The 57,671-nt window shown below is 57.3% G+C and carries 51 protein-coding genes, 5 tRNA genes and 1 pseudogene (2 of these 57 running past the window's edge); 38 read left to right on the plus strand and 19 right to left on the minus strand.

The annotated features are described in order from the left end of the window. Positions 1-323, plus strand: a pseudogene (locus IEU99_RS09420) (type ISP restriction/modification enzyme); its annotated part reaches 790 nt to the left of the window's first position; the annotation flags it as partial. Between the two features lie 612 nt (positions 324-935). Here the strand turns inward: IEU99_RS09420 and IEU99_RS09425 are convergent. The 4 genes from IEU99_RS09425 to IEU99_RS11090 all read right to left on the minus strand — a co-directional run bounded on the left by IEU99_RS09425 (position 936) and on the right by IEU99_RS11090 (position 5,932). After that, a complete protein-coding gene (locus tag IEU99_RS09425) occupies positions 936-2,726 on the minus strand; it encodes an AAA family ATPase (protein WP_128889248.1) in 1,791 nt (596 codons plus the stop codon). Then, the gene (locus tag IEU99_RS09430; RefSeq protein ID WP_128889249.1) at positions 2,723-4,807 is read right to left on the minus strand and encodes an ATP-dependent nuclease; all 2,085 of its coding nucleotides are present in this window, start codon (positions 4,805-4,807) and stop codon (positions 2,723-2,725) included. Before IEU99_RS09430 ends, IEU99_RS09425 begins: the two co-directional genes overlap by 4 nt. A 497-nt stretch (positions 4,808-5,304) precedes the next feature. After that, on the minus strand, positions 5,305-5,502 hold the full coding sequence (locus tag IEU99_RS11085; protein WP_206731210.1) for a BRCT domain-containing protein: 198 nt from the start codon (positions 5,500-5,502) through the stop codon (positions 5,305-5,307). 124 nt (positions 5,503-5,626) lie between these two features. Beyond that, the gene (locus IEU99_RS11090; protein WP_206731220.1) at positions 5,627-5,932 is read right to left on the minus strand and encodes a 3'-5' exonuclease; all 306 of its coding nucleotides are present in this window, start codon (positions 5,930-5,932) and stop codon (positions 5,627-5,629) included. Positions 5,933-6,231: 299 nt separating this feature from the next. Here IEU99_RS11090 and purB point away from each other — a divergent pair, with 299 nt between their 5' ends. The 16 genes from purB to IEU99_RS09515 all read left to right on the plus strand — a co-directional run bounded on the left by purB (position 6,232) and on the right by IEU99_RS09515 (position 23,311). Then, positions 6,232-7,659 carry an adenylosuccinate lyase gene (purB, locus tag IEU99_RS09440; RefSeq protein ID WP_371869484.1) on the plus strand — a complete coding sequence of 476 codons (1,428 nt, stop codon included), beginning with the start codon at positions 6,232-6,234 and terminating at the stop codon, positions 7,657-7,659. A gap of 60 nt (positions 7,660-7,719) precedes the next feature. Next, positions 7,720-8,613 carry a phosphoribosylaminoimidazolesuccinocarboxamide synthase gene (locus IEU99_RS09445; RefSeq protein WP_128889250.1) on the plus strand — a complete coding sequence of 298 codons (894 nt, stop codon included), beginning with the start codon at positions 7,720-7,722 and terminating at the stop codon, positions 8,611-8,613. 146 nt (positions 8,614-8,759) lie between these two features. Then, the gene (locus IEU99_RS09450) at positions 8,760-9,680 is read left to right on the plus strand and encodes a CPBP family intramembrane glutamic endopeptidase (RefSeq protein WP_128889251.1); all 921 of its coding nucleotides are present in this window, start codon (positions 8,760-8,762) and stop codon (positions 9,678-9,680) included. A 12-nt stretch (positions 9,681-9,692) separates the two neighbouring features. Further along, on the plus strand, positions 9,693-10,301 hold the full coding sequence (locus IEU99_RS09455) for a hypothetical protein (protein ID WP_128889252.1): 609 nt from the start codon (positions 9,693-9,695) through the stop codon (positions 10,299-10,301). After that, positions 10,294-11,163 carry a PrsW family intramembrane metalloprotease gene (locus IEU99_RS09460; RefSeq protein WP_128889253.1) on the plus strand — a complete coding sequence of 290 codons (870 nt, stop codon included), beginning with the start codon at positions 10,294-10,296 and terminating at the stop codon, positions 11,161-11,163. Before IEU99_RS09455 ends, IEU99_RS09460 begins: the two co-directional genes overlap by 8 nt. A 162-nt stretch (positions 11,164-11,325) precedes the next feature. Beyond that, positions 11,326-13,425 carry a S9 family peptidase gene (locus IEU99_RS09465; RefSeq protein WP_128890770.1) on the plus strand — a complete coding sequence of 700 codons (2,100 nt, stop codon included), beginning with the start codon at positions 11,326-11,328 and terminating at the stop codon, positions 13,423-13,425. A gap of 16 nt (positions 13,426-13,441) precedes the next feature. Further along, a complete protein-coding gene (locus tag IEU99_RS09470; RefSeq protein ID WP_128889254.1) occupies positions 13,442-13,894 on the plus strand; it encodes a glutathione peroxidase in 453 nt (150 codons plus the stop codon). Positions 13,895-14,612: 718 nt separating this feature from the next. Beyond that, a complete protein-coding gene (gene purS, locus IEU99_RS09475) occupies positions 14,613-14,855 on the plus strand; it encodes a phosphoribosylformylglycinamidine synthase subunit PurS (RefSeq protein WP_123959564.1) in 243 nt (80 codons plus the stop codon). Continuing rightward, positions 14,852-15,523 carry a phosphoribosylformylglycinamidine synthase subunit PurQ gene (purQ, locus tag IEU99_RS09480; protein WP_128889255.1) on the plus strand — a complete coding sequence of 224 codons (672 nt, stop codon included), beginning with the start codon at positions 14,852-14,854 and terminating at the stop codon, positions 15,521-15,523. Before purS ends, purQ begins: the two co-directional genes overlap by 4 nt. Positions 15,524-15,535: 12 nt before the next feature. After that, positions 15,536-17,833 (plus strand): phosphoribosylformylglycinamidine synthase subunit PurL, encoded by a 2,298-nt coding sequence (gene purL, locus IEU99_RS09485; protein WP_128889256.1) that lies wholly within the window; start codon positions 15,536-15,538, stop codon positions 17,831-17,833. Positions 17,834-17,963: 130 nt separating this feature from the next. Further along, positions 17,964-18,689, plus strand: a complete 726-nt coding sequence (trhA, locus tag IEU99_RS09490) for a PAQR family membrane homeostasis protein TrhA (protein ID WP_128889257.1) — start codon at positions 17,964-17,966, stop codon at positions 18,687-18,689. Positions 18,690-18,894: 205 nt separating this feature from the next. Beyond that, the gene (locus tag IEU99_RS09495; RefSeq protein ID WP_128889258.1) at positions 18,895-19,686 is read left to right on the plus strand and encodes a class I SAM-dependent methyltransferase; all 792 of its coding nucleotides are present in this window, start codon (positions 18,895-18,897) and stop codon (positions 19,684-19,686) included. Next, entirely contained in the window at positions 19,683-20,489 is an 807-nt protein-coding gene (locus IEU99_RS09500) for an MTB12 C-terminal domain-containing protein (protein WP_128889259.1), read from the plus strand. The genes IEU99_RS09495 and IEU99_RS09500 overlap by 4 nt, the downstream gene beginning before the upstream one ends. Then, positions 20,486-21,202, plus strand: coding sequence for an ABC transporter ATP-binding protein (locus IEU99_RS09505; RefSeq protein ID WP_164931130.1), 717 nt, complete (start codon positions 20,486-20,488; stop codon positions 21,200-21,202). Before IEU99_RS09500 ends, IEU99_RS09505 begins: the two co-directional genes overlap by 4 nt. Positions 21,203-21,205: 3 nt before the next feature. Next, positions 21,206-21,979 carry a hypothetical protein gene (locus IEU99_RS09510; protein WP_128889261.1) on the plus strand — a complete coding sequence of 258 codons (774 nt, stop codon included), beginning with the start codon at positions 21,206-21,208 and terminating at the stop codon, positions 21,977-21,979. A 30-nt stretch (positions 21,980-22,009) separates the two neighbouring features. Next, on the plus strand, positions 22,010-23,311 hold the full coding sequence (locus IEU99_RS09515) for a DUF2254 domain-containing protein (RefSeq protein ID WP_164931131.1): 1,302 nt from the start codon (positions 22,010-22,012) through the stop codon (positions 23,309-23,311). Here IEU99_RS09515 and IEU99_RS09520 read toward each other — a convergent pair. Beyond that, positions 23,308-24,288 carry an acyl-CoA thioesterase gene (locus IEU99_RS09520; protein WP_128889263.1) on the minus strand — a complete coding sequence of 327 codons (981 nt, stop codon included), beginning with the start codon at positions 24,286-24,288 and terminating at the stop codon, positions 23,308-23,310. The genes IEU99_RS09515 and IEU99_RS09520 overlap by 4 nt on opposite strands. Before the next feature lie 43 nt (positions 24,289-24,331). Between IEU99_RS09520 and IEU99_RS09525 the strand changes: the two genes are divergently transcribed. The 3 genes from IEU99_RS09525 to purM all read left to right on the plus strand — a co-directional run bounded on the left by IEU99_RS09525 (position 24,332) and on the right by purM (position 27,411). Beyond that, positions 24,332-24,712 (plus strand): sterol carrier family protein, encoded by a 381-nt coding sequence (locus IEU99_RS09525; RefSeq protein ID WP_128889264.1) that lies wholly within the window; start codon positions 24,332-24,334, stop codon positions 24,710-24,712. A 77-nt stretch (positions 24,713-24,789) separates the two neighbouring features. Next, positions 24,790-26,304 carry an amidophosphoribosyltransferase gene (gene purF / locus IEU99_RS09530; protein ID WP_128889265.1) on the plus strand — a complete coding sequence of 505 codons (1,515 nt, stop codon included), beginning with the start codon at positions 24,790-24,792 and terminating at the stop codon, positions 26,302-26,304. Between the two features lie 51 nt (positions 26,305-26,355). Further along, positions 26,356-27,411, plus strand: a complete 1,056-nt coding sequence (purM, locus tag IEU99_RS09535) for a phosphoribosylformylglycinamidine cyclo-ligase (RefSeq protein ID WP_128889266.1) — start codon at positions 26,356-26,358, stop codon at positions 27,409-27,411. A gap of 83 nt (positions 27,412-27,494) precedes the next feature. Here the strand turns inward: purM and IEU99_RS09540 are convergent, their stop codons facing one another. Together IEU99_RS09540 and ygfZ are read right to left on the minus strand one after the other, a co-directional pair. Next, the gene (locus IEU99_RS09540; RefSeq protein WP_128889267.1) at positions 27,495-27,656 is read right to left on the minus strand and encodes a DUF3073 domain-containing protein; all 162 of its coding nucleotides are present in this window, start codon (positions 27,654-27,656) and stop codon (positions 27,495-27,497) included. A gap of 163 nt (positions 27,657-27,819) precedes the next feature. Beyond that, positions 27,820-28,878 (minus strand): CAF17-like 4Fe-4S cluster assembly/insertion protein YgfZ, encoded by a 1,059-nt coding sequence (ygfZ, locus tag IEU99_RS09545; RefSeq protein ID WP_229718463.1) that lies wholly within the window; start codon positions 28,876-28,878, stop codon positions 27,820-27,822. Positions 28,879-28,930: 52 nt separating this feature from the next. Here ygfZ and IEU99_RS09550 point away from each other — a divergent pair, with 52 nt between their 5' ends. Beyond that, positions 28,931-29,851 (plus strand): aminodeoxychorismate lyase, encoded by a 921-nt coding sequence (locus IEU99_RS09550; RefSeq protein WP_128889269.1) that lies wholly within the window; start codon positions 28,931-28,933, stop codon positions 29,849-29,851. Between the two features lie 108 nt (positions 29,852-29,959). Here the strand turns inward: IEU99_RS09550 and IEU99_RS09555 are convergent, their stop codons facing one another. Next, the gene (locus tag IEU99_RS09555; RefSeq protein ID WP_128889270.1) at positions 29,960-30,607 is read right to left on the minus strand and encodes a heme-binding beta-barrel domain-containing protein; all 648 of its coding nucleotides are present in this window, start codon (positions 30,605-30,607) and stop codon (positions 29,960-29,962) included. A gap of 158 nt (positions 30,608-30,765) precedes the next feature. Here IEU99_RS09555 and IEU99_RS09560 point away from each other — a divergent pair, with 158 nt between their 5' ends. Next, positions 30,766-31,803, plus strand: coding sequence for a diacylglycerol/lipid kinase family protein (locus IEU99_RS09560; protein ID WP_128889271.1), 1,038 nt, complete (start codon positions 30,766-30,768; stop codon positions 31,801-31,803). A 63-nt stretch (positions 31,804-31,866) separates the two neighbouring features. Here IEU99_RS09560 and IEU99_RS09565 read toward each other — a convergent pair whose 3' ends face one another. Continuing rightward, the gene (locus IEU99_RS09565; protein ID WP_164931132.1) at positions 31,867-32,619 is read right to left on the minus strand and encodes an LmeA family phospholipid-binding protein; all 753 of its coding nucleotides are present in this window, start codon (positions 32,617-32,619) and stop codon (positions 31,867-31,869) included. A gap of 60 nt (positions 32,620-32,679) precedes the next feature. Between IEU99_RS09565 and mshD the strand changes: the two genes are divergently transcribed. From mshD to pstB, 6 genes are all read left to right on the plus strand, one after another. After that, positions 32,680-33,579 (plus strand): mycothiol synthase, encoded by a 900-nt coding sequence (gene mshD / locus IEU99_RS09570; protein ID WP_128889272.1) that lies wholly within the window; start codon positions 32,680-32,682, stop codon positions 33,577-33,579. A gap of 324 nt (positions 33,580-33,903) precedes the next feature. Further along, positions 33,904-35,007, plus strand: coding sequence for a phosphate ABC transporter substrate-binding protein PstS (gene pstS / locus IEU99_RS09575; protein ID WP_128889273.1), 1,104 nt, complete (start codon positions 33,904-33,906; stop codon positions 35,005-35,007). Positions 35,008-35,081: 74 nt separating this feature from the next. Beyond that, positions 35,082-35,288: a hypothetical protein gene (locus tag IEU99_RS09580; protein ID WP_128889274.1), complete on the plus strand. Its 207-nt coding sequence runs from the start codon at positions 35,082-35,084 to the stop codon at positions 35,286-35,288. 119 nt (positions 35,289-35,407) lie between these two features. Continuing rightward, on the plus strand, positions 35,408-36,448 hold the full coding sequence (gene pstC / locus IEU99_RS09585; protein ID WP_128889275.1) for a phosphate ABC transporter permease subunit PstC: 1,041 nt from the start codon (positions 35,408-35,410) through the stop codon (positions 36,446-36,448). Positions 36,449-36,460: 12 nt separating this feature from the next. Then, a complete protein-coding gene (gene pstA / locus IEU99_RS09590) occupies positions 36,461-37,372 on the plus strand; it encodes a phosphate ABC transporter permease PstA (protein ID WP_128889276.1) in 912 nt (303 codons plus the stop codon). Between the two features lie 21 nt (positions 37,373-37,393). Beyond that, positions 37,394-38,167: a phosphate ABC transporter ATP-binding protein PstB gene (pstB, locus tag IEU99_RS09595; protein WP_128889277.1), complete on the plus strand. Its 774-nt coding sequence runs from the start codon at positions 37,394-37,396 to the stop codon at positions 38,165-38,167. Positions 38,168-38,242: 75 nt separating this feature from the next. Here pstB and phoU read toward each other — a convergent pair whose 3' ends face one another. Next, a complete protein-coding gene (gene phoU, locus IEU99_RS09600) occupies positions 38,243-38,995 on the minus strand; it encodes a phosphate signaling complex protein PhoU (protein ID WP_128889278.1) in 753 nt (250 codons plus the stop codon). Positions 38,996-39,108: 113 nt separating this feature from the next. On the opposite strand from phoU, the gene IEU99_RS09605 reads away from it, so the two are divergent. Then, on the plus strand, positions 39,109-41,493 hold the full coding sequence (locus tag IEU99_RS09605; protein WP_128889279.1) for an alpha/beta fold hydrolase: 2,385 nt from the start codon (positions 39,109-39,111) through the stop codon (positions 41,491-41,493). Between the two features lie 87 nt (positions 41,494-41,580). Here IEU99_RS09605 and dusB read toward each other — a convergent pair whose 3' ends face one another. Then, positions 41,581-42,735 carry a tRNA dihydrouridine synthase DusB gene (dusB, locus tag IEU99_RS09610; RefSeq protein ID WP_128890772.1) on the minus strand — a complete coding sequence of 385 codons (1,155 nt, stop codon included), beginning with the start codon at positions 42,733-42,735 and terminating at the stop codon, positions 41,581-41,583. 221 nt (positions 42,736-42,956) lie between these two features. Here dusB and scpC point away from each other — a divergent pair, with 221 nt between their 5' ends. Both scpC and IEU99_RS09620 read left to right on the plus strand, forming a co-directional pair. Continuing rightward, the gene (scpC, locus tag IEU99_RS09615) at positions 42,957-44,471 is read left to right on the plus strand and encodes a succinyl-CoA:acetate CoA-transferase ScpC (protein WP_123959593.1); all 1,515 of its coding nucleotides are present in this window, start codon (positions 42,957-42,959) and stop codon (positions 44,469-44,471) included. Between the two features lie 134 nt (positions 44,472-44,605). After that, positions 44,606-44,678: transfer RNA gene (locus IEU99_RS09620), tRNA-Lys, on the plus strand. A gap of 491 nt (positions 44,679-45,169) precedes the next feature. Here IEU99_RS09620 and IEU99_RS09625 read toward each other — a convergent pair. Further along, complete coding sequence (locus IEU99_RS09625; protein ID WP_128889280.1) at positions 45,170-45,565, minus strand: hypothetical protein; 396 nt, start codon at positions 45,563-45,565, stop codon at positions 45,170-45,172. Positions 45,566-46,400: 835 nt separating this feature from the next. Between IEU99_RS09625 and IEU99_RS09630 the strand changes: the two genes are divergently transcribed. The 3 genes from IEU99_RS09630 to IEU99_RS09640 all read left to right on the plus strand — a co-directional run bounded on the left by IEU99_RS09630 (position 46,401) and on the right by IEU99_RS09640 (position 47,530). Beyond that, entirely contained in the window at positions 46,401-47,246 is an 846-nt protein-coding gene (locus IEU99_RS09630) for a hypothetical protein (RefSeq protein ID WP_206731211.1), read from the plus strand. 86 nt (positions 47,247-47,332) lie between these two features. Then, positions 47,333-47,405, plus strand: a tRNA-Glu gene (locus IEU99_RS09635). A gap of 48 nt (positions 47,406-47,453) precedes the next feature. After that, a tRNA-Asp gene (locus IEU99_RS09640) sits at positions 47,454-47,530 on the plus strand. A gap of 64 nt (positions 47,531-47,594) precedes the next feature. Here IEU99_RS09640 and fabG read toward each other — a convergent pair. From fabG to IEU99_RS09660, 4 genes are all read right to left on the minus strand, one after another. Continuing rightward, complete coding sequence (gene fabG, locus IEU99_RS09645) at positions 47,595-48,356, minus strand: 3-oxoacyl-ACP reductase FabG (protein ID WP_128889281.1); 762 nt, start codon at positions 48,354-48,356, stop codon at positions 47,595-47,597. Between the two features lie 222 nt (positions 48,357-48,578). Then, positions 48,579-50,030: a 6-phospho-beta-glucosidase gene (locus tag IEU99_RS09650; protein ID WP_128889282.1), complete on the minus strand. Its 1,452-nt coding sequence runs from the start codon at positions 50,028-50,030 to the stop codon at positions 48,579-48,581. Next, entirely contained in the window at positions 50,020-51,975 is a 1,956-nt protein-coding gene (locus IEU99_RS09655; protein ID WP_128889283.1) for a beta-glucoside-specific PTS transporter subunit IIABC, read from the minus strand. The genes IEU99_RS09650 and IEU99_RS09655 overlap by 11 nt, the downstream gene beginning before the upstream one ends. Positions 51,976-52,141: 166 nt before the next feature. After that, a complete protein-coding gene (locus IEU99_RS09660) occupies positions 52,142-53,017 on the minus strand; it encodes a PRD domain-containing protein (RefSeq protein WP_128889284.1) in 876 nt (291 codons plus the stop codon). Positions 53,018-53,444: 427 nt separating this feature from the next. Between IEU99_RS09660 and IEU99_RS09665 the strand changes: the two genes are divergently transcribed. From IEU99_RS09665 to IEU99_RS09675, 3 genes are all read left to right on the plus strand, one after another. After that, a tRNA-Asp gene (locus IEU99_RS09665) sits at positions 53,445-53,518 on the plus strand. A gap of 22 nt (positions 53,519-53,540) precedes the next feature. After that, positions 53,541-53,613 (plus strand) — tRNA-Phe (locus IEU99_RS09670). 132 nt (positions 53,614-53,745) lie between these two features. Then, positions 53,746-54,033, plus strand: a complete 288-nt coding sequence (locus IEU99_RS09675; RefSeq protein WP_128889285.1) for a GNAT family N-acetyltransferase — start codon at positions 53,746-53,748, stop codon at positions 54,031-54,033. 87 nt (positions 54,034-54,120) lie between these two features. On the opposite strand, the gene epsC is transcribed toward IEU99_RS09675, so the two are convergent. Next, a complete protein-coding gene (gene epsC, locus IEU99_RS09680; protein WP_128889286.1) occupies positions 54,121-54,687 on the minus strand; it encodes a serine O-acetyltransferase EpsC in 567 nt (188 codons plus the stop codon). A gap of 104 nt (positions 54,688-54,791) precedes the next feature. Further along, positions 54,792-55,727, minus strand: a complete 936-nt coding sequence (gene cysK / locus IEU99_RS09685) for a cysteine synthase A (protein WP_128889287.1) — start codon at positions 55,725-55,727, stop codon at positions 54,792-54,794. Positions 55,728-56,354: 627 nt separating this feature from the next. On the opposite strand from cysK, the gene ramA reads away from it, so the two are divergent. Next, positions 56,355-57,197 carry an acetate metabolism transcriptional regulator RamA gene (gene ramA, locus IEU99_RS09690; RefSeq protein WP_128889288.1) on the plus strand — a complete coding sequence of 281 codons (843 nt, stop codon included), beginning with the start codon at positions 56,355-56,357 and terminating at the stop codon, positions 57,195-57,197. Between the two features lie 183 nt (positions 57,198-57,380). Here the strand turns inward: ramA and IEU99_RS09695 are convergent, their stop codons facing one another. Then, positions 57,381-57,671, minus strand: partial view of a cob(I)yrinic acid a,c-diamide adenosyltransferase gene (locus IEU99_RS09695; RefSeq protein ID WP_128889289.1) — the 3' portion only. It continues 282 nt past the right edge of the window; only the last 291 of its 573 coding nucleotides appear in the window; its start codon lies beyond the right edge, outside the window; it ends in the stop codon at positions 57,381-57,383.

Here is a 57,671-nt window from a genome sequence, read left to right on the forward strand (position 1 = left end):
ACCCGCTGGACGTGCAGATCAAGCAGGGCTGCTCTGAAGATGATCGCGAGATGTGGCATTTGACGAAGGTGAAGTGGGCTAAGTGCAAAGGTCCCGAGACCGGCAAGAGTGTTAATGATGTGACGAAGACTTTCTACAACACGAAGTTGACGATCACTGGGTTCCCGGAGGATTCGGAAGACTACCTGTTGGGTTCAGGTTCAGTACCGGCTTGGATTATCGACCTCTATCAAGTGAAGAAGGACAAGGCATCGGGTATCGTTAGGGACCCTAATGATTGGGGGCAGACGAGGTGTATAATCCCCGTTACATTGTGGATGTGATTGGGAAGGTCACCCGTGTTGCTGTGGAGACTGTGCGGATCGTACAGATGCTGCAAATGCATGCCGTTGGTGGAATGATTGCGCTTCGACTGCGTAAAATTTGCAGCCTCTCGCCAACACGAGTTGCGATTTTGAGCAGGATTTGTCTCGTCCGGGATCCTTGCTTAGTTGCTAAACTCTTGTAGATTACTGCAGGTGAGGGTCCGTTTTTAGGTCAACTCGAAACTAGAGTGTCCGAGGGTTCGGATGATTGCAGTCTAGCGGCAAATTCCGCCGGGGTGAGATACCCCAGGGGAGAATGACTGTGAAAGCTGTTGTGTGGCGGCGGGTGGCACGTCACTTGGAAAGAATCCTCGATGGTGCTGATAGCAAGGTGGGAGCTAGATCGTGGCATCTTTCCTGTGGGGCAAACATAATCTCGAAGGATTGTGTCAACAAGGATCAATTTTCACTAGCGGCATGGTGATGACCGTCTGCAGTATATGCTCGAAACCGCAATCGTGGGAATATGGCACCCGTAACCTAAACCGGCTGTTCAGTTTCTAACGAAAAGTGGCAGTAGAGCCTCCCGGCGATCCGTGAATCAGAAGAAAGCAGAACCTCATTGATCACTCATCGTTGTTCAAACTCCATGAGGGTATGCCGAAGACCTGGTTCATCGAAAGATATCGAAATTACGTTTTCTTGTCCAGCCCAATCGTTGAGATTTCTAATGGCATCATCGCTGAGCTCTTGCACAAACAGAAATGCAAGGTTGTGCTTGGCACGTGACGCGGCGACATAGAACAGGTTTCTTGAGTGTTGAAACGTACTGTTTTGGAGCTGTTCCGAGTTGTGGTCGGCAATCATTTTTGCGAAGTTATACTTTGACCAGCCACGGCCGACAACAACAATTACATCGTCAAATTCTGCACCCTTGACAGCGTGTTGGGTTGAAAATAGGGATCCGTCCTCGAAATATTGGCGGAGTGCGCGTATTTCGGCATATGGTACGGCTAAGAGTTTCTCATACTCGTCGAGACTTCTCGGCTTCTCAAATGTTTCGTCGGGTGTCAGCACCTGAAGTGACTCTGTCAGCTGGCGATGTCGATCGGCGACTTTTGTGGGAATCGCGAAAAAACTTTGTTGGCGTGAGAGCTCGAGTACATCTCCAACTGTTCCTGTAATGCTTTTGGAATTGAGCGATTCGAAGAATTTAACCCAAAGTTGTTTGTCTTTTGGTGCTCTCAGGGTTGGCCCCTTGCTTCCGAGGATTCGGAACAGCTCTCCGAATTTGCGTTCGACAAAAGCTTGAATTGCAGGCTCTAGGGTGTCGACAAGGAATTCAATAACGGGATCTTCTTTGTGTGTGAAAGCGTCGTTGTAGTGAAAAATCTCTGGAAGGGAGGGGTACCCTAACTCGTTTGCGATCGCGCGGTGTGTGAGCATGAGCACTTTTAGATTCTTTGAGTCCTTTGCCCATACGCTAATTCGAGAGTCTTCCTGAACCCATCTAAGGCATGATTGGGTAGCTTCATGGGAGATTTGCCCCTTCCAAGACCTCGTTAGACGTTTGCCCGGCCATTCGTTCGTGTGAAAAATGGTTACAGTGCCACTTTCGGCGTTCGCTTTTGGAGCCTGCGGTAGCTCGGGTCGTAAATGGTTAAGGAAATCCACTACTGATTTGTCTGACCGGAAGTTAGCGTTCTTAGGGATGTATTCGAGCGAGGAATGCTTAATTGCGCCACAAGTCTTGTCGTAGATCTGTTGCCAGTGGTCGCCAAAGAACCCAACTATAGGTGTTATACGGTCACTGTCCCAGCCAGACAAAATCGCATCTGCAAGTCCAAGCGGAGTGTCTTGATATTCGTCAATAAAGATGACGGGGAACCTATCTGCAATTAGTGACCGAAACTTCTCATTACCGAAAAGCTGAATCGCAAGTTCGGGAATGTCGTCATGATGAAGTGTGATTCGATCTTGGTGTATTCCACGGATACCTAAGTCGTAGACTACCGGAAGTTCTTTGAAATCGGGCCGCTGCTCGTGAACCAGCTGCCAATTTTTCAATGATGGAAGTGCCGATGCTAGAGCCTTTTGGTAAGGGCTGATCATCTCCCAAAGGAACCCATGCAGAGTGTCGGCGAAGATGGTTGGATCTTCGTCAGTTCTTGCCTTGATTTCGTCTCGAGCCACTCTTGTATATGTCAGACAAGCCACTTTTTGGTCAGTGCGAGGTAGATAGTCGGCCTTGTTTTCCAAAATGTGCCGCAGTGCTTGGATCAGCGAGTATGTCTTGCCTGCTCCGGCTCCGGCTTCAAGTATAAAGTTTTTCCTATTCTTGAGAGCCGTGAAGAGGGCGTCAATTGTCTCCTCACTCATCAGTTCAGCGTTGTTTGCCAGGGATTTTTCTTTGTGCTTCATAGAACCACGCCTGTAGCTGCTTGTTCTGGCTCGGTCAGTGTAGGGTAGCTAACTAGCCAATCGAGACCTTGTTGGATATACCGAGGGATTTTCCAGTTACTCTGGTCCACGGCGAATCGCAATGCAAAATCGCTTTTCTTTAGGCGTCCAGCAGCTTCCCGTACGAGCTGCTCGTCGCCGATTTCCTTCGTAAGAGTTAGCCCCTCCACCTCAGGGTTTGCAAGCAGGAAAGCATCCTCGAACGTACGTCCACAAGCTTCGGTATCTGCTTCGGGGACTTGGAACGCAAGGTAGCGGTTCTTCGAGATAATTTCGTCCGACTTTGCAGCCTCTAAAAGGTCAGTCGGAGTTTGCACTGCTGTTTTTTCTGGGTTTTCGAACCATTTCTTAATCGTCTCGTTGCTGGTGGCTGTGCCCGAGTGCACAGTTGTTGCAACTAGACGGGATGTCGATTCAGATTGTTCGACAGCATCGATGTCCGTGATGACTAGCGTTGGAATGTGCAAGAAATCAAGGAGCGGGAAAAATAAATGTGCGTAAGCCCCTCCCACTTCCATGATGGTGACATACTGGTTCCCGAGTTCATGCTTAGAATTCCTGATGCCCGCGGGAACAATAAGGCGTTCGCTGGTTCCTTCTACAAGTATCGCTTTGTCCGCGAAAAAGAGGTCTGAGCGAACCAAAGTCAGGTACTTGTGAAGGAACTCCTCATCGATATCCTCTGCGTCCGTGAGATTTAGAACAACTGTGTGGCAGCCTATGTTGGCTTCAGGGGCGTTTTCAACTCTGAAGTACCGGATAGCCGAAAATTTGGCACGGTTGGCAACGTGAGACGAATGGGTTGACACTGTGAACTGAGGCCACCAGTTTTGTTCCACTTCGTGCAGAGCAGGGAAGAGCATCGAGACCGAAGCGAGTTGTTCGATAAATACCTCTTGCATCTGTGGGTGAAGATGCGCCTCAGGCTCTTCGATGAATATCAAATGCAATCCAGGTAAGTTGCCTCTGCTGGCAAACTCGCGGTAGTAGCTAAGCAGAGTGAAGAGCATTAAGATGAGGTTTCGAGATCCGAGTCCGCTGTAGGATTCGGGGAGGGTCACCCCTGCTGCACCATCGTAGCGGATGCTGGTGTGTTTTCCTAAGACTCGTGCGATGTCTAAGGTGGTTTCGGCTCTGATGCCTGGATCCACAAGGCCGGGGTAACCAAAGCTTTGGAGTGCAGGAATGAGCCCCTCCACCATTTCACTGACTTTTGCACCCAGCTGGCGCTCAATATCAGCGACTGCTTCTTTGAGTGCTTCCACGGTATTTTTCTGACTGTTTCCATCTTCTTCTCGCGCGGCGGCATCAAAAAGTGTCTGGAAAATGTCTCCGATTAGGTCCTTTGGTCGTTCTTTTTCATCATCAAGACCTCGTTGAGCTTTCAAGAAGTGAACGGTAAGAATGCGCTGCATTGCCTCAATGGTGATTTCTCGCCTGTTTGTGACATCGCCAGGATCAATTGCCGTGATTGATCGCCCATACATCGCTGGAACTCGATCATTAATGATCGTGAGAACACTTTCTAGGTCCGCTTTTCCGGAGTCCGACCTGTCCGCAATCCCTTCAAAGAAGTGCGCGAGCTTTCCTCCCCCAAGTGAGTATTCGAGACGAATCTTTGCTTTTGTGCAGTTCGGATCGAGATCGACGATAGCTGCTGAAAGTGGACCGTATGCGTGCAAATCTTTTGAATACGAAATCTCTACAGTGAGCGAGATTGCGGGGAGGGTGTCTCTTGCGGATTTTTCGTCTCCAGAATTGTAAAATTCCCATGCTTCAAGAAACTCGGGATAACATTCAGACGAAAAATCAGCCAAAGTAAGTTTTAACGGGGGCGTTTGCAGAAAGCGTGCACATGCCTCGGCAAACGTAGTTTTTCCACTGTTATTACGGCCCACTAAGACGGTGGTCTCGGAGTCCAGATCAATTTCTGTGCTTCGCAATAGCCGGAAATTCTGGATCTGAATTTTGGAAATCCTCATTGGGGCGGGCGACCGACGTTGGTCGACGCTGGGGCTTGGGGTCGCGGATTGCTGAGCCATTTGTGATCCTATTTGCAAAACTGAAAGACGCTAGAAGATATCGATTATTAGCCATCGGTTGATTGAACGCTCCTCCTTCAGGTGCTCTGACCAGATAAAAATTGTTCCGGTAAGACTTAGAGAAGAGCTCAAAGCGAAGATCAAAGTGCCGTTACGGTGGGGGAATCTATCGCTGCACATAAGTGTAGACCACCCCAGCTTCGATCAGTGGGATTGTGGAGTTACCGTGGAAGCTAGTTTCTGGAAGTAACCAAAATCTTTCCTATTTATCTGCAAAATTGACTCGGACTTGGTTTCCTGGCTTGACCACAGGTCATCTTCTTTGGAGCATTTTGCAGCTGGATGGCATTACTTCAGTTGTTTATCCCAGCCTATGCACCCTACTCATCGGCAAGGCGCTGAAAGAATTCTTCCTCCGTGAGTACCTCGATAGGCGAGCCTGCATTTCGAAGCTTTGTTGCTTTTGTGAGTTTGTTGGAGGCGGACGATCCCTCCGATCAAAATTTCGGATTCGGAATGCCAACTACCAAGATCTTCGTCTTTTTCGTGAGATTCTTTTCCGAGCTTCCTCCGATCGATTCGACGAGTTTTTGGATGTCAGCGCGTTGACCGCGCTGCAGCGTGCCTGTGAAAGTGACTCTTTCTCCCTCAAGTGCACGTGAGCTTCCGCATTCCTCGAGGAGGCCTTTGACCACCGATTGGTCTACGGTTGGTTGTGTTCGTTGGCGTGAGCGCGACGTTCCACCGGGCGGGCATAGCTCAACAATCCTTTCGAAACCGAATTCTTCCTACATTCGGACAAAAAATCAGCCACACGCCTCAGCATCCGCACTCGCCTCGTGGGGGGGGTGAGGGCTCGCCGGGAAAATAGTGATCCAAGACTTTGTCGAGACTCTTGCGATCAATCTCATCTGCTAGGGCAAGTCGAGCCATTCGGAGGGTGCAAAGTCGTGCGTTGCTAAAGGGTGGCATGCCGCATGTCTCGTCAAGATCCTTAAGGAAGTAGCCGTCAAAAGCAATGTTGTGGGCGACGAGCGGTCGTTCTTCGATGAATTCTGCAACAGCTGGGCGAACCTCTGGCCACTTTGGAGTCTCCTCGACGTCTTTTGAAGTGATGCCGTGAATTCAAACGTTGACCGGGTTGAAGTAATTCACTCCGGAATGCGGACGAAGCAGCGTGTAGGTGCGATCTAAAACATTTCCTTGACTGTCAAAAGCAGCCAGATCCAATGCGTAAGCGGAGCGCCGTTGCTCATTAGCTGTTTCAAAGTCAATTGCAACGAATTCTTGCGTTGGGCGTTTTCTCCAATTCCTGGATCGTGCGCTCCTAACACCTCCACCCAAACCTCTACCTCAACCCCGCCACGCCCCAAGCGGGTGCAACCATCAAACCCCATCGCCACTATCGTGCGATACTAAATGGCGTGGCTAAAAAGAAAATCGCGAACGTCCTATCCAACCGTTATGCATCGGAGGCTCTAGCAAGCCTGTGGAGCCCCGAATCCAAGGTGGTGCTGGAACGCCAACTCTGGATCGCTGTGATGAAGGCTCAGCGCGAGCTCGGCGTGGACGTGCCCGCCGAGGCCATCCGTGCCTATGAAGATGTGGTGGATCAGGTGGATCTGGCCAGCATCGCTGAGCGCGAGAAGGTCACCCGCCATGATGTGAAGGCTCGCATCGAGGAGTTCAACGCCCTGGCCGGCTATGAGCACGTGCACAAGGGCATGACCTCGCGCGATCTCACCGAGAACGTCGAGCAGCTCCAGGTATTCCGCTCACTTGAACTCATTCACGGCAAGGCCGTGGCTGTGGTGTCTCGCCTGGCTGAGCACGCCGCAAATTACAAAACCCTGGTCATGGCTGGGCGTTCCCACAATGTGGCAGCCCAGGCCACCACTTTGGGCAAGCGCTTTGCTTCTGCTGCAGAAGAGATGCTGGTGGCCATTGAGCGGGTAGAAAACCTGCTCAGCCGCTACCCACTGCGCGGCATTAAAGGCCCGATGGGTACTGCTCAAGACATGCTGGATCTGCTCGGCGGCGACGAGGCCAAGCTCGCCTCGCTTGAGACGCAGATCGCTGATTATCTGGGCTTTGCCAATGTGTTCGATTCCGTTGGCCAGGTCTATCCGCGTTCCTTGGACTTCGATGCCGTCTCCTCCCTGGTGCAGTTGGGTGCAGGGCCGTCGAGCCTTGCCACCACCATTCGCCTGATGGCCGGCAACGAGACTGTGACGGAGGGCTTCAAGGAAGGCCAGGTGGGTTCCTCGGCCATGCCGCACAAGATGAATGCCCGCTCCTGCGAGCGCGTGGGCGGCATGCAGGTGATTCTGCGCGGTTACCTCACCATGTTGGCTGACCTTTCTGGCCAGCAGTGGAATGAGGGCGATGTGTTCTGCTCCGTGGTGCGCCGCGTGGCTTTGCCCGATGCCTTCTTCACCATCGACGGCATGTTTGAAACCTTCCTCACCGTCTTGGATGAGTTCGGTGCCTTCCCGGCCATGATCGACCGCGAGCTTGAGCGCTACCTGCCCTTCCTCGCCACCACCCGCATCCTCATGGCCGCGGTGCGCGCCGGGGTTGGACGTGAGACTGCTCACGAAGTGATCAAGGAAAATGCCGTGGCAGTGGCGCTGAACATGCGCGAAAACGGTGGGGAACAGGAGCTCGTCGAAAAGCTAGCAGCAGATGAGCGTCTACCTATGAATAAGGAAGAAATTGAGGCTGCGCTGGCAGATCGCCACGCCTTTATTGGTTCCGCCGAGTCCCAGGTGGATCGCGTCTTGGCGCGGGTGCGTGACCTGGTCAATCGTTACCCAGAGGCAGCTCAGTACACCCCCGGTGAGATCCTCTAGCCCCTGGGGCGGGGTGAAGTAAGTTTCGTGCTGAGGGCGGGAGGTCTACACTTGGCCTTCATGCGCCCTCAGCTTTCTACTTACGCACATCTTTCCGCGGGCAAGGTTCGCGAAATGTACGAGATCGATGAGGACCGCCTGCTCATGGTGGTCTCCGATCGCATCTCCGCCTACGACCACATCCTGGATCCCGAGATCCCCGATAAGGGTCGCGTGCTCACCGCCATGAGCATGTACTTTTTCCACCACCTCGATTTCCCCAACCACCTCGCAGGGCCTATCGACGACCCCGCCATCCCCGAATCTGTGTTGGGGCGCGCCATGGTGTGCAAGAAGTTGAAGATGATCCCCTTCGAGTGCGTCGCCCGAGGCTACCTCACCGGCTCTGGCCTCAAGGAATATGAAGCCACCGGCTCGGTGTGCGGAGTCAAGCTGCCCGAGGGCCTGGAAGAGGCAAGCAAGCTGCCCGAGCCCATCTTCACCCCAGCCACCAAGGCTGAGCTGGGCGATCATGATGAAAACGTCACCTTCGAATATGTCGCAGAAAAGCTGGGAGAAGCCCGCGCCAATGAGCTGCGCGAGGCCACCTTGGCCATCTACTCCAAGGCCGCAAAGCTCGCTGAGGAGCGTGGCATTATCTTGGCGGATACCAAGCTGGAATTCGGCATCGACGAAGACGGCACCCTCGTGCTTGCCGACGAAGTCCTCACCCCCGACAGCTCCCGCTACTGGCCTGCCGATGGCTACGAGCCCGGCCAGGTCCAACCCAGCTTTGATAAGCAGTACGTGCGCAACTGGCTCACCAGCTCCAAGTCCGGGTGGGATATGAAGTCCACCGCCACCCCGCCGCACCTGCCAGGTTCGGTAGTGGAGGCCACCCGCGAGCGCTACGTGGAAGCCTTTGAGCGCATCACCGGCAAGAAATTCAATGAATGGATCGGTTGCTGCGTCTAAAAAACACACAGCTTAGCTCGTCCCGCCTTGATCAACGAGGCGGGACGTTAGTGTTTTCCCACCCAGGCCTTGCGTTATTTTCACGGGAAAATGCAGATAAGCGAATCTGCTACCCTTGAACGAGGTTCATTTAGGTTTATGTCTAAGTGAGTCTGGATCTTTACCACTCCCGAAGAATGGAAAGTGCGGTGTTTGGCCAAAGGGTCTTAGCAGTTCGAGCACAAGGCACGTGGCGGCAGGTAGGCCTGCCCGTCATCATCGCCTTGGTGGTACTCGCCGTGCTCCCAGCAGGTTTTAGCGCCGCAAGTGCACTGATCCTGGGCGATGGATTCGGCGAACTTTTTGGTCCCTCAAGCGCGATCGGCATGATCCTCGCGGTGGTTGTTGGCGGGCTGCTGATGATCAAAGCCTCCAACCTCTCCTGGGAAGCACTGGGTTTTAGCCGTACCGGCTGGCTCAAACACTGCCTTCTTGGCATCCTCTGTGGCTTGGTGTTGCTCAGTATCGCAGCACTGCTGATTGCGATGAGCGGCGCGGTAGCAATCTCCTGGAATTTCGAAAGCGGAATGCTCGGCCCCATCGCCATAGCATTCGTATTTTTCCTCGCCCAGGGAACCTGGGAAGAGCTGGTCTACCGCGGATACCTCATGCCGCATTTCACCCGGCGCTGGGGTGTGGTGCCTTCCATCATCATCACCTCGTTGGCGTTCGCGGCATTCCACGCCTTGAACCCCGGGCTGACGCTGCTGCCGATTGCGAACCTGATCATTTTCGGCTTCGTCTTCGCGCTCTTTTATTTCCGCACCGGCAACATGTGGCTTGTGGGTTTCGCCCACGGTGCCTGGAATTTCAGCCAGGGTTTCTTCTTCGGATCAGAGGTGTCTGGAAACCAAGTACACGCCTCCGTACTCAAGACGGTGCCCGAGCCGGGCCACGACCTGCTCTCCGGTGGCGCCTTTGGCTTTGAGGGATCAGTGGTGACCTCACTTCTTGGTTGCGCACTGATCATCTTCCTCACCATTGGCTGGCCGAAACTTCAACCGAACGCTCAAAAAAGGATTACCTAAAAGGAACACTCAATGAAGCAAACTCCCCACTATTCCCGGCCCCAGGTTGGCTGGGCGGGCGTGATCGTCGCCGTCGTTGCAAGCTTCTTAGCCGTGCTCATCCCCGTGAGCGTGAGCAAGATGCTTCCTCCGGTGGCAGAAAGCAACCCATCCAGCGATGTGGTGCTAGGCAACGAAGATGCCTGGCAAGTCAAGATGACCCAGGCAGATGGCGAGCCATTGCGCTGCCACAAAACTTCCAAGGGACTGCTGCAAGGTTGGGACTGCGATGGCACCCTAGTGCTCAAACACACCATTGCAGAGTACGAGGATCCAGCGCTGGCTATCCGCAGAATTATACGGGGCGCCACCTACTCCGAGTTGCCTGAAGGCAAGGTGGAAAATCGCAACGTACAAACAGTCGTACGCCTTGATCGTGAAGAAGCCCACGCTATTGATCCTGAACTCGCAGACGATGCTCAAATCACTGGCCTGCTCGTACCTCGCCCGGACGGCCTTGAAGGGTATAGCCCGGTGGTTTTGGTGATCGGTGATCAAGACATCGCCGACGCCGTGGTGGATTCAGTGCAAGCTCAAACCGATCCGGCCCAACTCGAGCACGGGGAGAACAACAATGACTAACGCTCGCTTTGAAAATAAACCCGCACTCGTGGTGCTGATCCTCGGGTTAATCATCGGCATTCCGATTGGATTGAAATCCAGCCTTTCCATTGCGACGCATTCACCAGAAGGCCTGATCAAGGGCATTCCGATCGCGCTCGCCTACATCGCCGTGGTGTACCTCATCGTGAGAATTTCACCCGCCTGGCCAGGTCGCCCCTTGTGGTGGGTGTTCGCTGCATTCCTTTGGGGAGCAGGTTCTGCCTCAATTTTTGTCACCTTAGCTGGTAAGTACCTGATGCAGCTCATGCGCCAACTACAACTTCCAGAATTCGGCGCATCTTTGGCAGGCGCTTTACCAGAAGAGGTTGGTAAAGCCCTTGGCGTGTTCTTGATTCTGCTGGTTGCAAAGCAGATGAACCGCCCCTGGCATGGGCTGATCGTAGGTGTGATGGTTGGCCTCGGCTTCGCAGCCCTAGAAAACCTCGGCTACGGCATCGCCGGCGGTTTGATCCACCCAGTCTCGGATATGGATGGCGCTTTGGAAACATGGATTCAGCGCACCAAATTCGGCCCTGCGCTGCACTGCGTGTACACCGGCATCGCGGGATGGGGTATTGCCAAAGCAATGTTTACATCCGGTTGGTCGCGAGGAAAACGCATCGGTGTTGCACTCGCCTGGCTCTTGTTAAGCTTCCTGCTCCACTTCGCGTGGAACTCCGCCCCCGAGAACATCTACATCAACCTGCTCAAGATGGTCGTGACTGCCATTATCAGCTACGGCTTGTTCATCGTTCTCTACGTTCGTGGCTGGAAGCAGGCCAAGCGCCAACGCAGCGCATCACAGCCAGCAACCCCAACAGAACCCAGCACCCAAGCCTAAGTTTCCACTGCGCCGCTCCGGGGCATTGCACGACTGCCTGCAATTGCCCCGGGGCGGCTTTATTGTTGCTTGCTCAGAGGCAAGCCTGAATGCTGCTCATTGCCTGAGGAACCTTCGCGCCTCAAGCCCGGCACCCCCAGCAATCGGACCCCACTGGCTACGATGGTGCGCATGCTCAATCCACCCATTGCCCCCATCCATCCCAAGACCCGCACCCACCACGGCTTTGAGTTCGTGGATAACTACGAGTGGCTGCGTGACAAGGAATCGGATGAGACCATCCAGTACCTGGAGGCGGAAAACGCCTACACCGAGCAGGAAACCGAGCACCTGGCCACGCTTCGCAAGAACATCTTTGAAGAGATCAAGAAGCACACCAAGGAAACGGACATGTCCGTGCCGCAGCGCAAGGGCGCATATTGGTATTACAGCCGCTCCGTGGAGGGCAAGAGCTATGGGCTTTCTTGCCGTGTTCCCGCTGAGCTGGGCACCTGGGTGCCGCCGGTGATCGACGAGTCCACCCCGCCTGCCGATGAGCAGGTGCTGCTCGATTTGAACGAGCTCGCCGAAGGCCACGAGTTCTTCTCCCTCGGCGCGGCGTCGATAAGCGATTCCGGCAGCCTGCTGGCTTATTCCACCGACACCTCCGGCGATGAGCGCTTCACCATCCGGATCAAAAACCTTGATAGCGGCGAGTTGCTTGTCGACGAAATCCCCGACGCCTTCTACGGCGCGACGTGGGCGGGGGAGGACTACCTGTTTTATCAACGCGTGGACGAGGCCTGGCGCCCTGATTCGGTGTGGCGCCATAAGCTCGGCACCCCTGTTGAGCAGGACGTATGTGTGTTCCGTGAAGAAGACGGGCGCTTCAACGTCGGCATTGGTGCCACACGCAGCGATCGCTATCTCATGATCGAGGTGGCCTCCAAGATCACCTCCGAGGTGTGGGTGCTGGAACAAACCAACCCCGAAGGCGAATTCGAGTGCGTGATTCCGCGTGAAAAGGGCAAGGAATACGACCTTGACCACGCCATCGTAGAAGGCGAGGACTTGTGGATTATTACCCACAACTTCTCCGGCCCGAACTTTGAGGTGGCCTGGGCGCCGCTGGATCGCCCCACCGAGATGACCACCCTGATCCCGCACCGCGATGACGTGCGCATCGAAGGCGTGGATACCTACCTCGGCCAAATCGTGGTGGGCTACCGCGCAGGCGCCATCGGGCGCGTTGCGGTGATGAAGCTCGATCCTGGCTTTAGCACCTTCGAGGAGCTCGAATTTGAAGAGGAGCTCTACTCCGTGGGCTCTTCCGGCAATCCCGAGTGGGACGCACCGGTGCTGCGCATGAGCTATGGCTCTTTCACCGTGCCCGGTGAAGTCTTTGACTATGAGGTAGCCACCGGCAAACGCACCGTGCTCAAAGAGCGCGAGGTGTACCACTACAACGCCGATGATTATGTAGCCACCCGCCTGTGGGCGCAGGCCGAAGACGGCATCCGCATCCCGATCTCCCTGGTGCACCGCAAGGACCTGGATATAAGCAAACCCAACCCCACCTTGCTCTATGGCTATGGCTCCTATGAGATGTCCATTGATCCGGGCTTTTCTGTAGCGCGCCTTTCGCTGATGGATCGCGGCATGATCTTCGCCGTGGCCCATGTGCGCGGCGGTGGCGAGATGGGCCGCGGCTGGTACGACACGGGCAAGACCGTGACCAAGAAGAACACCTTCACCGACTTCATTGCCGTGGCAGATCACCTGATCAAACGTGGTGTGACCACACCAGAGCAGCTTGTGGCCGAGGGAGGCTCTGCAGGCGGCATGCTCGTTGGTGCCGTGGCAAACCTTGCCGGGGATCGCTTCAAGGCCATCGAAGCCGTGGTGCCCTTCGTGGATCCGCTGACCTCCATGCTCATGCCCGAGCTTCCACTCACGATCACCGAGTGGGACGAGTGGGGCGATCCGCTGCACGAGCAGGAGGTCTATGAGTACATGGCCTCCTACGCGCCCTATGAAAACGTCGAGGCCAAGGATTACCCCAATATCTTGGCAGTAACCTCGCTGAACGACACGCGCGTGCTCTACGTGGAGCCGGCCAAGTGGATCGCCAAATTGCGTGCCACCGCCACCGGCGGGCAGTTCCTGCTCAAAACGGAGATGGTGGCAGGCCACGGTGGTGTGTCCGGGCGCTATGAAAAGTGGCACCAAACCGCATTCGAGTACGCATGGCTTGCCAATCAGGCTGCGGGCGTGCGCGAATAAAGGCAAAGTAGGGGATATGAATTTCTTTGATATCCCCATCACCTATGCCGATGGCCGTGACTCCACCATGGCCGACTTCCAAGGCCACTGCCTGCTCATTGTCAACACCGCCTCGAAGTGCGGCTACACGGAGCAGTTGGAAACCTTAGAAGAACTCTTCCAGGACTATATGCAGCGCGGCCTGTTCGTTATTGGCGTGCCAAGCGATGACTTCCAAGAAGAGCCTTTGAGCAATAAGCAGATTGCCAAGGAATACGCCAACTATGGTGTGAGCTTCCCGCTATTGGCCAAAGGCTCTTTGGATACCGCGCTGTATAGCTACCTCATTGGGGATGGCCCTGGGATTGAGTGGAACTTTGAAAAGTTCGTGGTCTCACCCGAGGGCAAGGTGGTTGGGCGTTTTGCCCCCAGCCTGGAGCCGGATGAGATGAAGGTAATTGAGGTGCTCGAAGAGCATCTTCCGGTATAACAACAACAAACTGGGCAGTCTTTCGACTGCCCAGTTTGCGTAACCCTCTATCTCAAAAGGAAGATGCCTCATACCAATCGGCGGCTGGCTTCCCACACTCATTACGGGCTTGGCCCCTCAACCAAGTCGTTCCCGCAATGCCCTCATGGTGGGAAAACCTCTGGTATAACGTGTCCCTCAACGTGTTATACCGCGTCTCGCCGTTGGCAATTTCCGGAACTAGCGGTACAGAGTCTCGATCCTGCTAGCCGGATGAAGCGGCGAAGCTATCAAACAACCCTCTCCTTCCACATCGGTTTTGTTCCTATCGAGTCGGTCTGCATCTGACCGGCTGATGCACCCAAGTTTGGCACGGGTAATCACGCCCGGCAAGGGTGGTGTTTAGCGCTTTGACCTGCATAAATGCCGAACCTGAAGAATAGCTGGGAATCGTTGATATTTCCTGATTTACCCGCTTGAGCAGCAATGATGAATGTGCCTCAGAGCCAAAAAGGTGATGGTTGGACAAAAGTTTAAAGCTAGCTGGCAGTTTGTTTCTACTTGGCGCAAAGCCACAAACGCGCAGTTCAAGCGCCCTGCTGCGCGGTTGGGGGTAGTGCAGGCTTTGAGCTTGGATACTTCCCGGGGCGCACAGGTAACGTGTGTGGCGATGCGCCTAGATCCAAGGCGATCGCCGTCAACACTGACACTCACCATCCTTAAAGGGAGCTTTATCAACGTGGCCCGTGTAGTTGTGAACGTGATGCCCAAGGCGGAAATCCTCGACCCCCAAGGTCAGGCCGTCGTTCGTGCGCTTGGACGCCTCGGTGTTGAGGGGGTGGCCGATGTGCGTCAAGGCAAGCGCTTCGAAATCGAAGTCGATGATGCCGTGACTCGCGCAGATATTGAAAAGATGGCCGAGACCCTGCTTGCCAACACCGTGATTGAAAACTTCGACGTGATCTTCGAGGCGGCCGAATGAGCGCCAGGATCGGAGTAATCACCTTTCCAGGAACGCTTGACGACGTAGACGCTGCCCGCGCGGCCCGTCTCGCAGGTGCCGAGGCCGTCTCGCTTTGGCACGCCGATGAAGATCTCAAGCAGGTCGACGCCGTGGTCGTACCCGGAGGCTTCTCCTACGGAGATTACCTGCGCACCGGCGCCATCTCTGCGCTGGCACCAGTGATGCGATCCGTGATCGACGCAGCGCACAAGGGCATGCCGGTGCTGGGCATTTGCAATGGCTTCCAGATCCTTACCGAGGCCCACCTGCTGCCAGGCGCCCTGACTCGTAACCAAGGCCTGCACTTCCACTGTGTGGATACCCACCTGGTGGTGGAAAACAACACCACCGCGTGGACGAATACCTGCAGCGCTGGAGAGAAAATCTACATCCCCTCCAAGCATGGTGAGGGACGCTTCCAGGCGGATGCGAAGACCGTCGAAAAGCTTGAAGGCGAAGGTCGAGTGGTGTTCCGCTATACCGAAAACTTCAATGGATCCGTCAACGGGATCGCCGGAATTAGCAATGAAACCGGCCGAGTAGTCGGTTTGATGCCCCACCCAGAACACGCCGTGGAAACGCTGACCGGCCCTTCAGTTGATGGGCTCAAGCTCTTCGTTTCTGCCATCGGCTCGATCGCGGCATAGGGAAGTACTGCTATGACTCACACTTTTAATGACACGGTCGAGGCGGCACAGGCCCACCCCGATCTTGAACAGCCCTACCTTTCGCTTGGGCTCAAAGACGATGAATACGCCCGCATCAAGGAGATTCTCGGCCGCAGGCCCACCGACGCCGAGCTGGCCATGTACTCGGTGATGTGGTCGGAACACTGCTCCTATAAGTCCTCCAAGGTGCACCTGCGCTACTTCGGTGAAACCACCACCGAGGAGATGGGGTCGAAGATCCTCGCCGGTATTGGCGAAAACGCAGGCGTGGTGGATATTGGCGATGGCAACGCGGTGACCTTCCGCGTGGAATCCCACAACCACCCCTCCTTTGTGGAACCCCACCAAGGTGCCGCCACCGGCATCGGCGGCATCGTGCGCGACATCATGGCCATGGGCGCACGCCCCATCGCGGTGATGGACCAACTGCGTTTCGGTCCTGCCGATGCCCCCGATACCTCCCGCGTTCTACCCGGTGTGGTGGATGGCATTTCCCACTACGGCAACTGCCTGGGTCTGCCCAATATCGGCGGCGAAACCGTCTTCGATGCCTCCTACGCCGGCAACCCGCTGGTTAATGCCCTGTGCGTGGGCACGCTGAAGGTAGAAGACCTCAAACTCGCCTTCGCCTCTGGCCTTGGCAATAAGGTCATGCTCTTTGGTTCGCGCACCGGCCTCGACGGCATCGGTGGTGTATCCGTGCTGGCCTCCGATAGCTTCGAAGACGGCGCAGAGCGCAAACTTCCTGCCGTGCAGGTGGGCGACCCCTTTGCAGAAAAGGTCCTCATCGAATGCTGCCTCGACCTCTACAAAGCAGGCGTTGTGGTTGGTATTCAAGATCTCGGTGGCGCCGGCCTTGCCTGCGCTACCTCCGAGCTTGCAGCAGCAGGCGATGGCGGCATGGAAATCAACCTCGATGCCGTGCCGCTGCGTGCCGCCAATATGACGGCCGCAGAGATCCTTTCTTCTGAATCCCAAGAACGCATGTGTGCCGTGGTGCGCCCCGAGGACGTGGAGCGCTTCAAGGAAATCTGCGCCCACTGGGATGTCACCTGCGCCGAAATCGGCGAGGTAACCGATGGCCAGCACCTGCTCATCCGCCACCGCGGCGAGCTCGTGGTGGATGCACCCGCACACACCATCGCCCACGAAGGCCCCGTCTACGAGCGCCCCTTCGCACGCCCCGAATGGCAAGACCAGCTCCAGCAGCTCCAGCCCATGCCAAGGCCAAGCAGTGCCGAGGAATTGCGCGAAGCGCTGCTGAAGATGGTGGCCTCTCCCGCGCTGTGCTCCAGGGAGTTCATTACCAACCAGTACGACCGCTACGTGCGCGGTAATACCGTCAAGGCACAGCATGCCGATGCCGGTGTGCTGCGTATTGACGAAGAAACCGGCCGCGGCGTTGCCGTATCGGCCGATGCCTCCGGGCGCTACACCAAGCTCGACCCGAACATGGGTGCCCGCTTGGCGCTGGCAGAGGCGTATCGCAACGTCGCCGTCAGCGGCGCACGCCCCATCGCGGTGACCAACTGCCTGAACTTTGGTTCGCCCGAAGATCCCGGCGTGATGTGGCAATTCCGCGAGGCGGTGCATGGTCTTGCCGATGGTGCCAAGGAACTCGGCATCCCCGTTTCCGGCGGCAATGTGTCCTTCTACAACCAGACCGGCGAAGAAGCCATCTTGCCCACCCCTGTCGTTGGTGTGCTCGGTGTGATCGACAACGTTGAACACGCCATCGCCCACGACCTCGGCTCTGAACAAGACGAGGTGCTCTTCGTGCTGGGTGAAACCCGCGATGAGCTCGGCGGATCCATCTGGCAGGACGTCTCCGGCGCAGGGCTTTCCGGTTTGCCTCCGCAGGTAGACCTTGGCAATGAGCAGCGCCTGGCGGAATTCTTTGTGGGCAATACCGCCTTGACGGCCGCCCATGACGTTTCCGAGGGTGGCTTGGCGCAGACGCTGGTAGAGATGGCGATTCGTTCCGGCGGTGGCCTCGATGTGGATCTCTCAGGCGTGCACGAGGATGCCTTCGTGGCGATGTTCTCCGAGTCGGCATCGCGCGCAGTGATCGCTACCACCGCCGATCGCGTGGCGGAAGTAGAAGAGCGTGCACAGGCATGTGGCGTGCCCATTGCACGCATTGGCAACACCACTGCCTCGCGCACCTTGAAACTTGGCAATGCCGCTGTGAGCTTCGAGGAATCCTTAGATGAGCTCGAAGCCACCTGGAAAGCCACCCTGCCTGGGCTTTTCGGACACGCTGTTGGTGCTAACTCCGTAGTGGAGTAGCGCAGCAGCCGCAGAACCCCGGTGGTGTAAAGGCCTAGGTGGCCTGAAGTGTCACCGGGGTTTCGCATGCGTGGCAACATAGAACCTATGCTGCTTGCAGCAAGGTGTCGATGAATAAAAGGAGCCACGGATGGGTCGCAAAAACGCACCCCACACCACGTTGGAAGAACGCGTGATTGAGCGACGCCTCTTATTGGCCGATCGTGGCGTTCGACCGCTGATTCGTGGATGGTTTCACCTCTTTGCATCCCTCGCCTCGATTATCTCCGGCTCAGTGCTTTCCACCATCGCGTGGATGAAGCTGCCGCCGGTGCAGGCGCTTGGCGTCACCATCTATGCCATTGGTGTGCTGGTGTTATTTGGAGTCTCTGCCGCCTATCACCGCGGGCCGTGGCGCTCCAGCAAAACCGTGAAGTGGTGGCGTAGGGCAGACCACGCCACGATTGCGGTGTTTATCGCCGCCACCTACACCCCCTTGTGCCTGATCGCCCTGCCGGGAACGCCGGGGCTGATCATGTTGCTCATCGCCTGGATCGGCGCACTCGCCGGGGTGGTGATGAACCTGGTGTGGATCGATCACCCGCGCTGGTTGGCCGTTGCCGTGTACCTGGTGCTGGGCTGGCTCATCGTGCCGTTGATCCCGCAACTATGGAGCAATATCGGCCATCTTGTGGTGTGGCTGCTGCTTGCCGGCGGTTTGGTCTACACCGTGGGTGCTGTGGTGTATGGGCTGCGGTGGCCTGGGCGCAACGCCAAGCTCTATGGCTATCACGAGCATTTCCACACCGCCACGATCATTGCCGCAGCCTTGCACTTTATTGCCATCTGGATGGTCGTTGGTGCTGTCGCCTCCTAATAGGGCAGCGGTAGGGCGCAGCAGGGCGCAGCCGTTGGCGCAGTTGATCTTTTTGCGCCATTGATCTTTCAACGCCCGGTTACTCAAGGGGGAGTAGCCGGGCGTGCTTTTTTGGGGGTAACACTTGGCGATTAGGTGAGGGTTTCCTAAGTGATGCGCTAGATTAGGTACGGAAATAGCCGTTAGTAAATGGATTGAGGTTGCCATGCCCCCTGCGCTTCCAATGGATCAACGCCCCACCGAATCCGTGCCCGGCCACTGGCTGCTCGCCCGACTAGGCAAGCGCGTGCTTCGTCCCGGAGGGCTAGAACTCACCACCGCCCTACTTGATGCCGCACAGCTTCAAGGCAAGAAGGTCGCGGAATTTGCCCCCGGTATTGGTAAGACCGCCAAGCTGATCCTGCAACGCCATCCGGCAAGCTATATCGGCATCGATGAAGATCCCCAAGCAGTGGCGCTGAGCCAAGAAGCTATCGGTGATCAAGGCCAGATTCGCCAAGCCCAGGCCCAGGACACTGGGCTCGAGAGCCAGAGCGTGGACGTAGTGGTGGGTGAAGCCATGCTCACCATGCAAGGCGCAAAAGGGAAAAGCGCGATTATCAACGAGGCGTATAGGGTGCTCGAACCCGGTGGAAGGTATTGCATCCACGAGCTTTCCTTGCGCCCCGATGGCATTGCAGAGGAGATCAAGCAGGAAATTTCCAAAGCACTCGCCCGAAGCATCCATGTGAATGCCCGACCCCTTACGCAGTCTGAATGGCAAGCGGCGCTTGAGCAGGCTGGATTCAAGGTCATCAGCGTCAAACACGCCGGGATGGAATTGCTCGATCTCAAGCGCAACATCGACGATGAAGGGATCGCCGGAACTGCGAGGATCCTGTTCAACCTCCTGCGCATGCCAGCGGCCAGGAAACGCGTGATGGCCATGCGCAAGGTATTCCACCAGTACGCCGACTCATTGGCAGCCATTGCGATTGTGGCGGAGAAGCCGGCATGAAATCCGGCCAACAGTTTTCTCGCCAGCAGCTTTTGAGCACCGTGATCACCTCGGCTGTTGTCTCCTTCGTGGTAGCTGCCTTGCTGATCACCCTGGCGGTCCAAGCCCTACAACGCGAGGATCGCACCAGCTTGCAGGCAGACGCGAGCACTGCTGCCCAAGGCAATACGGACAAGAACGCACCCCAAAGCACCGAGCCTGAGGCAACAACGAGCAGCGAGCCTGCGCCTTCGAGTAGCACCGAGCCGCCGGATGCGGAGCAGGCCTTGGCCGCGGCCACCTCGGAGGCGACAGCGAGCCCGAGCACAGCAAGCCCGAGCAGCCAAACAAGCCCGAGCACCCAAGCAGACCCAGACGCCGAGGACGCCGAGGACGCACCGAGCGCAGCCAATAACGCCCGAGGCTGGCAGCCAACAACGCCGCTGCCTGCTAATTTCCGGGTGACGAACCCCAACCCCAGCCTGGATGAACTCAACGCGATCATCCACTTCCTTGTGGCCACACCTGCCAGCGATGAGGCCAAAGCGGCGAACCTTGAAGGTGGGCGTGCCGCGGTGCTGATTCCGCAGACCGTCTATCGCCTGGGCCTTTTCCGTGCACCGCTTGGGTGGAAAGAAGTCACAGGCCCGCTTGAGCTTGGGCAGGATAGGGCAGTGGCCACACTGATTTCCGAGTCGGCTGGGCGCCCTGGGGTGCACACCAGAATCCAATTTGTTTACCGCGATGGCAATTGGCGCCTGGCGAATGCCTCGATCTGCGAGGGCGTGCGCACCGTCGGATTGCCTTTGGAATGCCCCGCATGATCCCTGCAATCGAGGTGGAACACCTGCACCGCCGCTTTGGTAGCAAGGTCATCTTCCAAGACCTCAATCTGCGCATCAACCAGGGCAGTACCTGCGCGCTGCTCGGTGCCAATGGCGTTGGCAAAACCACACTGTTAGCCATGCTCGCAGGGGCCTTGCAGCCCAGTTCGGGCACCATCCGCATCGAGGGCCTTAACCCCAGAACGCTAGCGCAGCCCTTGCATCAGGTGGGGTTTCATTTCGATGTCGCGGCCTTGCACCCCCACCACAGCCCTCGCCGGCATTTGCAGTGGATGGCGACCGCGCTGGGCGTCGACAAGCAACGCGTAGACATGCTCATCCACCACGCCGGTTTGGAGCCCTTCGCGCAGCGTCGCCTCAAGCATTGTTCGCTGGGGATTCGCCAAAGAACCGGCATTGCCGCAGCGATGCTGGCCGATCCTCCGATTTTGCTTTTCGACGAACCCCTCAACGGCCTGGATCTTCAAGGCATCCTGTGGTTTCGCGGGCTGCTCGATGCATGGCGCGCGGAAGCGAAAACGGTGGTCTTATCCACCCACGACCTGCCAGAAGCTCAGCGCAGCGTGGATCAGGTGTGCATCATCGCCGACAAGCGCGTGCGCTACCAGGCCGGATTGGAGGAAGTGCTCGCTGCATTCGGCGGGCTTGAGCAGGCCATGATCGCGCACATCCCAGACTTGGCAAGGAGCTAGCCCATGCCCACGTTGATCCGCAATGTTCGTGCCGAGGCCATCCGCCTTGCAGGCTTTGGCCCCTGGCTGTGTTGGGTTCTGCCGCTGGCGGTGTTTGCCCCGTTGCTCATCAGCTTCACAGTCGCGGCCATTGCCGAGCGCATCGCCAAAGATAGCGCCATCTTAAGAATCCAGGGAGTCACCAGCGATAACGCCGCCTATTGGGTGGTGCACTTAGGGGTGCTGATCTGCGTCATTGGCGCCGCACTGGCGCAAACCAGCACCACCCAACTAGCCCCCGTAGTACTGCTGCATACACGGCTGCAACCACGCAGCCTGCACATCCTTTTCGCCCGCTGGTTGCTCTGCGGTGCGGTTGCATGCCTGGTGGTGTGGCTTGATATTTTCCTCTTGCTCGTACTGCTGCCCCAAGCTTTTGGGCAGGTATATGCCGGGGTGGATCTCTTTTCTTTCACCGGCGCGCGCCTGCTGTGGGCAGGCCCTGTATGGACGTGGATTGCCTGCGGCTTCGGCATCGGCCTCGGTGCGGTGCTGCGCACGCCTGCTGCCACCATCGCGGTGCTCAGTGTGTGGGCGCTGTTGATAGAAAACGCCATCGCCTTGCTGCCACACGGTGGCACGCTGCTGAAATTCATGCCCTTTCTTAACGGCACCTTCGCCACGGGCCAGGCGGTAGCCATCGAGCCTGGTTGGGGCCACAACGGCGCCCTGCTATACGTTGTTGTACTTGCGCTGCTCACCGTGGTTGTGGGTGCATTGGTGAGCAAACGTAACTAGTTGCACTCGCGGCGGATAGAATCACCGCTTGTGAATTCCTTGCGCTATAAGCTCTCCACCCTGGTGCAAACCTTCTGGTTTATCCCAGCGGTGCTCGTCGTTTTCTCCATCGTCTTGGCCCAGTTCCTGATCTGGTTGGAACTGCGATTCGGCGTTCCAAGCCAGCTCAGCTTCATCTACCAGGGTGGCGAATCCGGCGCACGCAGCCTGCTCAGCTCCATTACCACCGCCAGCATCGGTGTGGCGGGCACGATGTTCTCGATCACCATCGCAGCACTTTCCTCGGTGGTCTCGACGATGGGCCCGCGCCTATTGCACAGCTTCTTGCAAGACCGCGGCATCAAACTCACCCTCGGCATCTTCGTTGCCACCTTCGCCTTCGCGCTTTTCTCCCTTCGCTCCATCAGTGCAGGTGAGGAGGGTGAAAACGTCTTCGTTCCGCACTATAACGTCACCGTGGTCATGATCTATGCCACCTTGTACATCGCCGCGGTGGTCTACTACATCGGGCATATGGCCGGCAGCATCTCCATGACGCGGGTAGTGAATTTGCTTGCCGACGACCTAAGCGCCGCCCTAAAAAAGGGCACCGAAGAGGCAGCACAACAACGCCAATTCACCATGCCTCCCGAGGGCTACTTCCTAGGAGGGCAGCCTGTGTATGCAGATCGCGGAGGCTATGTGCAGTACGTGGATTATCAAGGGCTGGCCAAGGCCGCAGAAAAGCACGAATCCGCCATCGAATTATTGGTACGCCCAGGCACCCATGTCACCCGCGGCGATCTGCTTGCCCACTGCGTTCCAGAGCGCTTCGACATCGATGAATACGTGATTATCGGCAACACCCGAAGCGATAAACAAGACATGGAATTCTCGGTGCGCCAATTACTCGAAGTGGCCGTGCGAGCCCTGAGCCCCGGCACCAATGATCCCTTCACCGCCATGGACGTCACCGATCGCTTTGCCGAGGTCTTAAGCCAACTACGGGATCGAGCCTTGCCCCAAGGCGTAATCGAGCGAGATCAGACCATCCGCGTGCTCTACGACGTCACCACCTATGAGGGCCTGGTAGACGAGATGTTTGTGCAGATTCGCCAAAACGCCAAGGGCACCGTGGCGGTGTACATGCGCATGCTGGAGGCCTTGAGCAAAGTGGCAGCAAGCACCACCCGCCCGGAACGCTGCGAGGTGCTCCAGCGTCACGCCGACCTGATCATCAGCGATGCCCGCGAATTGGTGCAGACCTCTTCAGACCTAGACTCCCTGGAACGCCGCCACCAAGCCTTAAGCCAGCAACTGCAACACAGCGCCGCCCAGGGCGAGGAGGATTAATCGACCTGCTGGTAGCCCGTGCGTGAAATCAGCGGCAAAGGCGAGTACTTGGCGCGAAGCTCGCGCAGGGTATTGGCATGTTGCGCCAGGCGCTGATCTTCCACGGTTCTGGGGCTAAATTGCCGCGCCGGGAGCGGGTGGCCATCAATATCCATGCCGATATAGGTGACCGTGGCGTGGATCGCCGTCTTGAGCGCATCGCGCCCGCCTTTGGGGTCGCCTGCGCGCACGTGGATGGAGGTTTGCATCGAGCGGGCATCGGTGCGCATCAAACGCGCATCCACCTCGATCAGATCGCCGATGGAGATGGGGCGATAAAAGCGAATGCCTCCGGCATAGACGGCCACGGTGTGCTCACCCGACCACTCCATGGTGCAGGCGGTGCCGGCCTCATCGATCCATTCCATAGCTGTGCCGCCGTGGACATTGCCACCCCAGTTGACGTCGGTAGGCTTAGCCAAGAAACGGTGAATCAGCCTAGGAGCCTCCGAGGGGCCATCGTAGGTCTGCTTATCCATCTCCTCTTCGATGGCTTTGCGCAGCTCAATGCGGGATTCCGCCGCATTGTGTACATCCATATCCTCTTTGGTGCTCGGCTCATACTTGGGCACCCGCACAGGCTTGCCGCTTTCTGGATCCTTGGCCACGAAGATGACCAAGCAATCGCAGGCGCGAGTAAAGACGCCCTCGCGCGGATCTGCAGAAAGCACCTCATTGACGATGTGCATCGAGGACGTTCCCGTCATCGCGATCCTCGAACGCACCTCCACCATGTCGCCCGATTTGATGGGGCGAGTGAAGTGAATATGGCCAACGTAGGCGGTTACACAATAGGTGCCCGACCACTGCACAGCGCAGGCATAGGCTGCCTTGTCAATCCATTCAAGGAGTCTGCCGCCGGCTACACCGTGGCTTCCGGCCATGATGATGTCGGTAGGAGCGGCAAGAAAACGGAGAGTCACCGAGGATTTGCTCATGGCGAAACTTTAGCAATTACACCCCTGACTTACACTCAAGCCCATGGCACGCATCGACCCTGCTGAAACCCGCAACGCCGTTGTTGCACTCACACCGTGGCTACGCGATGAGCAAGCCCCCGCGCCCTCGCGCCAGGCTCTTGCCAAGGCGGTGCGTTTAAGCGCACGCTTGATGGCCCAAGAAACCCCCGGCCATTCCGTTGAGGTGCGCGTACCTCCCTTCGTGGCGGTGCAGTGCATCGAAGGCCCAAGGCACACCCGTGGCACCCCGCCCAATGTGGTGGAATGTGCCCCGCGAACCTGGTTGCAGCTCGTGACAGGGATCAAGACGTGGCAGGAGGCCGAAGTGGAAGCCTCAGGTACTCGCGCCGGGGAAGTCTCCGCGCTGTTGCCGCTTATTCCTGTAGGTAGGGAAGAAACCTAGCTGTATTCGGCGGGACTATCGGGGGTGATCACCCCAACATGGGGCGAGAAGGTGGGGCAGTGGGCTAGCATGGCTGCGTGGCAAATACACAAGCGCCTCAAGGTAGTACCCCTGCCCCGTTCGATGATCAAGGCGAACAATCGCCCCGCGAGGAATGCGGCGTATTCGGAGTATGGGCCCCCGGCGAGGAAGTTTCCAAGCTCACCTATTTCGGACTATTCGCTTTGCAGCACCGCGGCCAGGAAGCCGCCGGCATTGCTGTAGGCGATGGGGATCAAGTGGTGGTGTTTAAAGACCTTGGCCTTGTAAGCCAGGTCTTTGATGAGCCAACCTTGGAATCCTTGCGCGGCGATGTTGGCATCGGCCACACCCGCTACTCCACAGCAGGTGGCGTGACCTGGGAAAACTCACAGCCGATGTTCCGCGTCGCCCCCGATGGCACCGACGTGGCGTTGTGTCATAACGGCAACTTGGTCAACTTCCTTGAGCTTCTCGACGAAGCCGCTGAGAAAGACCTCGTGCGCAAAGATGAGGCGCCTTCTGACTCCGATGTGATGACGGCGCTGCTATCCCACGACATCCACGACGGCCACACCCTCCTAGATGCAGCCCGTGGCCTTTTGCCGCGCATCAGAGGCGCGTTCTGCCTGACCTTCACCGATGGTCACACCCTGTATGCAGCCCGTGATCCTTGGGGTATTCGCCCCCTCGTGCTCGGTCGCCTCGACGGTGGCTGGACCGTCGCTTCTGAAACCTGTGCGCTCGATATTGTTGGTGCCTCCTTCGTGCGCGAAATTGAGCCCGGAGAGCTCGTCGCTATCGACGGCTCGGGGGTTCGCTCGGAGCGCTTTGCCGAAGAAGACCGCAAAACCTGCGTGTTTGAATACGTCTACCTGGCGCGCCCAGACTCCACCATTCACAACCGCAACGTGAATGCCACCCGCCTAGAAATCGGGCGGAAACTCGCCCGCGAATTCCCGGCCGATGCGGATCTGGTGATCCCCGTGCCGGAATCGGGCAACCCGGCCGCAGTGGGATACGCCCAGGAATCCGGCATCCCCTTCGGCCAAGGCTTGGTCAAGAACGCCTATGTGGGGCGCACCTTCATTCAGCCTTCTCAAACGCTGCGCCAGCTTGGCATCAGACTCAAGCTCAACCCGCTGCGCGAAGTGATCCAAGGCAAGCGCCTGGTGGTGGTGGACGATTCCATCGTTCGTGGCAACACCCAACGCGCACTGATTCGCATGCTGCGCGAGGCAGGCGCCAAGGAAGTCCATGTGCGCATTGCCTCCCCGCCGGTGAAATGGCCCTGCTTCTATGGCATCGACTTCGCAAGCCCCGGTGAACTCATTGCCAATGCCGTAACCGGAGACAATGAAGAAGAAATGGCGGCACAAGTCAGCACCGCCATCGGTGCCGATACGATTGGTTATGTCTCTACCGAGGCCATGATTGATGCCACCGAACAACCCGCAACGGAACTCTGCGCCGCCTGCTTCGATGGGCACTATCCCATCGGAATGCCAAAGGGCAATAAAAACGCAGAGCTTGTATCCGCCATGCAACGCGGATCCTGCGGCGGCAAAGACTAGCGCTTTGGCCAAAGACCACCACACAAATCCAACACCCAAGGAAGTAGCACCATGACCGAAGATGTTTCCTACGCCGCAGCCGGCGTCGATATCGAAGCTGGCGATCGCGCAGTCGAACTCTTCGCGCCGCACGCCAAGCGCGCCACCCGCCCCGAGGTACGCGGCGGACTCGGAGGCTTTGCAGGGCTGTTTGCACTGGGCAAGTACCGTGAGCCCCTGCTCGCCGCCGGATCCGATGGCGTAGGCACCAAACTGGCCATCGCCCAAGCCATGGATAAGCACGACACCATCGGCATCGACCTGGTCGCCATGTGTGTGGATGACCTGGTGGTCTGCGGTGCAGAGCCACTGTTTTTGCAGGACTATATCGCCATCGGCAAGGTCGTGCCCGAGCACGTCGCCGAGATTGTTAAAGGCATTGCAGAAGGCTGCGTGCAGGCAGGGTGCGCGCTGCTTGGTGGCGAAACCGCCGAGCACCCCGGTGTGATGGAACCCGGTGAATACGACGTATCGGCCACCGCCGTGGGCGTGGTCGAAGCCGATGAGCTGCTTGGACCAGACCGCGTGCGCAAAGGCGATGTGGTGATCGCCATGGCATCCTCAGGTCTGCACTCCAATGGCTACTCCCTGGCGCGCCACGTGCTGCTGGAAAAAGCCGGGCTGCCGCTGGATAAGGAGATGGAAGAGCTCGACCGCCCCCTCGGTGAGGAACTGCTCGAGCCCACCCGCATCTACGCCAAAGACTGCCTGGCCCTCGCCGATGAGTGCGAGGTGCATACCTTCTGCCACGTCACCGGTGGCGGCTTGGCCGGCAACTTAGAGCGCGTCATCCCCGAAGGTTTGCGCGCCGAGCTCTCCCGCGCCACCTGGACCCCGGGACCGATCTTCCGCACCATCCAATCGGTAGGCCAGGTGCCGCTGGCAGAGATGGAAAAGACCTTCAACATGGGCGTGGGCATGGTGGCAGTGGTGGCCGCTAAGGACCGCGACCGTGCCCTGGCAATGCTCACCGCGCGCCATATCGACGCCTGGGAACTCGGAACAATCGTCGCTGCCGAAGAAGGCGAAGCCTCCGTGGAACTCAGCGGCACCCACCCCGGCTACTAAACACTTTTAGGCACGAGAAAAAGGGGAAGCGGCCGAGGCTGCTTCCCCTTCCAAGCGTGTTGCCCCCTTGGGGGCATCAACGACTAGTCGCGCCAGTCGTAGTCCGAGTAGTCGTCTTCACGATCATCATCTCGTGACTTGCCCGCAAGTTCTCGCTGCAGCCGCTCCAAGTCCATCTCAGGAGTGTTGTACTTCAGCTGGCGTGCAACCTTGGTCTGCTTAGCCTTCGCGCGTCCGCGACCCATGGCATGACCCCCTTGGAGTAACTTCGATCGGCCCACGGAATACACCGGGGCCGCTCGCAATATCGTGCTGTTTTATCTATTCCTAAATGACACAATAGCCCGAAAGGTAGGCATTTGTCGCGCCGGGGTCCTGACCAGCACCTTTAGCTAACCATGAACGGGGCTACTTGCCCTGAAGGCGCTCAATTGCCTGACGGCCCAAAGGAGTGCCGCCCTCAGCCGGCACCGAATCCGGGTCCACCGCCACAGCAACCTCGCCCGCCTGCAAGTCATTGCGTTGCAGGGCGCTTCGCTTCAACAGACCCAAAGCGATCGGGCCGTACTCGTGATCGTGCACCACGGTGCCGATGCGGCCGAGTGCCCGGCTGCTGCCCGCGGCAGTGATGGCATCGCCAGGCATAGGGAGGCTTGGTGCGGAACCATCGAGGTGAAATAACACCAACACCCGAGGCGAACGACCCAAATTTTCTACACGCGCCACCGTTTCCTGGCCGCGATAACAACCCTTATGCAGGTGCACACCATGGGCGAGCAGGGAGGGAGATTCATGAGGAATGGACTTGCCATCCAAATCCAGGTGGCGCACCGGGGCAAGCGCTCGAACACGCTCGGCGTGATAGGCCATTAACCCCACGGCCTGGGCGCCCTGGGCAATCAGTTCGCCTGCCACCTCAAGCATGGCATCGCGAGGCACCAACAAATCCATACTCGGCACTGCCAGCAGATCCATGCGGCGATAGGGCACAGCAGGCTCCACCTCCGGCAGCACACCGGCCAAGGTCAGCACGCCAATATCCGGGGTGCTGATCTCAACCTTGGACCAAAACACCATCTTGTTCAGGTAATCCAGCAAGCCATCAAAATCTTCAGGCTCGCAATCCAAATAGATCGTGTTTTCCCACACCAGCACATCCATCTGGTGCAGCACCCGACCTTGGGCATCAAGGTCTAAGGCTTGGGCACCAAAGGGGACGGGGGCGTCGACAAGCTTCTGCGAAAGCAGATTATTTAGAAAACTCGGGGCATCCTCACCCTCGACGGCGATCACGCGGCGATACGAACGATCCACCAACGCCAGGGAAGAGGCGAAGGCGCGCTGCTCTCCCAGGGGATTGCCATAATGCCACGCCACACCCGCGACAGCGATCGGATCATCGCCGGGGTCGCACTCGGTAGCGCCGGGCAAACTCAGCAGGGGGGAAGACACATGATGTTGCTGCACATTTTTCATCCTAGTGAGCTTTTCTAGCATCCGCGTTGGGCATAATAAAGATATGGCAGCACCAACGCGCACACCTGCGCCGCAACCGATCATCATCGCCGTCGAACCATTCGGCGGATCCATTCGAAACCACAGCCCCCTGCTGCCGTTGGTGTACTGGGACGACGCCGCAGTCACCAGGGGCGACGGGGTGTTTGAAACACTGCTGCTGCGCAAGGGCAAACCCTGCCTTATCGACGAACACCTCCGACGCTTCCAACGCTCAGCGAAGTTGCTCGACCTGCCCGAACCTAACGCCGATGACTGGCGCAAAGCCACCGCCATGGCTGCTGAGCAATGGGCAGAAAAAACAGAGCAAGACGCCAAACTCGTGTGGACCTACACCAGGGGCAGGCCAACCAGGGATCCGCAACAGCCGCACCCCACCGCGTGGCTGAGCGTGACCGCGATTGACGATGCAGTGCTGCGCCAACGCGAAGAAGGCGTGAAAGTACTCAGCGCCCCGCGTGGCTATGTGCTGCACACCGAGGGTGAAGAGGAAGGCGCTAGGGCGCTGCCGTGGCTGAAGGTGGGGGCGAAAACGCTGAACTATGCCACCAATATGGCGGCACTGCGCTGGGCACACGACCAGGGCTATGACGATGTGATCTTCACCGAAGGCGAAAAAGTGCTTGAAGGGGCGACCTCCACGGTGATAACCGTGCGGGGCAATAAGCTGCGCACCCCCTTAGCCGAGGGGATCCTGGCCGGCACCACCCAAGCTGCGGTCTTTGCCCATGCAGAAGCCCAAGGCTGGAACTGCAAGGCCAAGCCCATGGACCTGGAATACCTCTGCCACAAGGCCGATAGCGTGTGGCTTCTCAGTTCAGTGCGCATGGCCACCAGGGTTCGGCGCATCAATGACGTCAAACTGGCCAAGCCAGACAATGAGGCTGAGCTTCGCGCACTCTTCCAGGAGGCACTGGGCGCCTGAACGCCTTGCTCAGGCAACACGAAAGCCCCGGGGCGCAGAAGCGGTGAGCTGTACTCCGGGGCTTGGTGTACGTGGGCGTATCGCTGTGGATCGCGGGTATCGGGGTGCTTAGCCGATTACGCGGGAGAGCTCGGCTGACATGCGCGGGCGAAGCTCATCGCCGACCATGCGCTCATCCACCCAGCCGAGGTTGTTATTAGGCATCAGGCCATAGAGGCGCTTGCCGGGGCCAAGGGTGGAAGGCCCGGTGGCGGTGACCATCGTGGAGGCCGACTCGATTTGCCATGCGCGCTCATTGACGGGCTGGCCGTAGTAAATCTCGGATACGCCACTGGAGTGGGTGCACACCACTTCAATTTCGTCTTGCTCATTAATGCGCCAGAAACCGGATTCGCGAACATCGAGGCCGGTGGGGTTGCCCTCCTGGTCCAGCTTCCACATGCGCGAGCTATAGGTGAGGTAGTTTTCGCCGTCGTGGGCGAACACGATCTGCTGGCCAAAGTTGTACTGGCCGTCCTCGGCGGTATCGGCCTGGCCGGTGCCGCGCCACACACCCACCAGCGGCAGCAAGGCGAGCAGGCCATCGTGCAGGCTGGGACCTTCGCGCAGGTTTGCCGTGTCATCGGGGATGGGGAGATCGCCTAAGCCGGGGATATTGCGGTGGGCAGTGTCTTTCCACTGCTCAGCGGCCTGGTTTACGGCATCGTTGCCCGAAAGGGAAACTTCCGGGCGGGCATTTTGTTGTTCTTCGCTCATAACGCCCTACCTTAGTGGCTTTCCTTGAAGGATCGTCGAGTTGTTCGCCAAGGGCGTTGCCAAACGATGGTGGCACATGTCGTGGGGGCGAGGCTTCGTGCTGGGTAGGGAAGAAGAATTGTTAGGTAATACCGCTGCTGCACACTAGGCTATGCGCCGTGCGTACATTGCTAATTGCTAATCCAAACTCCACCACGCAATCACCGCGACTGTTTAGCCGGTTGATTCCTACCTTGCGTGAGGTAGAAGGCCTGGAGATGAAGGCCGTATTTACCCACTACGCCGGCCATGCCCGCGAAATTTGCAGCGGATTAAGCGTAGAAGACTATGACGTGGTGATCGCAGTTGGTGGCGATGGCACCGTCAATGAGGTAGTCAATGGCCTGCTCGGCCCTGTTGATCAACGACGCGACCCCAAAGACGTACCGGCCCTGGCCGTTATCCCCACCGGATCTGCCAACGTGTTTGTGCGCGCCCTGGGCTTTCCTGCCGAGCCGATTCTTGCCACCGAGGAGCTGGCAAAGTCCTTGCGCAGCCAGCGCATCCGCAGCGTGGAGGTCGGCACCTGGGATAATGAATGGTTCGCCGTAAACGCAGGCTTTGGCATCGACGCCGACGTGATCGCCGGGGTGGATCGAGTACGCAGCAAGGGCGCGTCTGCCACACCATTTCGCTACTTCAAGGTAGCCATCCAAGCGTGGCGACGCATCCACCGCGAACCACCGCAGATCAATATCAGCGGCACCTTGAAATCGGGCGAGCGCTTCGAGGAAGAACGCCTGCCGCTTCTGATCGCTTCCAATACCAACCCCTGGACCTTCCTCGGTCCACTGCCGGTGGTGACCAACCCCGATAACTCCTTCGATCAAGGCTTGGGCCTTTTTGGTCTTCGCGATATCTCCGGCGTTGGTGGCGTTGCCGCCATGGCGCATATCGTTGGCTTTGGACACAATAAGTTCATGGATCGCTACCTGGAACCTCGCACCGTTTCTTATGACGACGTGGCCGAGGTCGAGATCCGCTGCGAAAACGACCAGCGCTTCCAGGTGGATGGCGAATACGTCGACCAGATGAGCTCGGTTACCTTGGGTGCTCTGCCTGATGCTTTGCGCGTGTACGCCCCTGGCAAAGACTCCGGCGATACGCCGATGTCACGGATGCGTCGCCTGCTGAGCTTTCTTGATCCGCGCTCCTAGCAGCCTTGCAACACCTGCCCCGCCACCTTGGTGCACACCACCAGGGGGCGGGGTTTTGTGGTGTTAGCCAATGTTGGTGGGGGAGAAATCGCGAAGCCTCAGCGTCACATTTCTTTCCTGAGCCTGGAAGTACAAGGTGCCACCGGAGACGTACACAAAACCAGCCTGGGAGCGCATGGGCAGCAGGCGGGTATCAATGCGCCAGCTCATCGCGTCCATGATCGCCTCATCGCTTAGCGAGCCATCCCCACGATCGAGCACCTTGGTAGGGGTGAGGCGGAAATCCGGGCCCTCGATCCTCAGATCAGCCACCACGCTCACCGGCTTGGATTGGCCTTTTGGCGTGCCACGTAATTGCGCCTCGCTCGCGGTGCCGCCATTTGGCGAAATGTCATAGGGGTTAGAAATATCCAGATCCGCAATGCCGAGCTGTTTTCCCACGCTCACGCCATCCAGGCCGATGGTTTGCGTAAGCAGCAGCGCGCGACTGCCTCGAATATCACCTGAGAACACCTGCGATGCATCGACTTGAACATCCACCGCATCGGTGGTGGTGGTGATCAGCCCAAGGCGGGGAGTATCCACGTCGGAGACGGAGACGGAGACTTGCTTGATCTTCCCGCTAATCAGCGCCTGGGTATATGGGGTTCCTCCGAAGTAGACGCCGGGGCTCATTTCCAGCTCGGCCGATTCCTCCACATCTTGGGCCAAAGAACGCTCCGCACGCGCTGCGATGGCTGAGTCGATGATCCAGACGACAAAGAGAAGCGTCACGGTGAATACGAGGAGGCGTCGAAAAGCTTTGGAGCGGAGCACAGTGTCATTCTTGCACACCGCTTCCGGCTCAATGAGCAGATCACGCGTACCTTAGACACCATGAAATTACTGCGACTTTCCCTACCCGAACACCCCGAATTGGCCAAGCAAAGCCTGGAAATGCTCAGCGAGATTGCCCAGGAAGATGACGTTGAGGCGCTTTCCGAGCACTTCGTTCGGGGGCTTAGCGACCCATCCTTGGGCCATCAACACCTCCTGGCGATGCGTGAACAAGGCCCTATCGCCATCGCAGCAAGTGAAGGCGCACAGGCTGAATTTGCGGTGGCTCCAGCTTTTCGACGCCGAGGCATCGGATCCGAACTGCTTGCCACCCTTGCAGCAGACGGCATTCGCGATGTGTGGGCCCATGGCAACCTCCCCGGAGCCCGCAGGCTTGCAGAACGCGAGCACTACCACCCCACGCGTGAACTGCTGGTGATGGGCATTGAAGGTGAGGCGCTCAAGGCTGCAGCGCAAGTGCAATTGGCCGATGATCTGCAGCTCAGCACCTATGCCGATACCACGCTCGAGGCACCTGAGCAGGAGTGGTTGCGCGTGAATAACGAGGCCTTTGATTGGCACCCTGAGCAGGGCGGTTGGGATCAGCAGCGCTTAGCAAAGGCCATGGATCAAGATTGGTTCCGCGCCGATGACGTGCTCTTTTTAGAAAGCGAAGGGCGTCTAGCAGGCTTCCACTGGCTCAAGCGCCACGGTGATTTGGACGAAGGCGCCGATGGTGAGGTCTACGTGGTGGGTCTTGGCCGCGATTTCCGAGGCCGTGGCCTGGGGGATCCGCTGGTGCGCCTTGGTTTGGCGCGTCTGTATGAACAAGGCGCGCAGCGGGTGATTCTCTATGTGGAATCCGATAACCGCCCTGCCGTGCAGGCCTATGAGCGTTTGGGTTTTTCCACGCTTGAACGCCACGTGGTCTATAGCCAAAGCGCTCTTCAAGGCGAATAATTTGGCAAATAAAAGGTAAACACTTGCCTACATCGACGCCGCGCCGGGTGGGGGAGCGCAGAAGTTAGGGGTTGGGTTGCTCACTTTTGGGTGAAATCTAGGTGAATTCGCCCAAAAAGTGCAGCCATTTCTGCAGCTCAGCGCGGTGTTCATAAAGTCACTCTTGGAGTTTACCCATTGTTTACCTGCGGGGTCATTTTCCTTCATTTTGCTGTCTTAGATTGTTGTTCGTGAGCGTGAGCAGACATATCTGCACGCGTTAACCGAGGCCTCGAAGCAACATGCAATAGACCAAGTGAACAAGATAACCGGAGAGGTTACCCCGTGACTCGATCGATCAAGCGATCCGCCCTCGCCAGCCTGATGGCTGGTTCGTTGGTGCTCGCAGCATGCTCCGAGACCGATAGCTCGTCCACCGATTCCAAGGCGTCTGACGCTACCGCCATTGAAGGTCTGACCGGCGCAACTGGCGAACTCGTTGCCGAGGGAGCCTCCTCCCAGCAAAACGCCATGAACTACTTTGCAAACCAGTATCAGGCCGCTGTGCCTGGTGCCACCCTGGCGTATAACGCCACCGGCTCTGGCTCTGGTGTAAAGAACTTCATTGCTGGCCAGGTTGCCTTCGGTGGCTCCGACTCCCCGCTCAAAGAGGATCAAATTGAGCCCGCCAAAGAGCGTTGCGAAGGCAACGAGGCATGGCACCTGCCCATGGTGATCGGCCCCGTTGCGGTGGCATACCACCTCGATGGCGTTGATGATCTCAACCTTTCCACCAAGACTGTTGCCAAGATTTTCAAGGGCGACATCACCAAGTGGAATGACGATGAGATTGCCAAAGAAAACGAAGGCAAGGATCTTCCGGATAAGGACATCAAGGTGGTGTACCGCTCCGATGAGTCCGGTACCTCCGATAACTTCCAGAAGTTCCTCAAGGCTTCCACCGGGGAGTGGGACAGCGAAGGTAAGTCCTTCCCCTCCAAGGTTGGAGCAGGTGCCTCCGGTTCCAACGGTGTTGCCAGCGAAGTGGCAAACATCGACGGCGGCATCACCTACGTTGAGTCCGGTTTTGCTAAGCAGCAGAACCTCGGCATTGCCAACCTGGACTTCGGTTCAGGTCCGGTGAAGCTCGATTCCGACACCGTTGGCGTTGCTCTGGAGAACCTCGAGTTCACCACCGAGGGCAACAACATGGTTGTTGATACGGAGAAACTCTTCGAATCCAAGGACGAGGGTGCGTATCCGCTGGTGCTCACCACCTACGAGTTGGTGTGCTCCAAGGGCTACGACGATAACACCCGCGACCAGGTCAAGGACTTCCTCACCGTCGCCCTGAACTCTCAGGACGAGCAGTTGGAAGAACTTGGTTACATCCCGGTTAAGGGCACGCTCCACGATCGCCTGCAGAAAGCTGTAGAAGCGATCAGCTAGCACTCAAGGCGCTGGCTCAACAACAGCCGGCGCCGCCAAGATTGAACACACAACGCACTAAAAGGATGAAGAACATGGCAGCCACCATCGCTCAGAAGCTCGACCTCCCTTCCGCTGAGCAGCTCATCGCCGCCGCAGACGTCGCATTCGACAACATGGAACGCATGAACGGGTCGAAGAAGGCCTCGATCGGCTCCGCAGTCGAGCGTGTTGGCGTAAAGGTGGTTGCCAAATTCTCTCCTTCCACCGAGCTTTCTTTGAACAACGCTCGCACCGCCTAAGCGCCAATCTCTCCAACACAACCGGAGGTAACGGCTGATCACGCCGTTACCTGATTTGGTGCTTGGCTCGTGAGGGTTTTAGCTAAGAAAGTTCCTCCTATGCCAAGGAACTTCTTCCAATGGATCGCACAATCGAGCCCATCGCATCACAACGCGATGTCCTCACAAGCACCCCAACGCCCGCAGCCCCACAACAAGGCAACACTCCAGCCTCGGATGCAAAAAGCTCGCGCGGCGCGCGTCGTCCAGGCGATGTCATTTTCAAATCCCTGGCCACCTTCTCGGCCGCTACCATCACCCTGGTGATCGCAGCGATCGGCTTCTTCCTGCTGTGGCGCGCAGTTCCTGCACTTCGCAATAATGCAGCGAACTTCTTTACCTACGCCGGCGATTGGAACCTCAGCAATACAGCCGCCATGGAGTTTGGTATTCCCAACCTCTTGGCCGCCACCGTGCTCATCTCCGCCATTGCACTCATCCTTGCAATGCCAGTAGCACTCGGTATCGCCATCTTCCTTTCGAACTACGCACCCGCCAAGCTGGTGCGCCCACTCGGCTTCCTAGTAGACATGCTCGCCGCAGTCCCCTCGATTGTGTTCGGTCTTTGGGGCTGGCAAGTGCTCGGCCCATCACTGTCTGGTTTCTACCAATGGCTCCACAACGTAGGCTCCGGCATCCCCCTATTTGCCACCTACGCCAACTCGCCTTCCTTCGACACCGGCCGCAACATGCTCACCGGTGGCATCGTGCTTGCCGTGATGATCCTGCCGGTCATTGCAGCAACCGCCCGAGAAATCTTCGTACAAACCCCCATCGGACAACGTGAAGCAGCCCTGGCGCTGGGCGCAACCCGCTGGGAAGTAGTACGCATGACCGTGCTGCCCTTCGGTATGCCAGGTTTCATCTCTGGTTCCATGCTCGGCCTTGGTCGTGCCCTCGGTGAAACGATGGCGCTCTACCTCGTGGTCTCGCCCTCCAGCCAATTCCGCTTCTCGCTTTTCGACGGCGGAACCACCTTCGCTACCGCCATTGCTAATGCGGCACCGGAATTCAACGACGACCTGCGTGCAGGCGCCTATATTGCAGCCGGCCTCATGCTGTTTGCTCTCACCTTCGTAGTGAACTCCATCGCCCGCGGAATCATTACCAAGAAAGCCTAAGGAGCCCACACCATGACGATGACCATTGATAGTTCCAAGCTGGAACCAGGCCCAGGCTTTAGCCACATTTCCACCAAACGCAAAGCCACCAACCGCGTAGCCAGCGTCATTATCAGCAGCTCCGTGGCATTCGCCCTGATCCCGCTGATGTGGGTGCTCTACACCGTGATCTCCCGCGGCATCGGTGCGGTAGCCAATGCCACCTGGTGGACGACCTCCCAAAAGGGCGTGCTCTACTCCGTCGAAGGCGGCGGTGCACTCCACGCCATCATCGGTACCGCAACCCAGACCGCGATCTGCTCGCTGATCTCCATCCCCGTCGGTGTCGCGACCGCCATCTATCTGGTGGAATACGCCGGCAACTCCCGCCTAGGCAAGATCACCACCTTCATGGTGGACATCCTGACCGGTGTGCCCTCCATCGTGGCAGCGCTTTTCGTCTACTCCCTGTGGATCGTGCTCTTCGGATTCGACCGCTCGGGCATTGCGGTGTCCTTAGCCCTGGTGATTCTGATGATCCCCGTGATCATCCGCAACACGGAAGAAATGCTGCGCGTGGTTCCACACGATCTCCGCGAAGCCTCCTATGCCCTTGGCGTTCCAAAGTGGAAGACCATCGTCAAGATTGTGCTGCCCACGGCACTGTCCGGCATCGTCACCGGCGTGATGCTGGCCATCGCCCGCGTGATGGGCGAATCGGCACCCGTGCTGATCTTGGTGGGCTCCACCCAAAGCATCAACTGGGACCCAGTACACGGACCGCAGTCCTCGCTGCCGCTGATGATGCTCGACATGTTCAAAGCAGGCACCGCCCCAGCAGTGCTGGACAAGCTGTGGGGAGCAGCACTGACCCTGGTGTTCATCATCGCCTTGCTCAACATTGGCGCCCGCTGGATCTCCGCCAAATTTGCCACCAAGCACTAAGCACACTCAGAAGGAACCACCATGTCCAAGCTTTCTATCCGCGACCTCAATATCTACTACGGCGATTTCCACGCGGTGCAAGACGTTGAATTAGACGTAGAACCCCGCAGCGTTACCGCCTTCATCGGCCCCTCCGGCTGTGGCAAATCCACCGTGCTGCGCACCCTCAACCGCATGCACGAAGTCACCCCTGGTGCCAGCGTCAAAGGCACCGTGCTGCTCGACGGCGAAGATATTTACGCAAAAGACGTAGACCCGGTAAGCGTGCGCAACACCATCGGCATGGTGTTTCAAAAGGCTAACCCTTTCCCCACCATGTCCATCGAAGAAAACGTGGTAGCAGGGCTCAAGCTCGCAGGTGAAAAGAATAAAAAGAAGCTGCGTGAAGTAGCAGAACGCTCCCTCCGCGGCGCCAACCTCTGGGAGGAAGTCAAAGATCGCCTGGATAAACCAGGTGGCGGGCTTTCCGGTGGTCAGCAGCAGCGCCTCTGCATTGCCAGGGCAATTGCCGTTGAGCCTGAGGTATTGCTCATGGACGAGCCTTGTTCGGCTCTGGACCCGATCTCTACGCTCGCGGTGGAAGACCTCATCCATGAGCTCAAAGAGGAATACACCATCGTGATCGTGACGCACAATATGCAACAAGCATCGCGTGTATCCGACCAAACCGCGTTCTTCTCGCTTGAGGCGACCGGTAAACCAGGCCGACTCGTCGAAGTTGCCGACACCAAGAAGATCTTCTCTAACCCAGAAAAGCAGGAAACGGAAGACTATATCTCTGGTCGCTTCGGCTAAAGCCCCCTAAGAAGCAAAGCGCTCTTTTCCTAAGATCAAGGAAAAGAGCGCTTTCGCTGTGACTAGGCGGTGTTGTTAGTCCACAGCCTTGGGCCAGTCGAAGTTGCTGAACTGCCGCTCAAGCTCTTCGAAGCGACGCTCGATTTCCGCCTGCTCCTCACCCTCGCTGCGCTTCGCGCGATAATCGTGGGGGCTAAGACCAGTGGCCAAATAAACAATCTGGCCGGCCACCGCCACGGTGTGATCGGCGAAGCGCTCAAAGAAGCGGGCGATCAAGGTGCAATCAACTGCTGCTCGCGTGCCATAAGGCCAGGGGCGATTGCTTAACAGACCCATGAGGTGATCATGAAGATCATCTACGGCATCGTCATCTGCGCTAAAGACCAATGCCACATCGGCATCCGGGTTTTCCAGGATGCTCTTGAGCTTTTCGGCCATCTCCAAACACAGCCTGCCCATCTCGCGGAAGTACCCCATGACCGGATCGGCGATCACAGGCTCCGGGTAGCGCCGCCGTGCCGTGGAGGCGATGTGCTTGGCCAGGGACGCCATGCGGTCGAGATCTTCAATGATGTAGATCGAGCTTAAGATCTGGCGCAGATCTCTGGCGACGGGGCCTTCGAGCGCGAGCAATTGGAAGGCTCGGCTTGTCGAGCGCTGTTTGAGCTCTTTGAGTTCATCGCCCAAAGACAATGCCTGCTCTGCTGATTGCAAAGAAGTCTCGGAAAGGCCATGAGTAGCATTGCGGAGCACCTCAATGACGACATTGCACATGTCGTTTACGTCATTTGCGAAGGCGTCGAGGTGTTCCCTATAAGCAGTACGCATGGTGGTTAGTGTAGGCGCTTGAAAGCCTTTGCGCTCGCCGAACAAGCATGTGGGGGGGTGTTGCGCAGAAAAAGCGCCCAAGAAGTTGAACGGCGTTCAATATACTTTTGGCTATGACGCAAGAGGTTTTCGATGTCGTAGTAATCGGCGCCGGCATTGCAGGAATTGCAGTGGCAGAACAACTCAATAAAATCGACCAGCTCTCCTGGGTGGTCTTAGAAGAAAAAAGCGCCATCGGCGGCACCTGGGATACCTTCCGTTACCCCGGTGTACGAAGCGACTCCGATATTGATTCCTACCGATTCAGCTTCTTACCCTGGCGCGGCACCCGCCCGCTTGGCAGTGGGGAAGAGATACGCACCTACCTATCCCAAGCCGCAACCCACGCAGGTATGGATACCCGCACTCGCTTTGGCCATCGAGTGCAACGCCTGGAACACCGCGATGGGTACTGGCATATCCACGCCACCCACGGCGAGAAAGCAGTACACCTGCAAAGCCGCTGGGTGCACCTCGGCTGCGGCTACTACGACCACCACCGCGGGTATCAACCACAACTGCCTGGTGAAGAACACTTCCAAGGGCTCGTCCTCGACCCCCAACACTGGCCCGATGATCCAGCACATCCGGCCAACAATCTAGACGGCAAACACGTCAGCATCATCGGCTCCGGGGCAACAGCCACCAGCCTCGCCCCAGCACTGCACGCCCAAGGTGCAAAGGTCAGCATTGTGCAACGCACCGCCAACCATATGGCGGTGATGAGCGATGCAGATCTTTTCGCTCCGCTTCGCCGAGTTGTGGGGGCGGGGGTCGTCGACAAGCTTGATCGAGCACGCGCCATCCAATCACAACGCGCCGTGCTGTGGCTATCGCGCACAAAGCCCGACATGGTTGCGGCCTCATTGGCTAGACATCGCGAAAAAATTCTGCAGCGCGAGGAGGATCGGGAGGCCTTCCGCGCGAAATATCCGCTGTGGACCCAGCGAGTGTGCCGCATCCCGGATGGGGATTTGCTGCACCTGATTCAAGATGGCGAGGTTGCCATCCATCACTCCACAATCAAAGGCATGGGGGAGGACTCCATCGAGCTTGCCTCGGGCAAGCGGCTGCACACCGATGTGCTGATTAAGGCCACTGGCCTGCGGCTTCTGGTATTCGGAGGCATCCAGATCGAAGTGGATGGCGCACGCATCCAGCCCGGCGAGCATGTGGCCTGGCGCGGAATGATGCTCAATGGGGTGCCAAATTGCAGCTTCACCCTGGGCTACGTCAACGATTCCTACACGCTCAGGGCAGAACTCGTGGCCAACTTTCTTGCCCGCATGATCCAGCACATGCGCGCAGCACACTTGGAACTTGCCACCCCGGAAAAGCCTCAGCACCTTCAGCCGCAGCGCATCATCGATCTTGACTCCGGCTACGTCAATCGCGGTATTGATGCATTCCCGGTGGTCTCCCAAGAAGCGCCGTGGACGCTGCGCAATCACCATGCGCGCGAACGCCGAGACTTCCTGCGCACCGACCTCAACCACGGCATGCGCTACAGCACCACAGCACCGCAAAGTACTGAGCTGCGCATTGGAGGCACCCGGTGCCGAGTGCAAGGTGAAGGCCAGCCCGTTATTGCCATCCACGGCATCGGGCGAGGCCTAGAGGATTGGGAAGTGCTTGCGCCAGAAATCGTGGCACGCGGGATGCAGTTGATCAGCGTGGATATCCCGGGATTTGGCGATTCTCCGCGCCGCGGGGGTGCCAGCATCGAGGGGCTTGCTGCGAGCATATGGGAGATCATCGACGAACTTGAGGCAAGGCGTGAAGGTGCTGGCGGTGGGGCCAGTGGGGAAGGCGAGCAGGGGAGCGCGCAAGGTGAGGCTGGCGGCTCTGCGAGCAGGCAATGTGAGGCCGGTGGGCCGGGGAGCAGGCAAGGCAGTGCCGCGCCGATTCTGCTGGGCCATTCACTCGGCGGGCTGATCGCCCAGGCCATGCTGCGCCAACGCCCCGATGCCGTAGCCGGGCTGGTGCTGCTGGCACCTAGTGGTTTCTCTCAGGAGATCACCCCGATTGTTCGCCTTGCTGCCAAACCCGTGCTCGGCACCACGCTGCTAAATATCAGGTGGACACCACTGCTTCGAGCCATGGAGCAAGCCACCGTCGCCGATCCGGGGCGGATTAGCGACGCCGTGGTGGCTCAAGCCAAGCAGCGTGTGAGCAATCCTGATCGAGCCCAGTTATTTGCCGACATTTCTGCCAACCTCCTGGCAAATGAGGACCGCGAAGCCCTCGCACGCAGCGCGGGCAAGGTAGCGCGCGAGGCAGGCGTTCCCGTGCGGATTCTGTGGGGCGCACAAGACAAGGTGATCAGCTCCCAACACGCAGCCCAGGCTGAAGCCTTCTATGGCCAAGAAGTTTCGCTGCTTGAAGGCTGCGGGCACATGGTTGCTACTGAACGCCCGCAGGCTGTGCTTGGTGCATTAGAAGAAGTATCCAACGCCTAAAAGTGCGGCCCAAGGCGCGCAGCCCGCGGCACAAGGATTGCGGCGCCGCGGTCCAAGGTGCTCGCTGAGTGCTACTGCACGGTGGCGTTAACCGCCGGAGTGCATGATCTCTGCGCCTTCCGGCACGGTGTCATCTTCTGGATCGTCTAGCCAGCCTTCGGGCAGCACCACCTTTGAAGGTGAACCCTTACGCCCGCGCGCGCCATCGGCGTCGTCTGCCAGAGCATCGGAATCTGCCCAGGGGTCGAGCACGCGGCGCAGATCGTCCAGGGTGTGAATGCCCGAGAGCTGTGCTCGCACCTCGCCGCCCACGGGGAATCCACGCAAATACCAGCCCATGTGCTTTCGCATATCGCGGCAGCCCCGCTGTTCTCCCTCGTGTTCCACGAGCAGTTCTGCGTGGCGGTTGATAATGCGGGTGACTTCGCCCAGGGTGGGCTGCTCGGGAATGGGTTCACCGCGAAGCGCTGCGGAAAGTTCAGCAAAAAGCCAGGGGCGCCCTAAACATCCTCGTCCCACTACCACGCCATCGCAGCCGGTTTCTTCCATCATGGCTTGGGCGTCGGTGGCCTTAAAAATGTCGCCATTGCCCAATACCGGAATGCCGGTGTGGGCGAGGTGCTCTTTCAGCCGGGCGATTTCTTGCCAATCGGCTTCGCCTGAGTAGCGCTGCGCGGCAGTGCGTGCGTGCAGGGCCACGGCGGCCGCGCCTTCTTCTACGGCGATGCGCCCTGCATCCAGGTGGGTGTGGTGTTCTGCATCGATGCCCACACGGAACTTCACTGTTACCGGCACGTTGCTGCCTTCGCAGGCTTTCACGGCTGCTGCGACGATATTGCCAAAGAGGCGGCGCTTATATGGCAGCGCTGATCCACCGCCGCGCCGGGTCACCTTAGGCACGGGGCAGCCGAAGTTCATATCGATGTGATCCGCCATGTCTTCGTCCACGATCATCTTGGCGGCCTTGTAGGTGTATTCGGGATCGGTGGTATAAAGCTGCATGCTCCGAGGTTGTTCATCGGGAGCGAAGGTGGTCATGTGCAGGGTTTTCTCATTGCGCTCTGCGAGCGCGCGTGCGGTGATCATCTCGCACACATACAGCCCGGACACCGTGCCTGTTTTCTCGCGTTCTTGTTCGCGGCACAGGCTACGAAAAGCTACGTTGGTTACCCCCGCCATGGGTGCGAGTACCACGGGGGAGTTCAGGCTAAGAGGTCCAATATGCAGCGTCACCTTGACCATTGAACTCAAAGCCGGCGGTGGACTCAAACTGCACCGATCTGGGGGTGAGGACGATAACACAATCGGACACGCGGGGCGTCGATATGCGTTATTGTGGGCTTCGTAACTATCTGTGGTGTTGTGGCGCCTGCTTCACAAGCGGGTGTGCGCACATCACGGTGAGCAAATCTTGCTCAGTGGGGTTGCATTGCACACCGTTGAGCACGTTGAGGAGGAACTGAATGTCCCGCATTGGAAATGCACAGCTCAAGTCGAAGGTCATGACCGCTGAAGAGGCGGCTGAGCTGATCAATCACGGCGACAAGATCGGTATTTCGGGCTTCACCGGCGCCGGCTACCCCAAGGCGCTGCCCACCGCTATCGCTAACCGCGCAAAGGAAGCACACGAGCGCGGCGATGATTTCATGATCGACCTGTTCACTGGCGCTTCCACCGCCCCGGATTGCGATGGCGTGCTTGCAGAGGCAGACGCTATCCGCTTCCGTACCCCTTATCAGTCGGACCCGATCCTGCGCTCCAAGATCAACGACGGCACCACCTTGTACATGGACTACCACCTCTCGGAGTCCGGCCTGTACGTGGAGCAGGGCTTCTTTGGCAAGATGAACTTCGCCATCGTTGAGGCCGTGCGCATTACCGAAGACGGCCACATCGTGCCTTCTTCCTCCATCGGTAACAACGTCGAGTACCTGGACAACGCCGAGAAGATCATCATCGAGGTCAACTCCTGGCAGTCCGAGGAGCTCGAGGGCATGGCGGATATCTACCGCATTAACCACCTGCCCAACCGTCAGCCCATCCCGATCACCGCGCCTGAGCAGCGCATCGGCTCCACCTACATCGACATTGACCTGGACAAGGTCGTTGCCGTGGTTGAGACGGACGCACCTGACCGCAACGCTCCCTTCAAGCCGGTTGATGAGACTTCCAAGAAGATCGCTGGCCACTTCCTCGACTTCCTTGAGGGCGAAGTTGCCGCCGGTCGCCTCACCTACGACGGCTACATCATGCAGTCCGGTGTGGGTAACGTGCCCAACGCCGTGATGGCTGGCCTGCTCGACTCCAAGTTCGAGAACATCAAGGCCTACACCGAGGTGATCCAGGACGGCATGGTCGACCTGATCGACGCAGGCAAGATGACCGTTGCTTCTGCTACCTCCTTCTCGCTCTCGCCCGAGTACGCCGAGAAGATGAACAACGAGGCTTCCCGCTACGCCAAGCAGATCATCCTGCGTCCGCAGCAGATCTCCAACCACCCCGAGGTTGTGCGTCGTCTGGGCCTGATCTGCACCAACGGTCTGATCGAGGCCGATATCTACGGCAACGTGAACTCCACCAACGTGATCGGTTCGCGCATGATGAACGGCGTGGGCGGCTCTGCCGACTTCACCCGTAACGGCCTGATCTCCTCCTTCATCACTCCTTCCGATGCCAAGGGTGGCGACATCTCCGCAATCGTGCCGATGGTTTCTCACGTCGACCACACCGAGCAGGACGTCAAGGTCATCATCACCGAGTACGGTTACGCCGACCTGCGTGGCCTGGCACCCCGCCAGAAGGTGGAGAAGATGATCGCTCTGGCTCACCCGGACTACCGTCCGCTGCTCGAGGAGTACTACGAGCGCGCTCTGAAGATCGCCGAGGAGAAGAAGATCATGCAGACGCCTCACGACCTGGCAAATGCGCTTTCCTTCCACCAGCGCTTCCAGGAGACCGGCTCCATGAAGCTCTCCTAAGCTAGCTTCCTAGCTTTTCGACGAAAGCCCCACGTCACTGTTTTCACGCAGTCCGTGGGGCTTTCTCGTGTCCATTTTGAACCTCGCAAAAGCAGTGTTGTACACTCCCATAAGTGGCCATGAAAATGGTCAGTGGGCCTTTAGCTCAGTTGGTAGAGCTACGGACTTTTAATCCGCAGGTCCCGGGTTCGAGCCCCGGAGGGCCCACATAATTAAAACCCCCGCTAGCCTGGTGTTGTTCCTGGTTGGTGGGGGTTTTCGCGTATGTAGCATGCGTGATATTTCAGCCTGTTTTTAGTCTCGTATGTCGTGGAAATGTCGTGGGATTGCGTATGTATGGACCGGCGACCTTGGTCATGATCGGCGGGACCATGAGTCGATTGTGCGCGGCGAAATCAGCGACCAGGCCACGCATGCGCAACTGATCAAGCTCAGACACGCGCACCTTCTGGCCAAGGCGGCAAATCAATGGTCATGCGCTTAGCGCCAGGCACAGCACCAATCTGCACGAATCGTATTGAGCTGCATTACACAAGCCCTTTCTCTTCTCGAATAATGCAATACGTCATCACTTGCTCATCAGCGTCTTCGCACACGCCTCAGCCGGCCTTCGAACCAGGCGCATCTACCAACTAAACGGCGCTAACTAGAGCCGACACAACTCGACGGCTTGACCGACTCAACCTGCACGCAGGAGATCAGATATACGGGTGCTCAACCGGAACTGGTTCGCCAGGTTCATCATCATTCTCCATCGCATCCAAGGCAGCCTGCTGGGCTTCTTGTTCCTGATATTCGCGTCGCACCTGCTCACGACCTCGAATCACATTGCCATCAAAGTCGAGGACGACGTGGTCATCGTCAAGACACCAAGTTGGACGGCTTCCAGTTTCCACCTGACCCGATTCTTCTCGAATCGCTAAGATGTTGCTTGGTCCGGTTTCTAGTGGGCTGATTACTCGGTCTCCCCGAAACTCGAAGACACGGCCATCGTTATCGCTTAATGGGCCGTACTTCACTTCGGGGATCAAGGCTCCTACGCTGTTCTCGTAAGACTTCGCTATCGCAATAGCCTGATCCAAGGTTACTGCCATTGGTCTAGCTCGCCTCCTGGAACATCCAAACACTCATCAACGTCGGTCACAATCGTCGATGCGGGTCACTGCAAACGAACCAGGCTTAATAGCTGGACACCGTAGCATTCTCCCATCGCGATTCTCAGTATGCTCTTCAGAATACTTGCGAGTTGCGGCGCCAGATCTACCATTTTGTGGATCATGGATCGCAATACGGTTCCCCTCTTTTCCCATACAACAGTGTGCCCACTGTTGGACCCTGACCATCCATGGTGGCGAAGCCCCGTGCCCCTTCTGGAATCTGCCTGCTCAAATATCTAATCAGGTCACTGACTGCTTTTTGGTTTTGCCAGGCATCGTCACAAACCTTGGTGACTCACCGGCCACTCTGTCTGCACCAACAATGCTCAGAGCGTGCTGAGTGTTCCACTGAGCACTATTAACAGGGAAGTGGTTTGATCAGGCGGTGAAGCGGTGCGTGAAGGATGGGTGGATTTGTACGTGGGTGACATTGCATGGTTTGCGGCATACTGGGGCGTTTTCGCGTGTCGTGTGATTGTCGTGGGTTTTGGGAAACCTGGAGTGTTTGCGCTGGTGATCGGTGTTTAGTTTTAGGGTTCAAATCCCTGTGCCTCCGCTTCATAAGACCCCGCTAGCCTGGTGTTGTTCCCGGTTGGCGGGGGTTTTGCTTGCTTTAACAAGTGACTTCTTCGGCCTTGCTCGGTGGATACCGGACCTCCCACAGCACTTTTCACCCCCGGTCGGACAAAAAGTGTTTTTGGTGCAGAAAAGTGTGTTTGACTGGCTGAGTCCCTATAACCCCACTATTTTTCGTTTGCAAGGAGAATCCGTAGTGACTGAACCCCAACACCCCGAGGTGCCACAGCAACCTCCGGCTTCACACGGCAACCAGTACCCTCAAGCACCAGAGCAGCAGTATGCAACGCAGGCTCCTAAGAAAGACGAGTCGAAAAACGTCGTTGGCATCGTAGCTCTGGTCTGCGCAGTAGTCGGCTTTATTTTTGCCTGCATCCCCGGTGCCCTCATCATCGGCTGGGTGCTGCTGCCGATCGCTTTCATCCTTGGCATCGTGGGGCTCTTTACCAGCAAGAAACGCCGCACCGCTGTCATTGCGATTGCTGTTTCCGTTGTTGGTTTCGTCGTCGGTGTGCTCGTCTTCGTTTTCGTTGTTGCCCAAGCCTTTGACGACGCCTTCAATTCCGAATCCTCTGTGTCTTCAGGGGATGGAAGCGCATTGGAAAAAGGTGCAGGCAGCTCGCGTGAAAATCCGCTCCCACTCGGTTCTTCCATCGAATCCGAGGACTGGAAGGTCACTATCAACTCCGTTGATCTCAATGCAGATGAAGCTGTGCTGGCCGCAAATACATTCAATGAGCCTGCGCCCGATGGGCAGAAGTACATCCTGGTTAACTACACCGTGGAATACATCGGAGATAACTCCGAGGGTGAAGTGCCGAGCCCTGTGGTTTCCTATGTCACCAGCGACGGCAACACCTTGAGCGTTTTGGATAACTTCGCCGTGGCGCCTGATCACATCGACACCGTAGACAAGCTCTACGAAGGCGGCAGCGTGAGCGGCAACCAAGTCCTCACCGCACCTGTAGACAACGCCCAAGATGGCGTGCTTGCGGTCAGTGCGGATCTCACCAGCGCTACTAAGTTCGTTTCGGTGCAATAAAACCGTGCATAGCCTGGCGTTTTGTGTTCTGGAATTGTTCAAGTATAGTTCTGCACAGTCACAAAGCGCCGAGCGCTTGTGTACTTGCTCCCATCGTCTAGGGGCCTAGGACACCGCCCTTTCACGGCGGCGACACGGGTTCGAATCCCGTTGGGAGTACAGCCATCATCCCCACAGTTTTGTTCTGTGGGGACGTGTGGCCTGTGTGGCCCTGTGGCGCAGTTGGTTAGCGCGCCGCCCTGTCACGGCGGAGGTCGCGGGTTCAAGTCCCGTCAGGGTCGCCAAAAAATCAAAAGCAGCATCCTCAATGAGGGTGCTGCTTTTTTTGTTGCGTGGGCGTCGAAAAGCTTAGGAGCGAAGCTCCTCCAAAGCCTCCGGCGACTCAGGCAGGATCTGGCCACCATCGACGATGATTCCCTGGCCCGTGATGTAGCCGGCGAGGGGAGAAGCCAGGAAGGCGACAGCGCCACCAATGTCCTCAGCGGTGCCCAGCTCGCCCATGGGCACGCTGCGAGCCATCTGAGCCACATAATCCTCACCCATGGCCTCAAGACCCGGAGTGAGCACATTGCCCGGCAGCACCGCATTCACGCGAATGCCTTTCGGTGCAAGCTCGATGGCGGCGGAACGCACAAAGCCCATCTGCGCGGCCTTCGTTGCGCCATAATGCGCCCAGCGAGGATAGCCCGTGACATTGCCGGTGATCGAAGACGTCATCACGAATGAACCGTGCTCAGACTTCTCCAGGTGCGCGGTGGCCGAGCGGACAACGTGCAGCATGCCTTTGACATTGATATCGAAGATGAAGTCGAAATCCTCGTCGCTCATCTCTTCAATGCTTGACTGCGGGTAGATGCCAGCGTTGTTGGCCACAAGGTCGAGGCCACCCAACTCTTCGGCTACCTCATCTACCACCGTGCGGCACTGATCCAGATCGCGTACATCTAGAATGCGCGCCTTGAAGCCCTCCTTCTCGGCAGCCTCGCACTCTTCCTGATTGATGCCGGTAACAACAACCTCAGCGCCCTGTTCGCGCAGCACCTTGGCAATACCGGCGCCGATGCCGATGGTGCCTCCGACTACTAGAGCCTTATGTTGATCTAATAACATGATTCCTCCTAGCATTGCTTGGCGGTCAAGCTTGATACCAGGCTAGTGGAATATGGTTTGACGTGCAGATTTATTAGCAGCCCCACATAGCTGCGCAAAATCAAACGAGCATTATGGGTTTGTGATGGAAACAACCCACACGCAGCAGAACAACACCTTGTGGTGCCCGGGACGCTAAAAACAAAACAGCATCTCCGCAAAAGAGATGCTGTTGGCATGGCTTTAGGGGATGCTCAGGTCGCTTCCTTGGCTAGCGATGACCTTCTTGTACCAGTAGTAGGAATCTTTGGGCTTACGCGCACCAGATCCTTCGAGAGCGTCATCGAGGTCTACATAGATATAGCCGTAGCGCTTACTCATTTGGCCGGAGCCGGCGCTTACGCAGTCGATTGGCGCCCAACTGGTGTACCCCATAACCTCCACGCCATCGATGGTGATTGCATCTCGCATAGCGCCGATATGATCTGCCAGGTACTTAATGCGCTCGTGATCGTGGATTTCGCCGTCTTCGGCTAACTCATCGCGCATCCCGAGGCCATTTTCCACCACGAAGACGGGCATCTGATAGCGCTCATACACATCGCACAAAGTGATCCGGAAGCCAAGTGGGTCAATTGGCCAGCCCCATTGGGAGTACTCCAAATAGGGGTTTTTCGCCGTTTTCATCAGGTTGCCCTTGGCCACAACCGCATCCGAGTCCGGCCCTGCAACAGTGCGCGAGTTGTAATAGGAAAAAGAAATGAAGTCGACGGTGTACTTGGCCAGCAACTCCACGTCGCCTGGGGCGAATTCGGGCAGAGCGTTCTCTGCGCTGAGCTTGTTGATCGCCCACTGCGGATATGCTCCTCGAGCCTGTATGTCCACGAAGAAGTAGGAGTCTCGGTCGACCTCACGTGCAGCCCACACGTCGGTGGGGCGGCAGCTATACGGGTATGCACTTCCGGCTGCAAACATACAGCCCACCTGGTTTTCCTCATCAACTTCGTGCGCCAGCTTTGTGGCAAGCGCACTCGCCACAAGCTGGTGGTGAGCAGCCTGGTAGATGGTGGATGTAGCCAGGGACTCGTCTTCAATGATTACGCCCGCGCCAAGGAAGGGGGCATGCAGGATCATATTGATCTCATTGAACGTGAGCCAGTGACGTACGCGCCCTTTGAAATGTTGAAATAGTGCCGAGCACAAACGCGTATAGTGCTCGATCATTGAACGGCTGCCCCAGCCACCGATCTCTTTAATAAGCGCTACCGGACAATCAAAGTGGCTGATCGTCACTAGGGGAGTCATCCCATATTCGAGGCAGCGGTCAACGATGCGGTCGTAAAAGGCAAGTCCTTCCTGCGAGGGTGTGCTGTCGGTGCCTGTGGGGAAAATCCGAGTCCACGCAATGGAAAAACGGAAGCATCGAAATCCCATTCCGGCGAGAAGCTCAATGTCAGCCTCTGCCTGCTTGTAGAAACTGATCGCCTCGTGGGACGGGTAGAACCAGTTATCTTGAAGCGCCAAGGGGGTGTTGCGTCCCCGAATGACATCCATACGGGCGTCACCTGAAGGGCAAAGATCGACATTAGCCAGTCCTCGCCCATCATCTAAGAAGGCGCCTTCGATTTGGTTGGCTGCTGTGGCCCCGCCCCAGAGGAAACCTGTGGGAAAAGCGGGTGGCTGCTTAGGAGACATTGGCGGTGCCTTTCGAGTCGATCGTGTGGAAAAGTGTTTGGCCAGCTTCAATATTGAAGTGCTCTTGTTCGAGCTCATCAGTGATCTGGTGTTGCGCGTGATTGACTAAAACCAATGGAGTGGTGGTGGAATAGCCTGCAGCACGGACGACTTCCAGATCGACGTCGACTAGCGACTGACCAGCTTGAACTTGGTCGCCACGGGAGACGTGACAGTTGAAGCCTTTGCCCTTTAACTCAACTGTATTCATGCCGATATGTAGGAGGATCTGGGCGCCAGAATCGGCCTTGATTGCGATTGCGTGCAACGTTGGGAAAACGGTGATGATTGTTCCATCAACCGGGCTGAGGAAATGGCCATCACTAGGGTCGATGGCTACTCCCTTGCCCAGTTTGCCGCCGGCAAATGCAGCATCTTTCACCTCGGATAGCGGTAAGACGGTGCCGTTGACTGGGCTGAGAACCTCAAATTCTTCTAGTGCCGCGCTCTCATCCTCTACAGCCTGGGCAAGCGTAGTCTCAGCCTCTACTTCCTGAGGGGATTCTTTGTAGAACAGCATGGTGAGGATAAAGCCACTGAGCATGGAGATCGCAACACCAGCGAAAGCCACATATAGATTGTCGGGGCTTCCATCTGGATTCATCATCCCCGGGAACTCGAAGATGCCCATGCCGCCCATCACGAACTTTCGGAAGTTCATGGCGCCGTAGAACGCGCCGCCGATACCACCTGCGATACAGGAGATATAGAGAGGCTTTTTTAGAGGCAGCAGGATGCCATAGATAGCAGGTTCGGTCACTCCGAAAATGCCTGAGATGAAGTTTGGCATGCAGAGCTGTTTGATCTTTTTGTCTTTGGTTTTGAAGAACACGCCCAACACAACCGCAGATGTGGCAAAGGTGCAGGCGAAGAAGGGCATCATGACGTTGTCGTAACCGTTGGTCACGATGTTGTTGATGTAGACGGGGATGAACCCCCAGTGGAGTCCAAAGATCACCAAAATCTGCCAGGTGAGGCCGACGAGTAGACCCGCTAGCAACGGAGATACGTCGCGGAGGCTGATAACGAGATCTGCAATAGCCGAGCTGCCAAGTGCTGCTACAGGACCAATGAGTAACAGCCCCAAAGGCACAGCTACCAACAACGTGAGCATCGGAGAGAAGAAGAACTTCACGAGGTCTGGGATGACCCGGTCGAAAAACCGAGCAATGTAGCTTGCTGCGTACACAACAAAAATCACCGGGATCACTGTGGAGGTGTAATCCATGCTGACTACCGGGATGCCCAGGAAGGACATGTAGACATCTGTGGCATAAGGAGTGTCGGCAAATAGGGTGCTGATCGGGGAGCCGTCTGCAGAAAGGGCTGAGGCCTGGATGGTGGGGAAGCACATAATGATGCCGATGAGCATTCCCAGCATGGGTTTGAGACCAAATTTCGATGCTGCTGTGTAACCCAAGAACACCGGCAGGAACATGAATAGCCCATCACCGATGGCACCAAGAATGATGTAAATGCCGGAGCTTTGCTCGTACCAACCCAGATTGTTGAATAACAGGTTCAGACCTTTGAGCATGCCGCATGCAGCCATGAGCCCGAGGATTGGTTGAAAGATAGCTGAAACAACGTCGACAAAGCGGGTGAGGAGGTTGCCTTCCTTCGGTGCGTCTTCGGTGTCTTCCGAAGACACATTCAGGAGCGGTTCGACTTCTGCGTACACATCCGCGACGTCATTTCCGATGACAACTTGATACTGCCCGCCGGACTGCATAACAGTCACCACTGCGTCGTGATTTTTGAGGGCTTGTGTGTCTGCCAGACCTTCGTCTTTTAACTTGAAGCGAAGCCGGGTGATGCAGTGGGTAAGCGACATGACGTTTTCGGCGCCGCCTACGAGTTGGACAATGTCTGCCGCAATGTCCTGGTATGAGAGTTTTTGAGCCATGGTGATTTCCTCTTCGTGGAAAAATCCTGGCCGGGTGGGGTCACGCCATCCTTAATGTCACGGCCCCCAGGTGGTGGGAATTATGTAGTGCACTCATTGTGGTGCATGTTCGTGCGATAGATCGCCTAGATCTGTGAGAGGTCTTCAAGTAGTCGAGATAGTCGCTCTATTGCTCACCTCCATCTCTTTGCTGTGTCGACACAAGACGTGCGAGGTGTAGGGAGAGGTACAACATTTCTGCGTCGTCGATGGTGTAGCCGAACTCTGCCATGAGTTGAATGCTCACTGAATGGACACATGACACCACCTCTGGATGCCGAAGCGCAATGGTGTCGAGCATTTCGGATCCATGCTCATTTTCTATGGTGAGTGCTAGGGCTTCGTCCGTGATCAGCCTTTGCGCGAAAAAGCGCAAATGGGTGATGAACCGTTGGTAGGTCAATGATTGAGCATCTACCTCGAGACGGAGAAGTTCGATGACTCTTTGCTCAATTGCATGGACTACTTTGCTAATGCGCATGAGCTCAGATGCATCTTGGCCGCCTTGAGCTGTAATCAAATGCAAGGCGATGAAGCCGGCCTCACCTTGGGGTAGCTCAACGCCCGTTGCCTCGGCGATAATGCCCAGCGCTTCTTTTCCGAGCGCAAATTCCTCTGGATAAAATCGTTGCATCTCGGAGGCAAAGAGATCCGCGATAGCTGCGCCTTGTTCTGTACGCTGCACCGCTCCGAAGATATGGTCGGCAAGCGGGAGCAGCATGTTCCTCTCCAGCGGGGCAGGGATCTTGCTGGCTGCGATCTCTAGGATGCGTTGGGCGATCCGTAGATAGTCCACCGGCATGGTGGTGAGTAAGTCTTGAAGGTAGTCACTTCCATGCTCAGGGGAGCCGACCAGTGAAAAAACTTTTTCCACCTTCTCTTGATCGATCTCCTGTCCCCGGACTGAACCGAACCCAACCCCACGCCCGGTGACAATGCACTCTTTTCCTTGGCCGTCCTCGACGAGCACAGCGTTGTTGTTGAGCTTCTTGATCGTCTTCAACGATTACCTCCGCTGCGATCGTGAGTGGGCATGTTCAGTGGTTTCGACACAAGATATGGCAATAAAAAAACCTGCCAACCGGATACCCAAGAAATCACCAGCAGAAGTTCTAAAAAGAAACTTGGGTGGTATCGAGGACACCTGTGGCAGGTCAAGCTGGCGTCAATCGCCATAACTATCCTGTGCTACTGGGAACTGTACCATAGGGCACTACCGCTAGCGGAAGTGATCTCATGCACAAAAAACGAGGCTGAGGTTTTGGCTGTGCCCAACAACAGGGGAATGGTGGCCATCTGACGCTGTGTCAGTTGAAACCTTATAAAGGCTTGTTGAGCAGGCGATTTGTTAGCTTATAGTGAGCTGTGTAGTATTTCGAGTCGTGCATCAGCGCGGGTTTATATCCGAGCTGACGTACTTGAAAATGCAAGGCCCTGTGGCGCAGTTGGTTAGCGCGCCGCCCTGTCACGGCGGAGGTCGCGGGTTCAAGTCCCGTCAGGGTCGCTCGGTTACTTCGGTAGCCAGTGGCGCGGTAGCTCAGTTGGTAGAGCGTCCGCCTGAAAAGTGGAAGGTCACCAGTTCGATCCTGGTCCGTGCCACAACCAAAACCCCAACTGCTTTCGAGCAGTTGGGGTTTTTATTCTCTGTTTCTACATCGCTGGGCTTCAAGCGTCGCAGTTGGTGCATACTAGAGCTCAACATAACCGACAGTGAAAAAGAGGGAGCTTGGTATGAGCGATCAGCCCACCGAAGTACGCCACGAGTCCGTCCAGAGCCGTTTCGCCATCTTCTACGGCGATAACCTCGCGGGGTTCGCAGAGTACGTCGAAAGCGACGGTGTGCGCGATTTCAACCACACTGTGGTGTTGGAGGACTACCGGGGCCGCGGCCTGTCTAAGCCATTGATCCGCGAGGCGCTCGACGCCACCCGTGAAGAAGGCCTCAAGGTGAAGCCGAGCTGCTCTGCAGTGGCGAAGTTTATTGAGAAAAACCCTGAGTACGCTGAACTCAAGGCCTAAATCATCACCGTCTTAGAGCCAGTAGATCCAAATAGCAAAGCAGCCGCCCTTGTGGGCGGCTGCTGGCTTTTCTGAGCACCCTGATCGCTAGATGTAGTAGTCGGGGTCCACGAGTTTGATGCACTCAGCATCCTTGCGTGGGCGTGCCTTGGCAGGAATGCCTACGGCGATGTGCTTGGCGGGAACATCTTTTGTCACCACCGCATTTGCACCGATGGCTGAGTCCTTGCCGATGGTGATGGGCCCAAGCACCTTTGCGCCGGCACCAATCGTTACCCCATCTTCGATGGTGGGGTGGCGTTTGGTTTGGGTGAGTACCTGCCCGCCCAAGGTAACGCCGTGATAGAGCATGACGCCCTCGCCGATCTCTGCGGTTTCACCGATCACGATGCCCATTCCGTGGTCGATGAAGAAGCGCCGACCAATGGTGGCACCGGGGTGAATCTCGATGCCGGTGAGAAAGCGCGTGAACTGCGCAAGGATGCGTGCGGGGCCTTTGAGGTTACGCAGCCATAGCCAGTGGGCTACGCGGTGTGCCCAAATGGCGTGGAGACCCGAATAAACGATGGCGTTTTCAACGTCGCCACGTGCCGCTGGATCATGTTCGCGGGCGTTGCGCAGATCCTCACGGATCGTTCGCAGGATGTGCTTCATGTTTGTTAAACCTATCAGTCAGCGCAAAAAGCCAAGAAGAAAACCCCCGAGGCAGTGTTGAGGTGTACGTACTGCCGTCGAGGGCTGATGCCATAAGTGGCAAATTAGTCGCGGATATCCTCAAAGAGCACGGTGGATACGTAACGCTCGCCGTAGTCGCAGACGACGGTCACGATGGTCTTATCCTTGTTTTCTTCGCGGGAGGCGATCTCCAGGGCAGCCTTCACATTGGCACCGGTGGAGATGCCACCGAGGATGCCTTCTTCTGCCGCGAGCTTGCGGGAGGTAGCGATGGCGTCTTCGTTGGAAACGGTGAGCACATCGTCGTAGATCTTCTGGTTGAGCACCTCGGGAATGAAGTTGGCGCCCAGACCCTGAATCTTGTGCGGGCCTGCCTTGCCGGTGGTCAGCAGTGCAGATGCCTCTGGCTCTACGGCGTAGATCTGGATATCTTCCTTGCGGTCGCGCAGCACTTCGCCCACACCGGTAACGGTGCCGCCGGTGCCCACACCTGCGACGAAGATGTCGATATCGCCATCGGTATCGCGCCAGATTTCCTCAGCGGTGGTCTTGCGGTGCACCTCGGGGTTCGCAGCGTTAGCGAACTGGCGCGCAAGAATTGCGTTCTCGCGTTCGGCCACAATTTCATTGGCCTTATCTACAGCGCCCTGCATGCCGGCTGCACCGGGGGTGAGCACGATTTCTGCACCGTAGGCGCGCAGCATCACGCGACGCTCAAGCGACATGGTCTCTGGCATGGTCAGCACAACGTTGTAACCGCGGGCAGCGCCAACCAGGGCCAGGGCGATACCGGTGTTACCGGAAGTTGCTTCCACGATGGTGCCGCCGGGGGAGAGCTCGCCGGATTCCTCGGCTGCGTCGATAATTGCCTTACCAATGCGGTCCTTCACGGAGTTCGCGGGGTTGAAGGATTCGATCTTGACCAAGACGTTGCCGGGCAGGTCTTTGCTCAGACGGTTAAGGCGCACCAGTGGGGTGTTGCCGATGGTTTCCAGAATGTCGTTGTAGATCTTTGCCACGTTAATTCTCCTCGTGTTGTTGTTGACGTGTTCCGAGCATAGTGCTTCTTCAACTAAAAAGCTAGACAGAGCCGTCTTTTAGTATATACAGATCGGTCTGCTTGACCTTTCTCTCATTTCCACTGCTTAGGCCAAGCCATCAAGGTGAAGCTTGTCACAATTTTGGCTAAAAAATTCCCACAAAGAGCCAAAAATTGGCGCTTATTGAACATCGTTATTGCTCCGCCTGTACTTCCTCGGGGTTGGGCGCCAATGCGGTAGGCGTGCCCTATGACTGCGCTCAATGGGAGGGGGGTTCACTTTTGAGCCCTCCTGCACTTTCCTAAACGGAGGGTGTGCAATCGGTTTTTCCTGCAAGAACCGACATTCCTGGCGGGCTAACAGGCTTTAAGGCCATCCAGTGCAAAAAGTGCAGGGGTAATTTTGCATAAAAATGGGTGCCCCTGGCATACCCCCAAGCGATAGTGAAAGCGGAAATCTGTTCTTGATAATCGGACACAAGGCCGTGCTTTGATTACCCCCATTTCATGGTTATACTTTGCACAGTTAAACCGAACACCTTGGCAGCGAGCCCTCATGGTCGCGGTCGTGACCAGCGCTCCAAGGCAGTTGACAGGAGGACGCACGGTGGAAACCCAGCGCACCCGTGATGACGAAGACGCCATCCGTTCAGCACTTTCTTCGCTCAAAAACGCCACGGGCATTCCAGTAACCATGTACGCCACGGTGATCGGGGAGCATCGCCTGCAGATCAGTCAATGGATCGGCCTTCGCACGCCGGCACTGCAGAACCTCGTCATCGACAATGGCGTCGGTGTTGGTGGCCGCGTGCTCAAAACCCGGCGTCCTGTGGGCGTGAGTGATTACACCCGCGCCAACGTGATCTCCCACGAGATGGACTCCGTTATCCAAGATGAGGGACTGCACTCCATCGTTGCTGTGCCCGTCATCGTTCAACGCGAAGTGCGCGGCATCTTGTATGTCGGTGTGCACTCGCCGGTGCGCCTGGGAGACAAGGTCATTGAAGAGGTAGCCATGACGGCGCGCGTGCTCGAACAAGACCTCGCCATCAACGCCGCCGCACGCCGGCCGGAGGGGATGCGCAATGGTGCCATGAAGCCCAGCCGTGCGATGAATGGTGCGGAGTGGGAGCAGGTTCGTTCCACCCACTCCAAGCTGCGGATGCTGGCCAACCGCATTACTCAAGAAGATTTGCGCCAGGAGCTTGAAGAACTCTGCGACCAGATGGTTGCTCCCGTGCAGGTCAAGCAGACCACTAAGCTTTCTGCACGCGAACTCGACGTGCTTTCCTGCGTGGCCCTGGGGCACACCAATGTTGAGGCCGCAGAAGAAATGGGCATCGGTGCAGAAACGGTGAAGAGCTACCTCAGGAGCGTGATGCGCAAACTCGGCGCGCACACTCGCTACGAGGCAGTCAATGCCGCCCGCCGCATCGGCGCATTGCCCTGATCTGCCAGCTCAACCGGGCGCGAGCCCTTCGGGTCCAGCCAAGGCCTGGGCCACAACATTGAAGGCCACAGCAACATCGAAGGCCGCCGATAGCGACACCTGGCCCAAGCACACACCGCTTCGCCAAGGAAACTTAGAAAGCCCCCGCAAATGCGCGAGGGCTTTTTCTTTTTGTTGAGTGCGTTAGCGCTGGCCGCCTGGAACCCACTTGACGTCTTGGGAATCATTGGCCACGCGGCAAAGGATGAAGAGCAGATCGGAGAGTCGATTCAGGTACTTCGCTGGCAGGGCGCTGGTGTTGTCCGGGAACGCATCAACTGCCTCCCAGGCTTTCCTTTCGGCGCGTCGGGCAATGGTGCGGGCGCTATGCAGCAATGCTGCGCCTTTGGTGCCGCCGGGAAGGATAAACGAGTCGAGCTTGGCAAGATCCTCGTTGAAGCGATCGCAATCGGCTTCGAGTCGATCAATATATTC

Source organism: Corynebacterium pelargi (assembly GCF_014635485.1).
Lineage (GTDB): Bacteria > Actinomycetota > Actinomycetes > Mycobacteriales > Mycobacteriaceae > Corynebacterium > Corynebacterium pelargi.

Excerpts from the sequence above, each read along its gene's own strand:
- dusB (WP_128890772.1), bottom strand. The coding sequence starts at position 42,735 with ATGGTCAAGGTGACGCTGCATATTGGACCTCTTAGCCTGAACTCCCCC.
- IEU99_RS09650 (WP_128889282.1), bottom strand. The coding sequence starts at position 50,030 with ATGTCTCCTAAGCAGCCACCCGCTTTTCCCACAGGTTTCCTCTGGGGC.
- IEU99_RS09430 (WP_128889249.1), bottom strand. The coding sequence starts at position 4,807 with ATGGCTCAGCAATCCGCGACCCCAAGCCCCAGCGTCGACCAACGTCGG.
- IEU99_RS09465 (WP_128890770.1), top strand. The coding sequence starts at position 11,326 with ATGGTGCGCATGCTCAATCCACCCATTGCCCCCATCCATCCCAAGACC.
- epsC (WP_128889286.1), bottom strand. The coding sequence starts at position 54,687 with ATGAAGCACATCCTGCGAACGATCCGTGAGGATCTGCGCAACGCCCGC.
- IEU99_RS09505 (WP_164931130.1), top strand. The coding sequence starts at position 20,486 with ATGATCCCTGCAATCGAGGTGGAACACCTGCACCGCCGCTTTGGTAGC.
- IEU99_RS09500 (WP_128889259.1), top strand. The coding sequence starts at position 19,683 with ATGAAATCCGGCCAACAGTTTTCTCGCCAGCAGCTTTTGAGCACCGTG.
- scpC (WP_123959593.1), top strand. The coding sequence starts at position 42,957 with ATGTCCCGCATTGGAAATGCACAGCTCAAGTCGAAGGTCATGACCGCT.
- fabG (WP_128889281.1), bottom strand. The coding sequence starts at position 48,356 with ATGTTATTAGATCAACATAAGGCTCTAGTAGTCGGAGGCACCATCGGC.
- IEU99_RS09580 (WP_128889274.1), top strand. The coding sequence starts at position 35,082 with ATGGCAGCCACCATCGCTCAGAAGCTCGACCTCCCTTCCGCTGAGCAG.
- IEU99_RS09540 (WP_128889267.1), bottom strand. The coding sequence starts at position 27,656 with ATGGGTCGCGGACGCGCGAAGGCTAAGCAGACCAAGGTTGCACGCCAG.
- IEU99_RS09655 (WP_128889283.1), bottom strand. The coding sequence starts at position 51,975 with ATGGCTCAAAAACTCTCATACCAGGACATTGCGGCAGACATTGTCCAA.
- purQ (WP_128889255.1), top strand. The coding sequence starts at position 14,852 with ATGAGCGCCAGGATCGGAGTAATCACCTTTCCAGGAACGCTTGACGAC.
- IEU99_RS09445 (WP_128889250.1), top strand. The coding sequence starts at position 7,720 with ATGCGCCCTCAGCTTTCTACTTACGCACATCTTTCCGCGGGCAAGGTT.
- IEU99_RS09675 (WP_128889285.1), top strand. The coding sequence starts at position 53,746 with ATGAGCGATCAGCCCACCGAAGTACGCCACGAGTCCGTCCAGAGCCGT.
- purL (WP_128889256.1), top strand. The coding sequence starts at position 15,536 with ATGACTCACACTTTTAATGACACGGTCGAGGCGGCACAGGCCCACCCC.
- trhA (WP_128889257.1), top strand. The coding sequence starts at position 17,964 with ATGGGTCGCAAAAACGCACCCCACACCACGTTGGAAGAACGCGTGATT.
- IEU99_RS09495 (WP_128889258.1), top strand. The coding sequence starts at position 18,895 with ATGCCCCCTGCGCTTCCAATGGATCAACGCCCCACCGAATCCGTGCCC.
- IEU99_RS09605 (WP_128889279.1), top strand. The coding sequence starts at position 39,109 with ATGACGCAAGAGGTTTTCGATGTCGTAGTAATCGGCGCCGGCATTGCA.
- pstA (WP_128889276.1), top strand. The coding sequence starts at position 36,461 with ATGACGATGACCATTGATAGTTCCAAGCTGGAACCAGGCCCAGGCTTT.
- pstB (WP_128889277.1), top strand. The coding sequence starts at position 37,394 with ATGTCCAAGCTTTCTATCCGCGACCTCAATATCTACTACGGCGATTTC.
- IEU99_RS09555 (WP_128889270.1), bottom strand. The coding sequence starts at position 30,607 with ATGAGCGAAGAACAACAAAATGCCCGCCCGGAAGTTTCCCTTTCGGGC.
- IEU99_RS09625 (WP_128889280.1), bottom strand. The coding sequence starts at position 45,565 with ATGGCAGTAACCTTGGATCAGGCTATTGCGATAGCGAAGTCTTACGAG.
- mshD (WP_128889272.1), top strand. The coding sequence starts at position 32,680 with ATGAAATTACTGCGACTTTCCCTACCCGAACACCCCGAATTGGCCAAG.
- IEU99_RS09550 (WP_128889269.1), top strand. The coding sequence starts at position 28,931 with ATGGCAGCACCAACGCGCACACCTGCGCCGCAACCGATCATCATCGCC.
- IEU99_RS09460 (WP_128889253.1), top strand. The coding sequence starts at position 10,294 with ATGACTAACGCTCGCTTTGAAAATAAACCCGCACTCGTGGTGCTGATC.
- purM (WP_128889266.1), top strand. The coding sequence starts at position 26,356 with ATGACCGAAGATGTTTCCTACGCCGCAGCCGGCGTCGATATCGAAGCT.
- pstC (WP_128889275.1), top strand. The coding sequence starts at position 35,408 with ATGGATCGCACAATCGAGCCCATCGCATCACAACGCGATGTCCTCACA.
- IEU99_RS09510 (WP_128889261.1), top strand. The coding sequence starts at position 21,206 with ATGCCCACGTTGATCCGCAATGTTCGTGCCGAGGCCATCCGCCTTGCA.
- IEU99_RS09455 (WP_128889252.1), top strand. The coding sequence starts at position 9,693 with ATGAAGCAAACTCCCCACTATTCCCGGCCCCAGGTTGGCTGGGCGGGC.
- phoU (WP_128889278.1), bottom strand. The coding sequence starts at position 38,995 with ATGCGTACTGCTTATAGGGAACACCTCGACGCCTTCGCAAATGACGTA.
- IEU99_RS09525 (WP_128889264.1), top strand. The coding sequence starts at position 24,332 with ATGGCACGCATCGACCCTGCTGAAACCCGCAACGCCGTTGTTGCACTC.
- IEU99_RS09470 (WP_128889254.1), top strand. The coding sequence starts at position 13,442 with ATGAATTTCTTTGATATCCCCATCACCTATGCCGATGGCCGTGACTCC.
- IEU99_RS09425 (WP_128889248.1), bottom strand. The coding sequence starts at position 2,726 with ATGAAGCACAAAGAAAAATCCCTGGCAAACAACGCTGAACTGATGAGT.
- IEU99_RS09520 (WP_128889263.1), bottom strand. The coding sequence starts at position 24,288 with ATGAGCAAATCCTCGGTGACTCTCCGTTTTCTTGCCGCTCCTACCGAC.